This window comes from Streptomyces sp. NPDC031265, assembly GCF_055570295.1.
In genome coordinates this window covers 45,354-91,734 of the sequence record NZ_JBVIHM010000032.1, presented here as the reverse complement: position 1 = coordinate 91,734, position 46,381 = coordinate 45,354, and the positions used below count along the sequence as shown (strand labels likewise).

Here is a 46,381-nt window from a genome sequence, read left to right as displayed (position 1 = left end):
CGGTTACATTCCGAACCCGGAAGCTAAGCCTTTCAGCGCCGATGGTACTGCAGGGGGGACCCTGTGGGAGAGTAGGACACCGCCGAACAATCTTTCAAGGACCCTTGGTCCCAGCGTTCATGCTGGGACCAAGGGTCCTTTTTTATTTTCGCTTCAATTTTCCGAAGCGCGTCGGGCAGCCGACTGCGCGAGAATGACTGCAGTACCCGAAGACAGGAGTCGCACCGATGTCCACCAACTCTCCCGAGGACCGTCCGCAGCGCGAGGGGCGCAGCCGTGACGGCGGTGACAGGGGCGGCTACCGGGGCGGTCGCGACGACCGTGGTCCGCGCCGTGACGACCGTGGCGGCTCCGGCGGCTCCAGCAGCTCCGGCGGGGGCTTCCGCCGTGATGACAGCCGCGGTGGCAGCAGCGGTGGCGGTTTCCGTCGTGACGACCGTCCGAGCTTCCGTGGCGGCGACGACCGTCGCGACGACCGCGGCCCGCGCCGTGACGATGACCGTGGTGGTCGCCCGTCCGGTGGTGGCTATGGCCGTCCCTCCGGTGGTGGCGGTGGCGGTGGCTACGGTCGCCGTGACGACCGTCCGTCCGGCCCGCGCCGTGACGATGACCGTCCGTCCTTCCGCCGTGACGACGACCGTGGCGGCCGTCCCTCCGGTGGCGGCTTCCGCCGCGACGACCGGCGCGACGACCGTCCGTCCGGCCCGCGTCGTGATGACGACCGCCCCTCCTTCCGTCGCGATGACGACCGTGGTGGTCGCCCGTCCGGTGGTGGCTATGGCCGTCCCTCCGGTGGTGGCGGTGGCGGTGGCGGTGGCTACGGTCGCCGTGACGACCGTCCGTCCGGCCCGCGCCGTGACGATGACCGTCCGTCCTTCCGCCGTGACGACGACCGTGGCGGCCGTCCCTCCGGTGGCGGCTTCCGCCGCGACGACCGGCGCGACGACCGTCCGTCCGGCCCGCGTCGTGATGACGACCGTCCGTCCTTCCGCCGTGACGACGACCGTGGCGGCCGTCCCTCCGGTGGCGGCTTCCGCCGCGACGACCGGCGCGACGACCGTCCGTCCGGCCCGCGCCGTGATGACGACCGTCCGTCCTTCCGCCGTGACGACGACCGTGGCGGTCGCCCCTCCGGTGGCGGCTTCCGCCGCGACGACCGGCGCGACGACCGTGCCCCGCGTCGTGATGACGACCGTGGTGGCCGTCCCTCCGGTGGTGGTGGCTACGGCCGCCGTGATGACAGCCGTGGTGGCAGCAGCGGTGGCGGTTTCCGTCGTGACGACCGTCCGAGCTTCCGTGGCGGCGACGACCGTCGTGACGACCGCGGCCCGCGCCGTGATGACGACCGCCCCTCCTTCCGTCGCGATGACGACCGTGGTGGTCGCCCGTCCGGTGGTGGCTATGGCCGTCCCTCCGGTGGTGGCGGTGGCTACGGTCGCCGTGACGACCGTCCGTCCGGCCCGCGTCGTGATGACGACCGTCCGTCCTTCCGCCGTGACGACGACCGTGGCGGCCGTCCCTCCGGTGGCGGCTTCCGCCGCGACGACCGGCGCGACGACCGTCCGTCCGGTCCCCGCCGTGACGACGACCGCGGCCCCCGTCGCGATGACCGTCGCGACGACCGCCCCGGCTTCCGCCGTGACGACCGTGGCCCGCGCCGCGACGACGACCGTGGTGGGTTCCGTGGCGGCGACGACCGCCGTGAGCGCGAGCGCGACCGTGAGCCGATCAAGCGGCTGCCGATCGACGAGGACGTCACGGGCAACGAGATCGACGAGGACGTTCACCAGGAGCTGCTGAGCCTGCCGAAGACCCTCGCCCAGGACGTCGCCCAGAACCTGGTCATGGTGGCCCGGCTGATCGACGAGGACCCCGAGCAGGCGTACGCGTACTCGCGCATCGCGCTGCGGCTCGCCTCCCGTGTGGCGGCGGTCCGCGAGGCGGCCGGGTTCGCGGCGTACGCGACGCAGAAGTACTCCGAGGCGCTGGCCGAGTTCCGGGCCGCGCGGCGGATGACCGGGCACGTCGAGCTGTGGCCCGTCATGGCCGACTGCGAGCGCGGCATGGGCCGGCCCGAGCGTGCGCTGGAGATGGCCGGTGCGCCGGAGGTGCAGAAGCTCGACAAGGCGAGCCAGGTCGAGATGCGCCTGGTCGCGGCCGGTGCGCGGCGGGACCTGGGGCAGCTGGACGCCGCCATCGTGACCCTGCAGAGCCCGGAGCTCGCGTCGAACTCGGTGCAGCCGTGGACCGCGCGTCTGCGGTACGCGTACGCCGACGCGCTGCTTGCCGCCGGGCGTGAGGACGAGGCGCGCGAGTGGTTCGCCAAGGCGCTGGAGTCCGACAAGGACGGCGCCACCGACGCCTCCGACCGGCTGGCCGAGATGGACGGCGTGGACTTCGTGGACGCCCTCGACGAGGAGCGGGCCGACGCCGAACTCCCCGACGAGCCGGACACCGACCTCGCCGACGCCGATGACGAGTCGGACACCCTGCCGGATGAGGACGACGACCGCGCCGACGTGGATGACATGGACGACGTGGACGCCGACGACTTCGACGAGGCCGAGGTTGAGGCCGACGCTGACGTCGACGCCGACGCTGTCGTCGATGCCGACGCTGTCGTCGATGCCGACGCGGACAAGGGTCCGGCCGACAAGGCCTGAGCTCCTGTAGGCAGTTGAGAAGAGGGCGGCACCCCGGCCGGGGTGCCGCCCTCTGTCGTATCCGGGTGCCGCCGTATCCGCGTACCGCTCAGTTCACCGTCAGGCTCCGCAGCACCAGGCCCGTCGCCGGCTTCGGGCCGAAGGACGTCGACTTGCGGGGCATCGTGACGCCCTGGCGGGCGAGGTCCCGGACGACCTCTTCGCGTACGGGATGCATGAGCACCGCAGTGCCGCCGCGGCGTTCTGCCTGCTCGACGGCGGCCGCCGTGTCGTGGATGTACATGATGTCCTCGGGTGCGTCCGGGATGCGCCAGACGTGGTCCAGGAGCGTCGAGTGGAGCACGGCCGCATCGAGTTCGCGCCAGGCCTGCGGGCGGTCCGTGCGGACGGTGCGGGCGAGCAGGTCGGCGTCGGGGCGGTCCAGGAGGTGGAAGCGTCCGTCGCCCGCCAGCAGGAACGCGTTGCCCGCGGTGCTCGCCTCCGCGAGGACGTCGAGCGCGTCGGGCAGCGGCACCGCGAGCGTACGGACGCGGAAGGCACCGGTTTCGGCCACCGCGGCCAGGGCGTCGCTGACCGGAAGCCGGTGGAGCAGCCGGTGGATGGCGCGTACCCGCAGGGGATAGCGCGCCGTGTCGACGAGCAGGACCAGGCCGAAGTCCCAGGGGCCGGGCGCCGACTGCTCCGAGCGCAGTCGCAGATAGGTCGCCCAGCGGTGGTGGCCGTCGGCGATCACCGCCTGGTGGTGCGCGAGTTCCGTCTGGATCTCGGCGAGGTCGGCGGGGTCCGTGACCGCCCACAGGCGGTGGCTGTAGCCGTCCTCGGTGGTCGTCGCGAGCAGCGGCTCGCGCCGTACGGTCCGCTCGATGACCGCTCCCGCGCCCGTCGGCGTGCCGCCGTTGGCGCCCGCGTCGCCGCGGTACGTCAGGAGCAGCGGCTCGAAGTGCGCGGCCGTCGTCCGCATCAGGTCGGCGCGGTCCTCGACGACGTGCGGCATCACGTCCTCGTGCGGCAGCACCACGCCCTCGGAGGGCTCCGAGAGGGCCAGCGCCCCGATGAGGCCGCGCTGGAGCAGCCCGCCGTCGTGCTGTTCGTACACGTACAGCGCGGGCTCCGGGTCGGGGGCGAGGACGCCCGCCGAGAGCCAGTCGTCGAGGGTGAGCGCGGCCTGCTGGTGCCGTGCCGTGGCCGTGGCGGCCTGCGGGAGGATCAGCCGGACGATGTTGTACGGGTCCGCCGACTCCAGGTGGAGGAGTCCGTCGGGCCGCACCACCACGTCGTACGGCGGGGAGGTCACGGCCGCTAGGCTGCCGACGCGCTCGGGTACATAGCGCAGGCCTCGGAAGGGGATAAGGCGCAGCCCGTCGTCGTCCGCACGCCCTGTTGTGGTCATTAGTGCATCGTAAGTGGGGTGCGGGCATGCGCGATGATCGGGGGAGAGCATCGAGCGAGGAGTGGATGAGGATGAGCCAGCCGAGCAGGACCCGGCCGAGTGGCAGCGCGCGGGCGCTGAGCGAGGCGTACGACACGGCTCTGCTGGATCTTGACGGGGTGGTGTACGCGGGCGGCGAGGCGATCGAGCACGCCGTCGGCTCGCTGGGCACGGCGCGCGAGGGCGGGATGCACCTCGCGTACGTGACCAACAACGCGCTGCGGACGCCGGACGTGGTGGCGGAGCACCTCACGGAGCTCGGGGTGCCGGCCGAGCCGGGCGATGTGATCACCTCGGCGCAGGCGGTGGCGCGGCTGATCTCCGAGCAGGTGCCGGAGGGTTCGCGGGTGCTGGTGATCGGCGGCGAGGGGCTGAGGGTGGCGCTGCGCGAGCGCGGGCTCGTGCCGGTGGAGTCGGCCGAGGACGCCCCGGCGGCGGTGGTGCAGGGGTACGGCGGGCCCGATCTGGCGTGGGGCAGGTTCGCCGAGGCGTGCTACGCGATCGCGGCCGGGGTGCCGTGGTTCGCGTCCAACACCGATCTGACGATCCCGAGCGGGCGCGGTATCGCGCCGGGCAACGGGGCGGCGGTGGAGGTGGTGCGGATCGCGACCGGCGCCGAGCCGCAGGTCGCCGGGAAGCCGTTGCCCCCGATGCACCGGGAGACGATCCTGCGGACGGGTGCGCGCAAGCCGCTCGTGGTGGGGGACCGGCTGGATACGGACATCGAGGGGGCGTTCAACGGCGGGGTGGACTCGCTGCTCGTCCTCACCGGGGTGACCGACGGCGCCCAGCTGCTCGCCGCCCGGCCCGAGCACCGGCCGACGTTCGTGGACGCGGATCTGCGGGGGATGCTGACCGGCCAGCCGGAAGTGGCTGAAAACGACGGTGAGTTCGGGTGCGGCGGGTGGACCGCGGCCGTACGCGACGAGGCGTTGGCCCTGGACGGCGACGGCGAGCCGCTGGACGGTCTGCGGGCGCTGTGCGCGGCGGCGTGGACGCATGCGGGCGAGGGTGTGTGCGAGCTGGACGCGGGGAAGGTGCTGGGGCGGCTGGGGTGGTGACCCCGGGGCCCGGCCCGGGTCCTGGGCAGGGGCCTTCCGCCGGCCGCTTGAGGGCACCGGCCGCTTGAGAGCCCGGTGGCGGTCCGGTTGTGGATCAAGGACCCTGTCGGGCGCTTTGCAGGGTAGGCTAACCTAACTTGCGTGTTGGTAGACAGCCCTTCCAAGCCGAGCGCGGAGACCGCTCCCGCGCCCCCGACCCCGACCGCCCGGCGGCACGCCCTGCGCGCCGCCGGACTGCTCGCGGCCACGGGGGTCCTGGCCCTCGTGGCCCTCGCGAGCATCGCGGTCGGCGCCAAACAGATCCCGCTCGCGGACGTCTGGCACGGGCTGTTCCACTACTCCGGCACCGCCGACGACGTCATCGTCCACGACACCCGGGTGCCCCGCACCCTGCTCGGGCTGCTCGTCGGGGCCGCGCTCGGCGTCTCCGGCGCGGTGATGCAGGCGCTCACCCGCAACCCGCTGGCCGAGCCCGGCATCCTCGGCGTCAGCGCGGGCGCCTCGGCCGCCGTGGTCTCGGCGATCAGCTTCTTCGGCGTCACCAGCCTGACCGGCTATGTGTGGTTCGCCTTCGCCGGCGCCGCGGTCGTCTCGGCGCTCGTCTACGTCCTGGGCGGCAGCCGGGCCGCCACACCGGTCCGGCTCGCGCTCGCGGGGACGGCCGCCACGGCCGCGCTCTACGGCTATATCAACGCCGTGCAGCTGATGGACTCGGCCGCCCTGGACCGGCTGCGGTTCTGGTCGGTCGGCTCGCTGGCCTCCGCCAACGCGGACACCGTCACCGAGATCGCACCGTTCGTGGCGGCCGGCCTCGTGCTCGCCGCGCTCATCGCCCGGCCGCTCAACGCGATGGCCCTGGGCGACGACACCGCCCGTGCCCTGGGCGCCCATCTCACCCGTACCCGCGTCCTGTCGATGGTCACCGTCACGCTGCTGTGCGGGGCCGCGACCGCCGCCTGCGGGCCGATCGTCTTCATCGGACTGATGGTCCCGCACATCGTCCGGGCCATCACCGGGCCCGACATGCGCTGGATCCTGCCGTACTCGGCCGTCCTCTCGCCCGTGCTGCTGCTCGGCTCCGACGTGGTCGGAAGGGTGATCACCCGGCCCTCCGAGCTCCAGGTGGGCATCGTCACGGCGCTCATCGGCGGGCCCGTGTTCATCTTTCTCGTCCGCCGCAAGAGGATGGCTCAGCTGTGAAGGCCGTACGCACGCCCGGGGGTTACTCCTTCCGGGCCGACACCCGCTCGCTGGTCGTCGCCGTGGCGCTGCTGGCCGCGGCGCTCACGGCGGGCGTGGTCCTCGTCGGCAGCGGCGACTTCGAGATCGCGCCGCTCGACGTCGTCCGTACGCTCTTCGGCTCCGGCACCGCCCAGCAGGACTTCATCATCAACGAGCTGCGGCTGCCCCGGGTGCTCGTGGGGCTGCTCGTGGGCGCCGCGCTCGGCATCTCGGGCGCGGTCTTCCAGTCCATCTCCCGCAATCCGCTGGGCAGTCCGGACATCATCGGCTTCGGCCAGGGGTCTTCCGTCGGCGCCCTCGTCGTCATCGTCTGGTTCGGGGGCAGCGCCACCCAGGTCGCGGTCGGCGCCCTGCTCGGCGGGCTCGCGACCGGGGTCGCCGTCTATCTGCTCGCCTGGAAGAAGGGTGTGCACGGCTACCGGCTCGTGCTCGTCGGCATCGGCGCCGCCGCGATGCTCACCGCCTGCATCCAGTACCTGCTCACCAAGGCCCAGCTGGTCGACGCGACCCGGGCCATGGTGTGGCTGACAGGCTCGCTCGACGGGCGGGACTGGGCGCAGGTGTGGCCGCTGCTCGCGCTGTTCGCGGTGCTGCTGCCGGTGATCCTCGCGTACGGACGGCCGCTGCGGATGCTGGAGATGGGCGACGACGCGGCCCACGCGCTCGGCGTGCCCGTCCAGCGGACCCGGACCGTGCTGATGCTCGCCGCCGTGCTCCTCAACGCCGCCGGGACCGCGGCGGCCGGGCCGATCTCCTTCGTCGCGCTGACCGCGCCGCAGCTCGCCCGCCGCCTCACCCGGGCCACCGGGCCCAACATCCTGGCCTCCGGCTGCATGGGCGCGACCCTGCTCGTCACCGCCGACTGGGCCTCCCAGCGGCTGTTCGGCGAGAGCAAGCTGCCGGTGGGCGTGGTGACCGGGGTGGTCGGCGGCCTCTATCTGCTGTGGCTGCTGGTCACCGAGCGCAAGGCGGGCCGGATATGAGCGGCCCGCACCTCCCCGACCCCCGTACCCGTACGGATTCCGGTTCTTCCTCCAGGAGTACGAGCATGCAGCGCCTCAGCGCCGATTCGGTGACCCTCGGCTACGACCAGCGGGTGATCGCCAAGGACCTGTCGGTGGAGATCCCGGACCACTCGTTCACCGTCATCGTCGGCCCCAACGCCTGCGGCAAGTCGACGCTCCTGCGCGCCCTTTCGCGGATGCTGAAGCCGAGCGAGGGGCGGGTGCTGCTCGACGGGCAGACCATCCACTCGATGCCCGCGAAGAAGGTCGCCAGGACCCTCGGGCTGCTGCCCCAGTCGTCGATCGCGCCGGACGGGATCACGGTCGCGGACCTGGTCGCGCGCGGCCGTTACCCGCACCAGGGGCTGCTGCGGCAGTGGTCGCCCGAGGACGAGCGGATCGTCCAGGAGTCGATGGAAGCCACCGGTGTGGGCGAGCTGGGGGAGCGGTACGTCGACGAGCTGTCGGGCGGGCAGCGCCAGCGGGTGTGGATCGCGATGGCGCTGGCCCAGCAGACCCCGCTGCTGCTGCTCGACGAGCCGACGACGTTCTTGGACATCCAGCATCAGATAGAGGTCCTGGACCTGTGCGCCGAGCTGCACGAGTCCCAGGGGCGCACGCTGGTCGCTGTGCTGCACGACCTCAACCAGGCCGCCCGGTACGCCACGCATCTGATCGCGATGCGCGACGGCGAGATCGTGGCCGAGGGGCCGCCCTCGCGGATCGTCACGGCGGAGCTGGTGCGGGAGGTGTTCGGGGTCCGCTGCCAGGTCATCGACGACCCGGAGACGGGCACGCCGCTGGTGGTGCCGGCGGCGCGGCAGCGGGACGCGGCGGCGGTGTCCTGACAGAGGCGCGGGCACCGGTTTCGTACGACGTGAATGCACACAATGTGAAGGGCCCGGACTCCTACAGCAACGTCCGCAGCCTGAGCAGGTCGCGGAACCCCGCCTCCAGGCGGACCCGCCCCGACGTCCACGCCCGCGCGAAGTTCAGCTCGCCCGCGACCATCGCCACCAGGTCGTCGCCCTTCATGGCGAGGCGGATCTGGGCGCGTTCGGCCGGCGGGCCGTCCAGTGTCCGCTCGACCTCGATGCGGCCGTCCCGCAGGCGCCCGGTGAACGTGCGATCCAGGTCCGTGATGTGGCAGCTCAGCGAGCGGTCGAGCGCGGCGGCGGCGTGCACGTCGCCGTTCGCGCCGGCCAGGTTGCCGGAAAGTACGTCGAGTGCCGCGCGGCACTCCTGCATCGTCGCCATCGTGATCGACCGTACCGCAGGCCCACGCGGTAGCGTCTTGCCATGAGCGACTTGATGCCGGAGCCCGAGGCGGAGGCCGGCGGGCACGACGACCCCCTCGGCCCGGCGCCCCTGGACGTGCCCCGCGACCCCACCGGCGACCCCCTGGTGGACGTCCTGGTCGAGCGGCTGGCGGACGTCGACCACCTCGATACGGAGGGACACGTCGAGGTGTACGAGGATGTACACGGGGGGCTGCGCGAGACGCTGAGCGCGCTCGACGCCCGCCCGGGGCCGCCGGCCCCGTCCCCCGCGTCACATACGTACGACAACAGGAGCTGAACCGAACGTGGCAGGAGTGGCACGCCGCCGCCTCGACGCCGAGCTGGTCCGCCGGAAGCTCGCCCGGTCCCGTGAGCACGCCGCGCAGCTGATCGCCGCCGGGCGGGTGACGGTCGGCGGCAACACCGCCACCAAGTCCGCCACCCAGGTCGAGACCGCCGCCGCCATCGTCGTGGCCGAGGACGACAGCGACCCGGACTACGTCTCGCGCGGCGGCCACAAGCTGGCCGGCGCGCTGGCGGCCTTCGTCCCGCAGGGGCTGAAGGTCGAGGGGCGCCGGGCGCTGGACGCGGGCGCCTCCACCGGCGGCTTCACGGACGTGCTGCTGCGCTCGGGCGCCGGGCACGTGGTGGCCGTGGACGTCGGGTACGGACAGCTCGCCTGGTCCCTCCAGAGTGACGACCGGGTCACCGTCAAGGACCGTACGAACGTACGGGAGTTGACGCTCGACGACATCGACGGCGAGCCGGCCGACCTGGTGGTGGGGGACCTGTCCTTCATCGCGCTCGGGCTGGTGCTGCCCGCGCTGGTGCGGTGCTGCGCGCCGGACGCGGACCTGGTGCTCATGGTCAAGCCGCAGTTCGAGATCGGCAAGGACCGGCTCGGCAGCGGAGGTGTGGTGCGCAGCCCGGAGCTGCGGGCCGAGACCGTACGCACGGTGGCCGCGCAGGCCGCCGGGCTCGGGCTCGGTGTGCTCGGGGTCACGGCCAGCCCGCTCCCCGGACCCTCCGGCAATGTCGAATACTTTCTGTGGCTGCGGGCGGGAGCGCCCGCGCTGGATCCGGCTGATGTCGAGCGTGCAGTGGCGGAGGGACCTAGTTGAGCTCGTTGGGGAACGCGGAGGAGACGCGCGGGGGGGACGCCGCGTGCGAGCGAGGTGGGGCGGAGCGCACGGTGTTCCTGCTCGCGCACACCGGGCGGCCCGCCGCCATCCGCAGTGCGGAGCTGGTGGTACGGGGGCTGCTGCGCTGCGGCATCGGGGTGCGGGTCCTGGAGGCGGAGGCGGCCGACATTCCGCTGCCCGAGTCCGTGAAGACGGTCAAGGAGGCGACCCCGCAGTGCCTCGACGGATGTGAACTGCTGATCGTGCTCGGCGGGGACGGGACGCTGCTGCGCGGCGCCGAGTTCGCGCGGGCGTCCGGGGTGCCGATGCTCGGCGTCAACCTCGGCCGGGTCGGGTTCCTCGCCGAGGCGGAGCGGGACGACCTGGACAAGGTCGTGGACCGGGTGGTCGCGCGCTCCTACGAGGTCGAGGAGCGGATGACCCTCGACGTCGTGGTGCACAGCAACGGCGACGTGGTGCACACCGACTGGGCGCTCAACGAGGCCGCCGTGCAGAAGGTGTCGCCCGAGCGGATGCTCGAAGTCGTCCTGGAGATCGACGGGCGGCCGGTGACGGGGTTCGGCTGCGACGGGATCGTGTACGCGACGCCGACCGGGTCGACGGCGTACGCCTTCTCGGCGGGCGGGCCGGTGGTGTGGCCGGAGGTCGAGGCGCTCCTGATGGTGCCGATCAGCGCCCACGCGCTGTTCGCCAAGCCGCTGGTGACGTCGCCGAGTTCGGTGCTGGCGGTGGAGGTGCAGCCGCATACGCCGCACGGGGTGCTGTGGTGCGACGGGCGTCGTACGGTCGAGCTGCCGCCGGGGGCTCGGGTGGAGGTTCGGCGGGGGGCTGTGCCGGTCCGTCTGGCGCGGCTGCACCATGCGTCGTTCACGGACCGGCTGGTGGCTAAGTTCGCGCTGCCGGTTAGTGGGTGGAGGGGTGCGCCGCACTGAGGTTGTTTGAGCCCCCACCCCGCCCGTTCCCTTAACCCTCCGGGGGTGGGTGGGGGTGGAGGAGGGTTCCCGGGGGCTGTGCCCCCGGACCCCGGGCGGGGCTGCGCCCCTGCACCCGCTTGCGGGGCCTGCGCCCTGCTGCGGTCCCTGCGCCCTGCCACGGGGGCTGCACCCCGCTACGGGGCTGCGCCCCCGGTGCCCCCTGCTGGCGCTGCGCCCCCGCGCCCCCCTGCTGGGGCTGCGCCCCCGCCTGGGGTGGGTGGGCTACGTTCGCTGCGCCCCGCCCCCCGCTTTCGGGGCTCCGCCCCGGACCCCGTTCGTCTGCGGGCCGTTTTGGGCTGGTCGCGCAGTTCCCCGCGCCCCTTGAGGGCGGGGCCTGCGGCCCCTGCCCCGCTCCTCAAGCGCCGGAGGCCTGAATGTGCGGGCCCCGTTCCTCGCACGCCGGAGGGGCTGCAATGTGGCCAGGGCCCGTTCTGCCTTCAGGGGCGCGGGGAACTGCGCGACCAGCCCAAGCCGGCCCGCGCCCGACCACCGACCAGACCTTGAGGGGGCGGGGGGAACTGCGCGAGCAACCACGGCCGACCCGCAGACGAACCCCGGGCCATAAATGGGGCGCGGGGAACTGCGTGAGCAACCACAGCTGACCCGCAGACGAACACCGGGCCGAAAAGGGGCGCGGGGAACTGCGCGACCAGCCCCCACCGGCCCGCGGACGAAAGGGGGTCTGGGGGCGTAGCCCCCGGGAGAGCCGCCTCCCCCCACCCCTGGAGGCCGCGCCGCGGAGCCGCGAATGTCACAGAGGAAAGGGGCGGGGTGGGGCAAAACGTGCGTGCGGGTCAACCGGGAGGGTGAGCGTGTGGGGGGCGTCGCAATCCGGGGGGCGGACCTCGTAAGGTCGGGGGCGTGTTGGAGGAGATGCGGATACGGTCGCTCGGGGTCATCGACGACGCTGTCGTCGAGCTGTCGCCCGGGTTCACCGCGGTGACCGGCGAGACCGGTGCGGGCAAGACCATGGTCGTCACCAGCCTGGGGCTGCTGCTCGGCGGGCGCGCCGACCCCGCGCTGGTGCGGATCGGCGCCAAGTCGGCGGTCGTCGAGGGGCGGATCGCGCTGCGCGCGGGCGCCACCGCGGCGATCCGCGCGGAGGAGGCCGGGGCGGAGCTCGACGAGGGCGCGCTGCTGGTCAGCCGTACCGTCTCGGCGGAGGGCCGCTCCCGGGCGTTCCTCGGCGGGCGCTCCGTGCCGGTCGGCGTCCTCGCGGAGCTGGCCGACGAGCTGGTCGCCGTCCATGGGCAGACCGATCAGCAGGGGCTGCTCAGGCCTGCCCGGCAGCGGGAGGCGCTGGACCGGTACGCCGGGGACGCCGTGGCAGGGCCGCTGGCCAAGTACGCGGAGGCGTACCGGCGGCTGCGGGCCGTCGTCGGAGATCTGGAGGAGCTGACCACGCGGGCGCGCGAGCGGGCGCAGGAGGCCGATCTGCTGCGGTTCGGGCTCGACGAGATCGCGGCGGTCGAGCCGCTGGCGGGTGAGGACACGGAACTCGCCGCCGAGGCCGGACGGCTCGGGCACGCCGAGGCGCTGGCGTCCGCGGCCGCCCTCGCGCACGCCGCCCTCGCGGGCAACCCCGAGGACCCGGAGAGCGTCGACGCGACCACCCTGGTCGCGGGTGCGCACCGGGCCCTGGACGCCGTACGGTCGCACGACCCCGCGCTGGCCGCGCTGGCCGAGCGCATCGGCGAGGTCGGAATCCTCCTCGGCGACGTGGCGGGCGAGCTCGCCGGGTACGCGGACGACCTCGACGCCGACCCCCTGCGGCTCGCGGCCGTGGAGGAGCGGCGGGCCGCGCTGACCGGGCTCACCCGTAAGTACGGCCAGTACGGCGACGGTATCGAGGCCGTACTCGCCTGGGCGCAGCAGGGTGCCGCCCGGCTGACCGAGCTGGACGGCGACGACGACCGGATCGGCGAGCTGACGGCCGAGCGGGACGGGCTGCGCGGTGAACTGTCCGTACTGGCCCAGGAGTTGACCGACGCCCGTACCGAGGCCGCGGCGCGCTTCGCGGACGCGGTGACGGCCGAGCTGGCGTCGCTCGCGATGCCGCACGCGCGGGTGTCGTTCGCGGTACGGCAGGTGGAGGACGCCGAGGGCGTCGAGGTGGACGGGCGGACCGTGGCGTACGGGCCGACCGGCGCGGACGAGGTGGAGCTGCTGCTCGCCCCGCACCCGGGCGCCCCGGCGCGGCCGATCGCCAAGGGCGCGTCGGGCGGTGAGCTCTCCCGGGTGATGCTCGCGGTCGAGGTGGTCTTCGCGGGAACGGACCCGGTGCCCACGTACCTCTTCGACGAGGTCGACGCGGGCGTCGGCGGCCGGGCGGCGGTCGAGATCGGCCGGCGCCTGGCGAAGCTCGCCAAGTCGGCGCAGGTCGTGGTGGTCACCCATCTGCCGCAGGTGGCGGCCTTCGCGGACCGCCAGCTCCTGGTGGAGAAGACCAACGACGGCACGGTCACCCGGTCCGGCGTCACCGTCCTGGAGGGCGAGGACCGCGTCCGCGAGCTCTCCCGGATGCTGGCGGGCCAGGAGGACTCCGAGACGGCCCGGGCCCACGCGGAGGAGCTGCTGGCGACGGCACGGGCGGAGGGGTAGCCCCGGCTCCGCCCTCCCCCCGGGGGTCGTCCCGCCGTCGCGGTTCACCCGTGTGGGTGGTCCCCCGGCCCGGTCCGCCGCCTGTCGACACGGGGAAACGCCCGGACGGGGGCGGAACGTCCGTGCGGGCTGGCATCCTTGGCCGGGTCCACACCGGCCCACCGCCGACCCGGGAGCCTGTTCACGTGTCACAGCTGCGTACGGTGCAAGTGCTGGGCGGCGGCAGTGCGGGCAGCAGCGCGCATGTGCGCTCGCTGGCGGCGGGGCTCGTCGCGCGGGGCGTCCGGGTCACCGTCTGCGCTCCCGCCGCGCTGGAGCGGGAGTTCGACTTCCGGGGTGCGGGCGCCCACTTCGTCCCCGTGCCCCGGCGCGGCGACCCGGTGGCGGTCGGCGCCCTGCGGGCGGTCTGCGCGGGCGCGGACGTGGTGCACGCGCACGGGCTGCACGCGGCCGTACGGACCGCCCTCGCCCTGGGCGGGCGGCGTGCGATCCCCCTCGTCGTCACCTGGCACACCTTCCCCCAGGCTCTCCGCTCCGGTCGAGCAGGGGGGACCCCCTTCCACGCCGAGGGTGCCCGGGGCCGGGTGTTGGGGGTGCTGGAGCGGCGGGCGGCCCGTGCGGCCGCCGTGCTGCTCGGCACCTCGTCCGACCTGGTCGACCGCGCCCGGCGGTGCGGCGCCCGGGACGCCCGGCTCGCCGCGGTCGCGGTGCCCGGGCCCCGTACGGCCGCCCCGGACGGCAAGGCGCGGGCAGAACTCGGGGCCGTGGACCGGCCGTTGCTGATGGCCGTCGGCAGCCTGGTCGAGCACCGGGGGTACGACGTGCTCCTGGACGCGGCCCACCACTGGAAGGCGCTCGACCCCGTACCGCTGCTGGCGATCGCGGGGGAGGGCAGGCAGCGGGCCGCGCTCCAGCGGCGCATCGAGGCCGAGGCGCTGCCCGTGAAGCTGCTCGGGCAGCGCGACGACGTCACCGAGCTGCTGGCCGCCGCCGACGCGGCCGTGCTGGCGAGCCGCTGGGAGGGGCGCTCGCTGCTGGCCCAGGAGGCGCTGCGGCTCGGGGTGCCGCTGGTCGCGACCGCCGTGGGCGGGGTCCCGGAGCTCGTCGGGGACGCGGCCGAGCTGGTGCCGTACGGGGACGCGGCGGCGCTCGGGGACGCCGTGGCGCGGCTGCTCGCCGACCCCGGACGGTGCCGCGAGCTCGCCGAGGCCGGGCTCGTGCAGGCGGCGGGCTGGCCCACCGAGGACGAGGCCGTGGCCCAAGTGCTCAGTGTCTATGACGAATTGACTCAGCGTCAGGGGCTCTGACCGGCCGGGCGGTTACGGGACGTGGCGGCGGGCGCGCAGGGCCAGGGACAGCGCCAGTACCGTCTGCGGGTCGTCCAGGTCCGTGCCGAGCAGCTCCGCGATCCGGGCCAGCCGGTTGTAGAGCGTCTGCCGGTTGAGGTGCAGTTCGCGGGCCGTCTCCGCCTTGCGGCCGGCGTGCGCCAGATAGGTCTCCAGGGTGGGCAGCAGCGGCGGGCGCGAGGCCGCGTCATGGGTGCGCAGCGGGCCGATGGCGCGCTCCACGAACGCTGCCAGGTCCGGGTGTTCGCGCAGCCGCCACAGCAGCAGGTCGATGTCCAGGCGCCGGGCGTCGTACCAGGGGCGCTCCGACAGGCCCTGCGCGGCCGCGGCGGTCTCGGCCGCGTGGCGCAGCCCCGCCGACGCGGCCGCCCAGCCGCCCGCGACCCCGACCACCACCACCGGCTGGGCCCCTGCCCGGGCGAGCCCGGCGCGCTCCACGCCGGCCCGCAGCGCCGCTGCCACCCGGTCGGCGACCGCCGTGCGCTCCGACTCCGAGCGCAGCCCGAGCAGCAGCGGGACCCGGCCCTCCACCGGCCGTACGCCGAGCAGGACCGGCACGCCCACCGCGGACAGCTCCTCCAGGACCGCACGCGCCAGGACCGCCCAGTTGCCGGTGGGGGACAGCTCGGACGTCAGCCGCATCACCACCGGCAGCAGCGGGCCCTCGCCCGGCTTGAAGCCCAGCACCTTGGCCTGCGCGGGCGCGTCCTCGGCGGTGATGCGGCCCTCGGCGAGGTCGGTCAGGAAGTCGCCGCGCCCGCGTGCCGCCAGCTCCTCCTCCTGGCGCGCCTGCATCAGCACCACCGCGAGGATGCCCGCGGCCCGCTCCGCCGCCATCCGGTGGACCGGCAGCAGCGGCGCGGCGACGGCGAGCAGGGCGATCCGGGCCCGTACCGCGCCGGTGCCGTGGCCGCCGCCGGGCACGTCCACCAGGACCGCGCCGACCGGCGGCCCCGACTCGCGGGACTCGCGCTGGCCGCGCAGCCCCTCCCACACCTGGAGCGGGTCGGCGCCCGCCTCGCCGGAGCCGGCGGCCGCGTAGAGCAGCTGGCCGTCCGGGGTCTCCAGGAACACCGGGTTCGCTGTGAAGTCGGCCAGGATCGACAGGACCTGGGGCACGCCGCCGCCCGAGAGCAGCGCGCCGGTGCACCGCCGGTGCACCTCCTCGGCGCGCTGGAGCAGGGCGTAGTGGCCGTTGACGATCTCGGTGTGGATCTCCTCGGTCACCGTCACGAACGCGACCTCGCGGTGCAGCGCGACCAGCGGCAGCCCGGCTGCCCGCGCGGTGTCCACGATGGCGGCGGGCAGGCGGCTGAAGCGCGGGCCGAGTTCGACGACCAGTGCGGCGATGCCCCGCTCGGCGAGGCGCCGTACGAAGGTGCGCTGTTCGGCGGGGCGGGTGCCCAGGCCCAGGCCGGTGGTCAGCAGCAGCTCGCCGCCCTTGAGCAGCGAGGCGATGTTCGGGACCTCGCCCGCGTGCACCCAGCGCACCGTGCGGCCCAGGCGCTCGGCCCCGGCGACCACCTCGGGGAGCCCGCCGCGCAGCCCGGGCAGCTCCAGAGCGCGCTGCACGGTGATCCCGCCCTGGCTGTCCAATGGGGTTCACCTCGTGTTTTGTCGTACCGGCCGGTGATGCGGGTCACGGTACGACACACTTCTCCGTTTCCGTCAGGCCGGGGCGATGTTGTGGTTGAAGCGGAAGACGTTGTCCGGGTCGTAGGCGCGCTTCACCTCGGCGAGCCGGCGCATGTTCTCGGCGCCGAGGCCCGCGACCACCCGGTCGGAGCCCTCGTCGCCGGTGAAGTTGAGGTAGACCGCGCCGGTCGACCACGGCTGGACCTTGGCCCGGACGTCCTTGACCCACTGGCGGCAGCGCTCGTCGTCCGCCGGGTCCTCCCAGATCCCGAAGGGGTGTACGGCCCAGGCCGCGTCGCGGTAGGGCACCGGGTACTCGGCGGGGCCGTCGGCGATGGCGCCGCCCAGCGGGAAGATCACGTGCTGGGTGCCGGTGGGCGTCGGCATGGACTCGCCCAGGGAGCAGAAGACATCCACGAGCTCGTCGGGCAGACCGGTCAGATACTCGGCCGACCAGTAGTTCCGCAGCCCGGGCGGGTCGTCCATCATGCACTGCATGTCCACGTACGGCATGGCCGTGACGATCTCGACCTCGTGCGGCAGGGCGATCAGCGGCTGGGCGACCTTGCGCATGGCCTCCTCGCCGCCCGCGTAGGCCACGAGGGCGCCGCACAGCACCTTTCCGACCAGGTGCTCGGGGATGAACGGCTCGGGCGGTGCGGTCATGTACAGGACGCCGCCGCTCGCCTCCGTCGGCCCGTTCGCGATGAGCTCGCGATAGGTGTACGCCACCTCGGGGGCGCGCTCGGGCAGGTACAGCAGCATGGCGATGGAGTACTCGGGCAGATCGTGCAGCCGCAGGGTGATCGAGGTGGCGACGCCGAAGTTGCCGCCGCCGCCGTGCAGCGCCCAGAACAGCTCGGGGTTCTCCTCGGCGCTCGCCGTCACCACGCTGCCGTCGGCGGTGACCAGCTCGACGCCGAGCAGGTTGTCGACGGCAAGGCCGAACCTGCGGTCGAGCCAGCCCGACCCGCCGCCGAGGACGAAGCCGCCGACGCCGGTGGTGGAGACGCGCCCGCCCGTGGTGGCCAGGCCGTGCTCCTGGGTGGCCCGGTCCAGCTGGCTCATGAGGGCGCCGCCCTGGACGCGGACGGCGTGCGCGGCCGGGTGGACGGTCACCTCGTGCATCCGGCGCAGATCGATGACCAGGCCGTTGTCGTTGAGGGCCTGGCCGGAGACGCTGTGGCCGCCGCCGCGTACGGCGATCTTGAGGTCCAGGTCTCGCGCGAAGCGCACGGAGGTGACCACGTCCGCGTCGGACTCGCACTGGGCGATCACGGCGGGGCGCCGGTCGATCATGGCGTTGAAGACCGTCCGGGCCTCGTCGTAGCCCGGATCCTCCGGCGCGAACACATCACCGGCGAGGTCTTCGCGGAGCTCGGCGAGGGCCGTGCCCGCTTTCGAGGGGGTGGTCATAGTGCGCCCCCTTCCAGGAGGGGACAGGATAATTCCACTCTAAGCGGACACGGAGCCCTTGGGCGCGGCGAGCTACCCCCCGTACGCCCCCGAAGCGGTCAGCCGCAGTGCCGTGTCGATCAGCGGAACGTGGCTGAAGGCCTGCGGGAAGTTGCCCACCTGCCGCTGTTCCCGCGGGTCCCACTCCTCGGCGAGCAGCCCCAGGTCGTTGCGGAGCGAGAGCAGCCGCTCGAAGAGCTTCCGGGCCTCGTCGACCCGGCCGATCATGGCAAGGTCGTCCGCCATCCAGAACGAGCACGCCAGGAACGCGCCCTCGTCGCCCTCCAGACCGTCGCAGCCGGCCTCCTCGCCCGCCGTCGGATAGCGCAGGATGAACCCGTCGGGGGTGGACAGCTCGCGCTGGATCGCCTCGATGGTGCCGATCACGCGCTTGTCGTCCGGCGGCAGGAAGCCCATCTGCGGGATCAGCAGCAGGGAGGCGTCCAGCTCCTTGGAGCCGTACGACTGCGTGAAGGTGTTGCGCTCCTTGTCGTACCCCTTCTCGCACACATCGCGGTGGATGTCGTCGCGCAGCTCGCGCCACTTCTCCAGCGGGCCGTCCGCGTCGCCCGACTCGATCAGCTTGATGGTGCGGTCGACGGCGACCCAGGCCATCACCTTGGAGTGCACGAAGTGGCGGCGCGGGCCGCGCACCTCCCAGATGCCCTCGTCCGGCTGGTCCCAGTGGTCCTCCAGGTAGCGGATCAGCTTGAGCTGGAGCAGCGAGGCGTAGTCGTTGCGGGCCAGGCCCGTCATGTGCGCCAGGTGCAGGGCCTCGGTGACCTCGCCGTACACGTCCAGCTGGAGCTGGCCGGCGGCGCCGTTGCCGACCCGGACCGGGGCCGAGTCCTCGTATCCGGGCAGCCAGTCCAGCTCGGCCTCGCCCAGCTCCCGCTCGCCCGCGATCCCGTACATGATCTGGAGGTTCTCGGGGTCGCCCGCGACCGCCCGCAGCAGCCACTCCCGCCAGGCGCGGGCCTCGTCGCGGTAGCCGGTGCGCAGCAGCGAGGAGAGGGTGATCGCCGCGTCCCGCAGCCAGGTGTAGCGGTAGTCCCAGTTGCGCGAGCCGCCGATGTCCTCGGGCAGCGAGGTGGTGGGCGCGGCGACGATGCCGCCGGTGGGGGCGTAGGTGAGCGCCTTGAGCGTGATCAGCGAGCGGACCACGGCCTCGCGGTAGGGCCCGTGGTACGTGCAGTGCTCGACCCACTCGCGCCAGAAGTCCTCGGTCGCCTCCAGGGCCGCCTCCGGCTCCGGGAGCGCGGGCGGCTCCTTGTGGGAGGGCTGCCAGCTGATCGTGAAGGCGATCCGCTCACCGGGGGAGACGGTGAAGTCGGAGTACGTCGTGAGGTTCTTGCCGTAGGTGTCGACCGGCGTGTCCAGCCAGACCGAGTCGGGGCCCGCCACCGCGACCGTACGGGTGTCGACCTTGTGCACCCAGGGCACGACACGCCCGTAGCTGAAACGCATCCGCAGGGCGCTGCGCATCGGCACCCGGCCGCTGACGCCCTCCACGATCCGGATCAGCTGCGGCGCGCCGTCGCGCGGCGGCATGAAATCGGTCACCCGGACCGTGCCGCGCGGGGTGTCCCACTCCGACTCCAGGATCAGCGAGTCGCCCCGGTAGCGGCGCCGGTCCGCCCGGGGTGGCGGCGCGTCGGCCGCATGGGCCGGGCCGATCCGCCAGAAGCCGTGTTCATCGGTGCCGAGCAGTCCGGCGAAGACGGCGTGCGAGTCGAAGCGTGGCAGGCACAGCCAGTCGGTCGTGCCGTCCCGGCAGACCAGTGCGGCGGTCTGCATGTCTCCGATGAGTGCGTAATCCTCGATGCGCCCGGCCACGTGCAATCTCCAGTCGAACGGCCATGTCCGCCCCGCGGGGCGCTTACTGCTACTGCGATGCGGTCAAGGGATCGCCAACGAGCGCATGTTGTGGGTGACGGCCGGGGTGGCGCCGTGTTACCAGCGACTCGGCGGCGAGTGTCCGAGCAGGATACGACGCACGTGGGTGATCCGCCGATGCCTTCCGCCAACGCCGTTCGGCCGTCCGGGTGAGTGGAGCACACTGGGTTGGCCGGGCGTATGCGGAGCGTGGCCGGAAGCGGTCCGCCGCACTCGCTGATACCCTGGTAGCCCGTGGCCGGGTGGTGAAAAAACCCCCGAACCGCAGCGACGGCGCCCCCCGGAAACTCGTACGGCAACTCGTACGAGATCCACAGAGGGTGACCGGCACGCACTTCAGACAGCGACCACGGGAGCCCCCTCTTGGCCATGCAGACTCGATCCTTGGCATCCTCGACGACCAAGCACATCTTCGTCACCGGGGGTGTCGCCTCTTCCCTCGGCAAGGGTCTGACTGCCTCCAGCCTGGGTGCGCTCCTCAAGGCGCGCGGCCTGCGCGTCACCATGCAGAAGCTCGACCCGTACCTGAACGTCGACCCGGGAACGATGAACCCGTTCCAGCACGGCGAGGTGTTCGTCACCAACGACGGCGCCGAGACCGACCTGGACATCGGCCACTACGAGCGCTTCCTCGACGTCGACCTCGACGGCTCGGCCAACGTCACCACCGGCCAGGTCTACAGCACGGTCATCGCCAAGGAGCGGCGCGGCGAGTACCTGGGCGACACCGTGCAGGTCATCCCGCACATCACCAACGAGATCAAGCACCGCATCCGCCGCATGGCCACCGACGACGTCGACGTCGTCATCACCGAGGTCGGCGGCACGGTCGGTGACATCGAGTCGCTGCCGTTCCTGGAGACCGTCCGCCAGGTCCGCCACGAGGTCGGCCGCGACAACGTCTTCGTCGTGCACATCTCGCTGCTGCCCTACATCGGCCCCTCCGGCGAGCTGAAGACCAAGCCGACCCAGCACTCGGTCGCCGCCCTGCGCAACATCGGCATCCAGCCCGATGCGATCGTGCTGCGCGCCGACCGCGAGGTGCCGCTGTCCATCAAGCGCAAGATCTCGCTGATGTGCGACGTCGACGAGGCCGCGGTGGTCGCCGCCATCGACGCCAAGTCGATCTACGACATCCCCAAGGTGCTGCACACCGAGGGCCTGGACGCGTACGTCGTCCGCAAGCTGGACCTGCCGTTCCGCGATGTGGACTGGACGCAGTGGGACGACCTGCTGGACCGGGTCCACAACCCGCAGCACGAGGTCACCGTCGCGCTCGTCGGCAAGTACATCGACCTGCCCGACGCCTACCTCTCGATCACCGAGGCCATGCGCGCCGGCGGCTTCGCCAACAAGGCCCGCGTCACGGTCAAGTGGGTCACCTCGGACGACTGCAAGACCCCGGCCGGCGCCAGGAAGAACCTCGGCGACGTGGACGCGATCCTGGTGCCCGGCGGCTTCGGCGACCGCGGCGTCAACGGCAAGATCGGCGCGATCCAGTACGCCCGCGAGAACAAGGTGCCGCTGCTCGGCATCTGCCTGGGCCTGCAGTGCATCGTGATCGAGGCCGCCCGCAACCTGGCCGGCATCCCGGACGCCAACTCCACCGAGTTCGACGCCGCCACCGCCCACCCCGTCATCTCGACGATGGAGGAGCAGCTGGCGTACGTCGAGGGCGCGGGCGACCTGGGCGGCACCATGCGCCTGGGCATGTACCCGGCGAAGCTCGCCGAGGGCTCGATCGTGCGCGAGGTCTACGGCGACCAGCCGTACGTCGAGGAGCGCCACCGCCACCGCTACGAGGTCAACAACTCCTACCGCGCGGAGCTGGAGAAGAAGGCGGGCATCGTCTTCTCGGGCACGTCCCCGGACAACAAGCTCGTCGAGTACGTCGAGTACCCGCGCGAGGTGCACCCCTACCTGGTCGCCACCCAGGCGCACCCGGAGCTGCGCTCCCGCCCGACCCGCCCGCACCCGCTCTTCGCGGGTCTGGTGAAGGCGGCCGTCGAGCGGCAGGAAGCCGCGCGGAAGAACGGCAAGAAGTAACCAGACGATACGGTTGCCGGGGTACGGGTCCTTCGGGACGCGTACCCCGGTTTTCGCTTTTGCGGGAGGACATCGATGCAGCTCCAGGACACCTCCGAGGAATGGCGGGTCGTCGCCACCACGACCCCGTTCGAGGGCAACAAGACCAGCGTCCGCACCGACGACGTGGTCATGCCCGACGGCACGGTCGCGCGCCGCGACTACCAGGTCCACCCGGGCTCCGTGGCCGTCCTCGCCCTCGACGGCGCGGGCCGGGTCCTGGTGCTGCGCCAGTACCGCCACCCCGTGCGCCACAAGCTGTGGGAGATCCCGGCCGGGCTGCTCGACGTGCCCGGCGAGAACCCGCTGCACGCCGCCCAGCGCGAGCTGTACGAGGAGGCGCACGTCAAGGCCGAGGACTGGCGGGTCCTCACCGACGTCTACACCACGCCCGGCGGCTGCGACGAGGCCGTACGGATCTTCCTCGCCCGCGATCTCTCCGAGGCGGAGGGCGAGCGCTTCGAGGTCTCCGAGGAGGAGGCCGACATGGAGCTGGCCCGGGTGCCCGTCGACGAGCTCGTCCGGGGCGTGCTCGCCGGTGAGCTGCACAACAACTGCCTGGTGGTGGGCGTCCTCGCGCTCACGGCCGCACAGGCGGGGTCCGGTCTTGAGGCGCTGCGCCCGGCCGAGGCGCCCTGGCCGGCCCGCCCGTTCGAGAAGTGACGGAGCGCTCCGCTGGGGATGCGGGTTCTTGACTGCGGGCCGCCTGTGGGGGTCCCCCTGCTCGAACGAAGTCGAGAGCTTGGGGGATGGTCGCGCAGTTCCCCGCGCCCCTTTGGGCACGTGGTACCGCAACGTTTTGCCCAGCGGACAGTCATAGGTCAGACCATCCGCTGATCCGATCGGGCGACCTGCCCGCCGCGCTCCGCCGGGCCGCTGACCCCGTGTGAACTACGCTCGGAACGCCCGTGCGGAGACCCGCCGGGCTCGGCTCGTGCGCAGCGGACGGAGCGTGGCCCGTGACGGATCAGGCGGTGGACGTGGGCGGCTCTGCCGCGGAGTGCGAGCCGGCCGCGCCGGAGGCGATTGGCCGTCAGTTCTTCGGCCGCCAGCGGGAGTTGAAGGAGCTGCGCGAGGACGTGGAGCGGGCGGGGCTCGACACCCTGTCCGGCCGCAAGTCGCCGCGCGCCCGGGTGCTGCTGATCGCCGGACGCCCCGGCTCCGGGCGGACCGCCCTCGCCGAGGAGCTGGCCCGCCGGCTCGCCGCCGACTACCCCGACGGGGTACTGCGCGCGTCCCTGCGCGAACCCGGCGGCACCCCGGTCCCCGCCGAGCGGGTGGCCCGCGATCTGCTCGACGCCCTTGAGGTCCCGGTGCCGCCCGGCGGCGGTGAGGACGAGCTGGCCCAGCTGGTGCGCGAGGCGCTCGCCCAGCGAAGGGCGCTGCTGCTGCTCGACGACGCGGTCGGCGCCGAGCAGGTCGACCCGCTGCTGCCGCAGAACGCCGACTGCCTGGTCGTGGCGACCGCCCGCGGACCCCTCACCGGCGTCCCGGACGTCCGGCCCTGCACCCTCGGCGGCCTCGACCCCAAGGCGGCCGTCGAATTCCTGGAGAGCTTCACCGGCGCGGTACGGATCACGGTGGACCCGCGCACCGCCGAGAACCTGGTCGAGGAGTGCGCGGGAGCGCCCGCCGCCATCGCCCTGGTCGGCGGCTGGCTGGCGGCCCGGCCCCAGGCGGCCGTCTCCGACGTCGCCAAGCGGCTGCACGCGCTACCCGATGAGGGCGGGGCCCTCGGCGGCCAACTGCCCGTCGCCGAGCGCCCGTTGGTGCGCGCCTTCCGGCTGGTGTACGAGTCGCTGCCGCAGCCCAACGCCCGGCTGCTGCGGCTGCTCCCGCTCACCCCGGCCGGGATCGTGGACGCCCAGACCGCCTCGGCGCTCGCCGGGTGCTCGGTGTCGGCGGCCCAGAACACCCTGGAGGACTTCGTCGCGTACGGGCTGCTGAGGGTCTTCGGCGACCCGGAGGAGCAGCCCGCCCAGTACGCGGTGCCCGGCTGGCTGGCTCCGCTGTTGCACAGGCTCGCGGAGGCCGCCGACCGGCCCGGCGAGCTCCAGCTGGCCCAGGCCCGGATGCTGGAGCGGACCGTACGGCTGCTCCAGTCCTGCCGGGCGGTCACCGAGCCCGACGGCTCCGCGGCCCGCAAGAAGCTCGCCGGGCTGCCCCGCGCCCTGCGCTTCCCCAACGAGCGGCTGGCCGCCGCGTGGCTGGACACCCGCCGGCCCGCGCTGCTGGCGTCCGCCCGGCTCGCGGTCGAGGACGGCGAGCTGGACACGCTGGCCAGAAGGCTGGTCGCGGCCCTGGTCCGGGCGCTGGCCGCGCACCGCGGGACCGAGGCGGCCGCACCCGATCTCTATGGTCTGCACCAGCTGGTTCTCGACGTCGCCGAGCGGCGCGAGCTGCACCGGGAGAAAGCCGCGGCCCTGCTCAATCTGGGCGATCTGGACGCGGAGGCCGGTCGCACCGGTGACGCGCTGGTGCGCTACCGGGCGGCCCTGGACGCGGGCCGGGCCGCGAACGACCCGTACGCGACGGGCCGCGCGATGGAATCCGTAGGCGGCGCCCACCAGGAGCTGGGCGACTGGACGAGAGCCGCCGACTGGTACGGGCGGGCCCTGGCGCAGCGCCTCGCGCGGGGCGAGCGGCAGGACGAGGCGCGCCTCTACGGGCGCATCGGCGCTGTGCTCACCTACGCGGGCCGCTACGGCGAGGCACTCCGCAGTTGGCGCGCCGCGGTGGCCGGATACCGCCGTATCGGCGATCTGCCGAGCCAGGCGCGGGCGCTGAGCGAGGCGGCCCGGGTGCAGGAGTACGCCGGGCGGCCCGAGGAGTCGCTGCGCACCTGCCGCGAGGCGGTCGAGTGGGCGAGGCAGGCCGGTGATCTGCGTCTCCAGGCCGCGCTCCAGCTGCGCCTCGCGGACACCCTCGACCGGCTGGGAGACCCGGCGGGGGCCAGGCTGCACCGGGGCGCGGCCGAGACCCTGCTGGAGCCTGACGGAGGAAGTGGGGAGGAAGACAAGGCTCCGGCCTACGAAATCCGCAGCGCTTCGGCCAAAGATTAGTTGTTTGTAAGGGTAGACAGCGGGAAAACCTTCATTAGACTGGCTCCGCCGCTCCTTCTTGCGGTGTATCCCGGTGCGCCTTGGTGCATCCGGGTATGAATGCATTACACCCCCTTCATCCCCTGAGCCAAGGACCGTGATCGACGTGAAGGTCGGCATCCCCCGCGAGGTCAAGAACAACGAGTTCCGGGTGGCCATCACCCCCGCCGGCGTGCACGAGCTGGTGCGCCACGGCCACCAGGTCGTCATCGAGCAGAACGCCGGTGCCGGCTCGTCGATCACGGACGCCGAGTACGTGGCCGCCGGCGCCGAGATCCTGGGCACCGCCGACGAGGTGTGGGCCACCGCTGACCTGCTGCTGAAGGTCAAGGAGCCCATCGCCGAGGAGTACCACCGCCTCCGCAAGGACCAGACGCTCTTCACCTACCTGCACCTCGCCGCGTCCCGCGAGTGCACGGACGCCCTCCTGGAGTCCGGCACCACCGCCATCGCGTACGAGACGGTGGAGACCGCGGGCCGCGCGCTGCCGCTGCTCGCTCCGATGTCCGAGGTCGCGGGCCGCCTCGCCCCGCAGGTCGGCGCGTACCACCTGATGCGCTCGGTTGGCGGCCGCGGCGTCCTGCCCGGCGGCGTCCCGGGTACCCACGCCGGCAAGGCCGTCGTCATCGGCGGTGGCGTCTCCGGCTGGAACGCCACCCAGATCGCCGTCGGCATGGGCTTCCACGTGACCCTGCTCGACAAGGACATCAACAAGCTCCGCGAGGCCGACAAGATCTTCGGCACCAAGGTGCAGACGATCGTCTCCAACGCCTACGAGCTGGAGAAGGCCGTCATCGAGGCCGACCTCGTCATCGGCGCCGTCCTCATCCCGGGCGCCAAGGCCCCGAAGCTGGTCACCAACGAGCTCGTCGCCAAGATGAAGCCCGGAAGTGTCCTTGTCGACATCGCGATCGACCAGGGCGGCTGCTTCGAGGACTCGCGTCCCACCACCCACGCCGAGCCGACCTTCATGGTCCACGACTCGGTCTTCTACTGCGTCGCCAACATGCCCGGCGCGGTGCCCAACACCTCCACCTACGCGCTCACCAACGCCACGATGCCCTACATCGTTTCGCTGGCGAACAACGGCTGGGCCGAGGCGCTGCGCCGTGACCCCGCGCTCGCGCTGGGCCTCAACACCCATGACGGCCAGGTCGTTTACGGCCCGGTCGCCGAGGCCCACGGCCTGGAGACCGTCGAGCTGAGCACGCTCCTCGGCTGATCCGAGCACTGTGGCGGCGCTCTGACGAAACGGTTCGTCAACGCGCGCCGTCAACCCCACCCACCCGGCCGGACCTTGTCGCCCAAGGTCCGGCCGGATGTGTATCGCGACACTTCCACCGGAGTGTGGCAGGCTCGCTCAACTCGCCTCGAACGTAACTCTTTAACCGTTTCGCGCACCCCTGAAACTCGCGCTCTGATGCCCGTACGCCCTTGACAGAGCAGTGTTCGGTTGCCGACACATCCGGCCGGGTCCGGCGGATTGTGTTGCTGCGGACCGGTGACACGCCATAGAGTCGCCAATCGTCGGCATGGTGCCACGCTGACCTATCGATAAAGTTTCCTGGTCACTTCCAAGGAGGTAAGACGACTTGTGAATGAGTCGACATTTACTCCTGGAGGTGGTCAACCAGGGATGCCCGCACGGGGCCATGGCCCTTCGGGGCCTGCTGAGGCTGTCGGCTCCGTCGCGGTCCGCGCCTTCGCAACCACCCCGCACATGACGACAGCCCCACGGATGATGGACGGCCTACACGTGAACGCCATGGCCGGCAACGAGAGTGGCCGGGACACCGCTGCTTTCGCCGACTTTGAGGAAGTGCCCCAGGGGCACTTCTACGACCCCGACGCCGAATACGAGCCCGACCCCGAGTACGCGGCCACCCTCGCCCCCGACGCCGCACGCCAGCGCCGTGAGCGGATCGGCCCGACCGGACGGCCGCTGCCGTACTTCCCGATCCCGGGTCCGCTGACCGACCACGGTCCCGCGAAGATCATCGCGATGTGCAACCAGAAGGGCGGCGTCGGCAAGACCACGTCGACCATCAACCTGGGTGCCGCGCTCGCGGAGTACGGACGCCGGGTGCTGCTCGTCGACTTCGACCCGCAGGGCGCCCTCTCGGTGGGCCTGGGTGTGAACCCGATGGAGCTCGACCTCACGGTCTACAACCTGCTCATGGAGCGGGGCATGTCGGCCGACGAGGTCCTGCTCAAGACCGCGGTTCCCAACATGGACCTGCTGCCGAGCAACATCGACCTCTCCGCCGCCGAAGTGCAGCTGGTGAGCGAGGTGGCCCGGGAGTCGACGCTCCAGCGCGCCCTGAAGCCCCTGATGGCCGACTACGACTACATCGTGATCGACTGTCAGCCCTCGCTCGGCCTGCTCACCGTCAACGCCCTGACGGCGGCTCACAAGGTGATCGTGCCGCTGGAGTGCGAGTTCTTCGCGCTGCGCGGTGTGGCCCTGCTGACCGAGACGATCGAGAAGGTCCAGGAGCGGCTCAACCCCGACCTGGAGCTCGACGGCATCCTCGCGACCATGTACGACTCCCGTACGGTGCACAGCCGCGAGGTCCTGGCCCGGGTGGTCGAGGCCTTCGACGACCACGTCTACCACACGGTGATCGGCCGTACCGTGCGCTTCCCGGAGACCACGGTCGCCGGCGAGCCCATCACGACGTACGCGTCCAACTCCGTGGGCGCCGCCGCCTATCGCCAGCTCGCCAGGGAGGTGCTCGCCCGGTGTCACGCCGAGTGAGTCTGCCCGGGGCCGACGAACTGTTCCGTACGACCGGAGGAATGGCACTCCAGTCCTCCACCCCGAGGCGGACCAACGGCGAGGCGAGGGTGCCCGGACCGGCGGGCGAGAGCGACCCGGTCACGGACGAGTCCGCGGCGCGGGCCGAGCACTCGGCGGCGGAGGAGGATCCGGCGTCGGGCGAGCCCCGCAGCCGCACGGCCGCCGCGTCCGGCGAGGCCGCCAAGGGGGCCCGTCAGGGCGCTCCGGCCGCCCCGAGTACCGCGGCGCAGCGGCGGCGGGCCCGGGCGGCCAACCGGCGGCCCAGCGGGCGCGAGCGCCACGACGAGAAGATCACGGTGTACGTCTCCGCGGAGGAGCTGATGGACCTGGAGCACGCGCGCCTGGTCCTGCGCGGGGAGCACGGGCTCGCCGTCGACCGCGGGCGGATCGTCCGCGAGGCCGTCGCGGTGGTCCTGGCCGATCTGGAGTCCCGGGGCGACGCGAGCATTCTCGTACGGCGTCTGCGGGGCCGGTAGCACTAGCCTGCGCCGTGCGGCCCGCACTGCCCGCGCTGCCTCGTACCGCCCGCTCCGCACCCCCTGGACCGCCTCTTGCCCACCGTCGACGACCCGGACGTTCCCGCTGCGCGGGGGGCTCGGCGTGCGCTGGGGCGGGGACCGGGGGGTTCCTCCGGGGGTTTCCCCACCCCGCCCCTTCCCGGCAGTGACATCGGCGGCTCCGCCGCGTGGCCTCGGCGGGCAGCCGGGGGAGTGGTGGGGGAGGAGTCTTCCCCGGAGGCTGCGCCCCCGGACCCGCAAGCGGGGTTGCGCCCCTGCACCCCCTCGGAGGCTGCGCCCCCGGACCCGGCGGTGGACCCCCCGGCGGGGACTGCGGCCCCCGCGCCCCGCCCACCGGGCTCCGCCCCGGACCCCGTCCCCCCAGGGGCGCGGGGAACTGCGCGACCAGCCCCCACCGTCCCGCAGACGAATGGCGGCCCGGGGCCCGAGACCGTGCCGTACGCGGACTCCGCGGCCCCCGCCCCCTCCGACGGCCGCTTCACCGTTCGGCTCGCCAACTTCGAAGGCCCCTTCGACCTGCTGCTTCAGCTCATCTCGAAGCACAAGATGGACGTGACCGAAGTCGCGTTGTCCAAGGTCACCGATGAGTTCATGGCGCACATCCGGGCCATGGGGGCGGACTGGGACCTCGATCAGACCACCGAGTTCCTCGTCGTCGCCGCCACCCTCCTCGACCTCAAGGCGGCCCGGCTGCTGCCCGCCGCCGAGGTCGAGGACGAGGCCGATCTGGCGCTCCTTGAGGCGCGGGACCTGCTGTTCGCGCGGCTGCTCCAGTACCGCGCGTACAAGCAGATCGCGGACATCTTCAGCGAGCGGCTCGACGCCGAGGCGCACCGCCACCCCCGTACTGTCGGGCTGGAGGCGCACCACGCCGAGCTGCTGCCCGAGGTCGTCATCAGCATCGGCGCCGACGGGTTCGCCAAGCTGGCGGTCAAGGCCATGCAGCCGAAGGCCAAGCCGCAGGTGTACATCGACCACATTCACGCGCCGCTCGTTTCCGTCAGGGAGCAGGCCGCCGTGGTCGTGGCGATGCTGCGGGCGTGCGGGGACGTCAGTTTCCGGGAGCTGACCCTGGACGCGCCCGACACCCTCACCGTCGTCGCCCGCTTCCTCGCCCTCCTGGAGCTCTACCGCGAGAAGGCCGTCGTCCTCGACCAGGACGAGGCGCTCGGGGAGCTCATGGTGCGCTGGAGCGGCGGCGACGGGGCCCAGCCCGCCGTCACGGACGAGTTCGACCAAGTTGTGGAGGTGGAGACGGCGTGATCGAGGAGATCGAGGAATCCGAGGAGCTTGCGCTCAAGCCCGCCCTTGAGGCCGTTCTCATGGTGGTCGACGAGCCCGCGACCGAGGAGCACCTGGCGAAGGTGCTGGAACGGCCCCGGAGGGCCGTGGCGGACGCCCTGCGCGAGCTGGCGGACGAGTACACCGTCCAGGGCCGCGGCTTCGAGCTGCGGCTTGTGGCGGGCGGCTGGCGGTTCTACAGCCGGGCCGCGTACGCGCCGGCCGTCGAGGGCTTCGTCCTGGACGGGCAGCAGGCCCGGCTCACCCAGGCGGCCCTGGAGACCCTGGCGGTCGTCGCGTACCGCCAGCCGGTGAGCCGTTCGCGGGTCTCGGCGGTGCGCGGAGTGAACTGCGACGGGGTCATGCGGACCCTGCTCCAGAGGGGTCTGGTCGACGAGGCGGGCGCGGAACCCGAAACAGGTGCGATCCTGTACAGGACGACGAACTACTTTCTGGAACGGATGGGCCTGCGCGGCCTGGACGAGCTCCCGGAGCTCGCGCCCTTCCTCCCCGAGGCGGACGCGATCGAAGCCGAGACCCTGGAGGGTGTGCCGTCGTTCGATCCGGACGCACCTGACGCCCCGGAAACCCACGCAGACGACAAGACGGAAATTTGATGCGAAGCAGCGGCAGTAACAGCAGCGGAAACAACGGCGGGAGCCGTGGTGGCAACAGCGGCGGCCGCGGCAGCAGCGGCGGTGGCGGCCGGGGCAGCGGCGGCGGCGCCGGCCGCGGCGGTGCGGGCGGCGGCCGGGACGGCCAGCGCCAGGGCGGCGGCCCGCGCCAGAGCGGCAGCGGCAAGCCGCGCCCTCTCCGCCCCGAGGAGCGCACCTACGAGGTGGGCGGCTCCTCCGACGCCCCCCGCGGCGGCCGTGGCGCCTCTGCGCGCGGCGGCGCCAAGGGCGGCCCCAAGGCGCCCCAGGGCGGCACCCCGGTGCGCCGCGGCCCGCACGGCCAGCGGCTCGGCCAGGCCCGCCCGCGCGAGCTCGACGCGAAGATCGAGCAGCGCAACCGCGACCGGTACGCGGACAAGCCGGACATCAAGACCCCCAAGACCTTCCCGGGCGCCGAGCAGGAGGGCGAGCGGCTGCAGAAGGTGCTCGCCCGCGCCGGCATGGGCTCGCGCCGCGCCTGCGAGGAGCTGATCGAGCAGTCCCGCGTCGAGGTCAACGGCGAGATCGTGCTGGAGCAGGGCAAGCGCGTCGACCCGGAGAAGGACGAGATCAAGGTGGACGGCCTGACCGTCGCCACCCAGTCGCACCTGTTCTTCGCGCTGAACAAGCCCGCCGGCGTCGTCTCCACCATGGAGGACCCGGACGGCCGCCAGTGCCTCGGTGACTACGTGACCAACCGCGAGACGCGGCTCTTCCACGTCGGCCGGCTCGACACCGAGACCGAGGGCATCATCCTGCTCACCAACCACGGCGAGCTGGCCCACCGTCTCACCCACCCCAAGTACGGCGTGAAGAAGACCTATCTGGCCGCCATCACGGGCCCGCTGCCGCGCGAGATCGGCAAGCGGCTCAAGGAGGGCATCCAGCTGGATGACGGCTACGCGCGCGCGGACGCCTTCCGGGTCATCCAGCAGACCGGCAAGAACTACCTGGTGGAGATCGAGCTCCACGAGGGCCGCAAGCACATCGTGCGCCGCATGATGGCGGAGGCCGGCTTCCCGGTCGAGAAGCTCGTCCGGGTCTCCTTCGGCCCGATCGGGCTCGGCGACCAGAAGTCCGGCTGGCTGCGCCGCCTCACCAACACCGAGGTGGGCATGCTGATGCGCGAGGTCGGCCTGTAGCCGCCCGCTGAAGTTCCGGTACCGAGCCCGGCCCCCGACCGACGGGGGCCGGGCTCGGTGCTGTGTGCACCTGTTCTGCGTAGATGTCGTACGCGCCTGTTGTGCGCGCTCCCACCGACCTTTATAGTCATCATGACTATTAAAGAGCGACGGTGCGACGGGAGGGGGTGACGGCGATGAAGCGGTACGGACACGGTCTGGTGATCGGCACGTTCTGCCCGCCGCACGCCGGCCACCACCACCTCGTACGGACCGCCGAGGACCGCTGCGAGGCGCTGACCGTGCTGGTGTGCACGGCGGCCGGGGAACTCGTGGCGGCCCGGACGCGGGCGCGCTGGATGGCCGAGGTCCATCCGCGCGTCCGCGTCGTCCGCTCGGTCCGCTCCGTCCGCACCACCGGGAGGGTGGACGCGGTCTTCACGTCCGAGCGGTACGGGGACCGGCTCGCCGGGGCCTTCGGCGCCGAGCACGTGTGCGTCGACGCCGAGCGCACGCTCTTCCCGGTCTCCGCGGCCGCCGTGCGCAAGGACCCGGTGGGTAGCTGGGACTTCCTGGAGCAGCCCGTACGGGCCTGGCTGACCCGGCGGGTCGCGGTGCTCGGCGCCGACCCGGCCGCCACCACCCTGGCCCGCTCGCTGGCCGAGCGCTTCCAGCGGCGCGGTGGGGTCTGGGCGGGCACCCGGTGGGTGCCCCGGTGCGGGAGGGCGCGGGAGGAGCAGGCGGCGCGCACGGGGGCGCCGGTGCTCTTCTGCGCGGCGGGGACCGCCCGTGCCGAGCGGCACCTGTGGCTGCTCGCGGGCCCGCAGGACGGCGGGCTGCCCGGACAGGGCCGCAAGGTCGTGCTGCGGGGCGCGGGTCCGGCCGCGATGCTGGGCGCCGCCGTCGACGCGGTCGACACGTTCCTGGGCGAGAGCTGGGGCCTGGACGGGCCGCCCGCGGGGCGATGGTGAGCGCCGCGGGCCCGGCCAGGAAGCCGGAGGGCTACGACCCGTACGCCTTCGAGCCGTTCGCGGTCACCGTCGACCTCGCGGTCTGCACGGTCCGCGACGGCGGGCTGCACGTCCTGCTGATCCGGCGCGGCGAGGAGCCGTACAAGGGCGAGTGGGCGCTGCCGGGCGGGTTCGTGCTGCCCCGGGAGAGCGCCGGGCAGGCGGCGCGGCGCGAGCTGGCCGAGGAGACCGGGCTTCCGGACGACCTGGTCGCGGGCCTGCACCTGGAGCAGCTGCGCACCTACAGCGACCCCGACCGCGACCCCCGGATGCGGGTGGTGTCGGTCGCGTACACCGCGCTCGTACCGGACCTGCCGGAGCCGCACGGCGGCGGCGACGCGGCGCACGCGCAGTGGGTGCCGTTCGGCGCGTACGGAAGCCTCGCCTTCGACCACGAGCGGATCGTGGCCGACGCGCGCGACCGGATCGGCGCCAAGCTCGAATACACCTGCCTCGCCACGGCGTTCTGCCCGCCGGAGTTCACGCTCGGCGAGCTCCAGCAGGTCTACGAGACGGTCTGGGGGACCGCCCTGGACCGCCCCAACTTCCGACGCAAGGTCCTCGCCACGCCCGGCTTCGTCGAGCCGGTGGCGGGCGCCGCGCGTCTGACCGGCGGCCGGGGCAAGCCGGCCGCGCTGTACCGGGCGGGCGTGGCGACAGCGCTGCACCCCCCGCTCCTGCGGCCGGAAGGACGACCCTCATGAACAGTCGAGTGAACAGCCGGGCGAAGCAGGCGGCGACCGGCTCGCTGACCGGACTCGCGCTCGGGGACGCCCTGGGCTTCCCGACCGAGTTCATCGGCGTGCCCGCGATCCTGGCCAAGTGCGGGCCCTGGCGGGAGATGCGGCTGCCGACGCCCGCGATCGTCACCGACGACACCCAGATGACCCTGGCGGTCGGCCAGGGCATACGGGCGGCCATGGACCGCGGGCTCCTCGGCCCGCGCCGCCTGGAGCGGCCGGTCCGCGAGGGCTTCGTGCGCTGGTACCACTCCCCGGAGAACAACCGGGCACCCGGCCGCACCTGCATGGTCGCCTGCGGGCTGCTCGACAGCGAACTGCCCTGGCAGCAGGCGAGCCAGCTCGGCTCCAAGGGCTGCGGCGCGAACATGCGGGTGGCCCCGGTGGGCCTGGCGCCCGGTCTGAGCGAGGAGCAGCGGGCGGGCGCGGCCCAGCTCCAGTCGGCCCTCACCCACGGCCACCCCACGGCCCTCGCGGCCAGCGACCTGACGGCCCGGGCGGTCTTCCTGCTGGCCCAGGGCGCCGACCCGGTGGGCCTGGTCGGCCAGCTGCGCTCGTACGCGTACGAGAACCGCACCCGCTACCACGACCGCTGGCTGGGCGACCTGTGGACCTACGCCCACGACGAGACGCCCGCCGCCTTCATGGCCCGCGGCTGGGACGAGTGCCTGGACGCCCTGGACCGCGTCCTCAAGGCCCTGCACAACCCGTCCCCGGAGACGGACCCGTGCCTGGAGACGGGCGACGGCTGGGTCGCCGAGGAGGCCCTGGCCACGGCCCTGGTCTGCTTCCTGCTGTTCCCGGACGCCCCTCTGACGGCCCTGCGCCGGGCGGCCTGCACCAAGGGCGACTCCGACTCCATCGCCTGCCTGACCGGCGCCTTCGCGGGCGCCCACCTGGGGGCCGCCGCCTGGCCCAACGAGTGGGCGGAGCGCATCGAGTACCGCAGCGAACTGCTGACGCTCGGGGCGCTCTGGGATTCTTGATCCATGACGGATCTCCAGGCCATCGACCTCGCCGCCGTGGTGCGCGAGCAGCCCGACCCGCTGCTCTTCGCCACGGTCTCCGGCGCCCACCTCTACGGCTTCCCCTCCCGGGACTCCGACGTCGACCTGCGCGGCGTCCATCTGCTCCCGGCCGAGGCGCTGCTCGGGCTGCGCGAGCCGGAGGAGAGCCGGTCCCTCATGTGGGACCGGGACGGGGTCGAGATGGACCTGGTCACGCATGACCTGCGCAAGTTCGTCCGCCTGATGCTGCGCCGCAACGGCTATGTGCTGGAGCAGCTGCTCTCGCCGCTGGTGGTGCACACGACCGCCGCGCACGCGGAGCTGGTGGCACTCGCCCCGTCCGTGCTGACCTCGCACCACGCCCACCACTACCGGGGGTTCGCCAACACCCAGTGGCGGCTGTACGAGAAGACCGGCGAGCTGAAGCCGCTGCTCTACACCTTCCGGGTGCTGCTCACCGGTATCCATCTGATGCGCAGCGGCCAGGTGCAGGCGGACCTGCCCACGCTGCTCGGCGAGGTGGCCGCGCCCGCCTATCTGCCCGACCTCATAGCGGTGAAGGCCGAGGCCGAGCACGGGGCCGCGACCGGGCTCGACCCGGAGCGGGTGGCGGGCGACGTGGAGGCGCTGCACGGCGTGCTCGACGGGGCGCAGGCGGACTCGCTACTGCCCGACGCCGCCGCCGGACACGACGCGCTGCACGACCTCGTCGTACGGGTGCGGCTGGAGCGCTGACTCGCGGCGCACCCGGAACAGGAAGTCCGCCACGCGGGCCTGGTCCGGTTCCTCGGGGAGCGGGGTGCGGGCGGCGGCCTTCGCGGCCTCCTCGGCGAGGCGGGTCATCCAGGATTCGACCTCGGGCCAGGGGACCTCGCCGCGCTTGACCGCCAGGAGGCGGTCGCGGTCGGGGCCCACCTCGATCGTCAGGGTGCCGGTGCGCACGAGGTCGCGGCAGCTCGTCATGAGGCGCACCAGATGCATCGCGTGCTTCCAGCGCGGGGCGCCGTACTGGCGTACGTCCGCCTCCAGCTTCTTGCGCTGGCTCAGCGCGTAGCCGGTGAAGGTGGCGTGGGCGCGGAGGGAGAGGAACGCGTCGCGCAGGGCGAGGAGCTCCCGGCCGGTGTCGTCCACCCGCTCGACGAGCGGTGAGTGCAGGCACTCCAGGATGTTGGGGTTGGCGCGCAGGGCCAGTTCGCAGAAACGCTCCAGCTCCCAGCTGAACTGCTCATCGGCCGGGCCCTCCACATGCGTCGGCGGCTTGTCGAAGGCCCAGAAGAGCGGGGTCGGGGCCACGTAGACGCCCCGGCGGTCCGTGTCACTGGCGTCGGTGGCCAGACCGAAGGCGCGCGAGCCCATCACACAGGAGTAGACGGTGTGGTCGCGGACGAGCTGCTCGGCGGTCATCCGCCGATTGTCCCTGTTCAGGCCAGGTGGATCGAGCCGTTTTCGACCGTGATCCGCTCGGGCGCCAGCGGGCGGGGGGCCGGGCCCGCCGCGACCGAGGCGTCGGCCACGCGGTACTTGCTGCCGTGGCAGGGGCAGTTGATCGTCCCGCCCGCGACGTCCTTTACCGTGCAGCCCTGGTGGGTGCAGATCGCCGAGAACGCCTTGAAGGTGCCCTCCTCGGGCTGGGTGACCACGACCTTCCTGGCCGCGAAGACCTTGCCGCCGCCGACCGGGATGTCCGACGTCATCGCCAGTGCGTCGCCGTCGCCCTGTGAGGGCGAGGAGGACCGCGTCGGCGTGTTCGGGGCGAACACCGGGGGAGAGGTCTCGCCGGCGCTGCGCGTGCTGCTCGTACCGCTGCTCTTGTCGTCGCTGCTGCTACAGCCGGCCAGCGCGGCCGTGCCCGCGGCCAACGCGAGCACCGCGCGGCGGGAGGTTGGCGTCGTCATGGGCAGCATCTTGGTGCAACCGCGCGGCGAATCCCGGCACGCGCGCGTGCCTTACGCCCTATGGCCCAACCCGGCCCGCGCCCCCGGCCTCCCGGCGCAGCTCCGCCACCTCCACCACGGCCTCCCGCTCGATCGGCCCGTAGACGTGGGGGAACGCCTGGCCCTTCCCCTCCCAGCGGACCTCGGCGGCCAGCCCCGCCTCGTCGATGCTCAGCAGCAGGAGCGGGCCGTGCGCGTTCCCGTAGTGGGCGTTCGCGACCGCCAGGGCGGACGCGCGGTCGGCCGAGCAGTGGACGAAGCCCTCGGACGCGAGCGACGCCGGGGCGTACGGGCCGGGCCCGGCCGCCGTCCACTCCGGCCCGGGCACCACATGGAAGATCATTCCCCCGTTCTACCGCAGGTTCCGCCGTGCCCACCGCCGCCCCCGCGCAGGGGCATCCGCGCCCGTGTGCGCGCCGGACAAGCCCTAGGCTGAACGGGCAAGCCGTACGTCCGCCCCGGCGCAGCCGCCGCACTTCGCAAGGATCACCCCGTGAGGACCGCACTCGTCATCGGTACCGGCCTGATCGGTACGTCCGCCGCGCTGGCCCTCGCCGCCCGCGGCGTCGCCGTCCACCTGGTCGACCACGACCCGGGCCAGGCCCGCACCGCCGCCGCGCTCGGCGCCGGGACCGACGAGGCGCCCGAGGGCCGAGTGGACCTGGTGATCGTGGCCGTGCCGCCCGCCCATGTCGCCGCCACCCTGGCGGAGGCGATCCGCTCGGACGCGGCCCGCGCGTACATCGACGTCGCCAGCGTCAAGGGCGGCCCGCGCCGCGAGCTGGAGGCGCTGGGCTGCGACCTCACCTCGTACATCGGTACGCACCCGATGTCCGGCAAGGAGCGCTCGGGCCCGCTCGCCGCCACCGCCGACCTCTTCGAGGGCCGCCCCTGGGTGCTCACCCCGACCCGGGACACCGACACCGAGGTGCTCAACCTCGCCCTGGAGCTGGTCGCGCTCTGCCGCGCCGTGCCCGTGGTGATGGACGCGGACGCCCACGACCGCGCGGTGGCCCTCGTCTCGCACACCCCGCAGCTGGTGTCGTCCATGGTCGCCGCCCGGCTGGAGGAGGCCGACGAGACGGCGGTACGGCTGTGCGGGCAGGGCATCCGGGACGTCACCCGGATCGCCGCCTCCGACCCGCGGATGTGGGTCGAGATCCTCTCCGCCAACCCCGGCCCGGTCGCGGACGTGCTGGCCGGGATCGCCTCCGACCTGGACGAGACCGTACGGGCGCTGCGCTCCCTTGAGTCCTCGGACGAGCAGAAGCGGCGCGGCGGCGCGGCGGGCGTCGAGGACGTGCTGCGGCGCGGCAACGCGGGCCGCGAGCGCGTCCCCGGCAAGCACGGCGCCGCCCCCACGGCGTACGAGGTGGTCGCGGTGCTCATCAGCGACCAGCCCGGCGAGCTGGCCCGGATCTTCGCGGACGCGGGCCGCGCCGGGGTCAACATCGAGGACGTGCGCATCGAGCACGCGACCGGGCAGCAGGCGGGCCTGGTCCAGCTGATGGTCGAACCGGCCGCGGCCCCGGGCCTGACGGCGTCCCTGCGAGAGCGGGGCTGGGCGATCCGGCAGTGAGCCCGGCCCGGGGGCGCCGGGCGGGGATCTGGGCGCACGTATGAGCCAGTAACCTTGTGTGGGGGCGGATGCCTGCCCGCCCACCCCGTCCCCGTACCAGGAAGGTGTCCGACACCGTGGAAAGCGCCGCCCGGACCGCCCCGGCAGCTGTGATCGTCGCCATCGACGGCCCTTCCGGCACCGGCAAGTCCAGCACCTCCAAGGCGGTCGCCGCCAAGCTGGGGCTGAGCTATCTGGACACCGGCGCCCAGTACCGGGCGATCACCTGGTGGATGATCACCAACGAGATCGACACCGACGACCAGGCCGCGATCGCGACCGCGGCCGCCAAGCCGGTCATCGTCTCGGGGACCGACCCCACGGCGCCGACCATCACCGTGGACGGCCTCGACGCGGCCGGCCCGATCCGTACGCAGGAGGTCACGGCCAAGGTCAGCGCGGTCAGCGCCGTCCCGGAGGTGCGGGCGCTCATCACCCAGCTCCAGCGGGACATCGCGGCGTCCGCCCCGGCCGGGATCGTGGTCGAGGGCCGTGACATCGGCACGACCGTGCTGCCCGACGCCGACCTGAAGGTGTTTCTCACCGCCTCCCCGGAGGCGCGCGCCGCCCGCCGCAGCGGCGAGCTGAAGGGCGTGGACGTCGCCACCACCCGGGAGGCCCTGCTGAAGCGGGACGCGGCCGACTCCGGCCGCAAGACGTCCCCGCTGGCCAAGGCGGGCGACGCCGTCGAGGTGGACACCACCGAGCTCACCCTCGACCAGGTCATCGAGTGCGTGGTCACGCTCATCGAGGAGAAGCGGGCCGCCAGGTGACAGCCCCCTCGCCGCCCGGCCACCGCTCCTCATCGAGGCGCTTCGCGCCGCACCTGCCTGTCGCCGAGCGGGGCGCCGAGGTCGGGCGCCGGATCGGCGTCGGGCTGATGTACGGGCTGTGGAAGCCCCGGGTGCTCGGGGCCTGGCGGGTGCCGGCCGGCGGCCCGGTCATCCTGGCCGTCAACCACGCGCACAACATCGACGGGCCGATGCTGATGGGGACCGCACCGAGACCGGTGCACTTCCTCATCAAGAAGGAGGCCTTCATCGGACCGCTCGACCCGTTCCTGCGCGGGATCGGGCAGGTGAAGGTGGACCGGTCGACCGTCGACCGGACCGCGATCGACCAGGCCATCGGGGTGCTGGACGGCGGCGGGGTGCTCGGGATCTTCCCCGAGGGCACCCGGGGCGAGGGCGACTTCGCCTCGCTGCGCGCCGGGCTCGCCTACTTCGCCCTGCGGGCGGGGGCGCCGATCGTCCCGGTGGCGGTGCTGGGAAGCACCGAGCGCAGAGGAAGGTTGATAAAGGCGCTGCCGCCCCTGCGCAGCCGGGTGGACGTCGTCTTCGGCGACGCCTTCGAGGCCGGGGACGGCAGCGGCCGGCGGACCCGTACGGCGCTGGACGAGGCGACCGTACGCATTCAGGAGCGGCTCACCCGCCACCTGGAAAACGCCAGGCGCCTCACCGGGCGCTGAGCGAGACTTGAGACTTGAGTAGTGGACCGGACGCCCGGTCCATCGATGACGCAGAACGAGGAACGGACTTCATGAACGACCAGCACGACCACGGAGCGCTCGGCGACGCCGAGTACGCGGAGTTCATGGAGCTCGCCGCGGTAGAGGGTTTCGACATCGAGGACGTCGAGGGCGCGATCGAGGAGGCGGGCCATGGCCCGCTGCCCGTCCTCGCCGTCGTCGGCCGCCCGAATGTCGGCAAGTCGACCCTGGTGAACCGCATCATCGGCCGCCGCGAGGCGGTCGTCGAGGACAAGCCGGGCGTCACCCGCGACCGCGTCACCTATGAGGCGGAGTGGGCCGGCCGCCGTTTCAAGGTCGTCGACACCGGCGGCTGGGAGCAGGACGTGCTCGGCATCGACGCGTCCGTGGCCGCCCAGGCGGAGTACGCGATCGAGGCCGCCGACGCCTGTGTCTTCGTCGTGGACGCCAAGGTCGGCGCCACCGACACCGACGAGGCCGTCGTCAAGCTGCTGCGCCGGGCCGGCAAGCCCGTCGTGCTGTGCGCCAACAAGGTCGACGGCCAGTCGGGCGAGGCGGACGCCGCCTCGCTGTGGTCCCTCGGCCTCGGTATGCCGCACCCCGTCTCCTCGCTGCACGGCCGCGGCACCGGCGACATGCTGGACGCCGTCCTGGAGGCGCTGCCCGAGGCGCCCGCGCAGACCTTCGGCGGCGCCGCCCCCGGCGGCCCCCGCCGCATCGCGCTCATCGGCCGCCCGAACGTCGGCAAGTCCTCCCTCCTGAACAAGGTGGCGAAGGAGGACCGCGTCGTCGTCAACGAGCTGGCCGGCACCACCCGCGACCCGGTCGACGAGCTGATCCAGCTCGGCGGGGTGACCTGGAAGTTCATCGACACCGCGGGCATCCGCAAGCGGGTCCACCTTCAGCAGGGCGCCGACTACTACGCCTCGCTGCGCACGGCAGCCGCCGTCGAGAAGGCCGAGGTGGCGGTGATCCTGATCGACGCGACCGAGAACATCAGCGTCCAGGACCAGCGCATCATCACCATGGCCGTCGAGTCGGGCCGTGCCATCGTCATCGCGTACAACAAGTGGGACGACCTCGACGAGGAGCGCCGCTACTACCTGGAGCGCGAGATCGAGACCGAGATGCAGCAGGTGGCCTGGGCCCCGCGCGTCAACGTCTCCGCGCTGACCGGCCGCCACATGGAGAAGCTGGTCCCGGCCATCGAGGCCGCGCTCGCGGGGTGGGAGACGCGCGTCCCGACCGGGCGGCTCAACGCCTTCCTCGGTGAGATCGTCGCCGCCCACCCGCACCCGGTCCGCGGCGGCAAGCAGCCGCGCATCCTGTTCGGTACGCAGGCCGGAACCAAGCCGCCGCGGTTCGTGCTCTTCGCCTCCGGCTTCCTGGAGCACGGCTACCGGCGCTTCGTCGAGCGCCGGCTGCGCGAGGAGTTCGGCTTCGAGGGCACCCCGATCCACATCTCGGTGCGGGTGCGCGAGAAGCGCGGCAAGAACAAGTAACCCCCGCGGGGGCCGGGGCCCTACGGCCTCACAGGCCCCTGCGCGGGGCGGGCGGCAGTGCGGCCGGGAGCTGGTGGAGCCCGGTGTGCTGCCGCCCTGTCATGGGCCCGGTGGTGCTGGTCACCCCGCCGTTCGCCGTCCCGCTGAGCTGCCAGGACGAGCCGCTGTGCGCGGGGTACGGGATGAAGTTCGGGACGGTCTGGGGGTGCGGCACCTGCGGGTGCGCCGGCTGGGGATGGTGCTGGTGGGTGCCGCGGAAGCCGGGGGACCCGGAGTGCGCCAGGGCCGCGAAGCCCCGGAAGCCGAGGTCGTCCTCGCCGCTCCGGTCACCCGGCAGGGCCCGGAAGGACCGGCGGTACTCCGAGTACAGTGCGTCGTAGATCGGCGTGGCCGAGTGGCCGCCCGAGAGGTCCTGCGCGGGTCGCATGGAGGGGATCTGCGACTGGTACGACTGGCGGGAGGGCTCGTATGCGTGCACGTATGTGCCAACGACCCCGACGGCTCTCGGATGCGGGCTGACGGCAGATAACACGTATCAACGGATGCACGGGGTGATCGGGGCGTACGCGGGGGGCTCACGCGGGGCCGGACGCGACGGCGTGTCCTCCGGGCTGTGACGGCGGGCCGCCGGGCGCGGCGGCGGGCGTCTCAACGGCGCTGGGGCCCGGGCCGGTACGCGGTCCGGGCCTCGGGGTCTGCGGGCGGCGGGGGTTGCCGGCCGTCAGGTCACGTGCCCGCCAGGGGCATCGCCGCCGACACCAGGGTGCCGTCCGAGGCAGCCTTCTCCAGGGCGTCGCGCAGCAGGTCCTCGCGGGGCTGCTGGCCGATGGAGCCGACCGGGGCCGCGAAGACCAGGACGCGCTGGGTGCGGTTGGCGGCCGCGCGCCAGCCCTCGGTCACCTGGAGCGGCTGGTGGGCCTGCCACCAGGAGACCGGGCTGCCGCCACCGCCTGTGCCGGGCTGCAGGATCGCGTGCAGCTGGCCCATGGCGAGCAGCACCGACCAGCCGGAGAGCACCGAGGGCATCCGGCCGACGTCGGTGACCGGGACGAAGCCCTGCTCGATCAGAAGCGGCAGGAACACGTCCGTGGTGCCGCCCGAGCCGGGGCGGACGATCGGGGCGGTCGGCTCCACGACGAGCGCCGGGTGCAGGGCGCCCTCGATCAGGATGAGGCCGCTGGTGATCCCCAGCACGGCCTGCGCGGGTGCCGCGCCCCCGAACTCGTCGCCGGTGATGGACCGGACGGCCCCCTGCAGCTGCTCCTCGGAGACCTGGACGACCTGGGAGGGGATGCAGGAGGCGTGGGCGAAGGCGAGGACGGCGGTCTCCTCGCCGACGAAGAGCACGGTGCTGGTGGCTTCGTGCTCGGAGTCGCCGGGGGTACGGCAGGAGGTGCAGTCGTAGCTGCCCGGGGCGTTCTCGCCGGCGAGCAGCCGGTCGGCCTCTTCGTCGCCGATCTCGGCGCGGACGTCCTCGCTGACGTCGAGCATGCGCGGCACGGGTGGCTCCTACTGGATGCGTGCGCCGGGTGGTTCCCGGCTCCTGGAAGGACAACGGCGGATCTGTGGCAGGGGTCACGCCCCAGGGCGAACGGAATCGAACCGCCGGGTGCGGAGGGTGAGTGCGCCCCCGGAATCCCTCACTCCATGTCAACGCATGTCGGCTGCACGGAAGTTGGCCCGGTGAGGTGGGTCACAGGGCGGGTTGATGGCAGGTCGACAAATCCTGAAATCCATCAATCAAGTGGGTGTCCGGAAATCACCGTTACCTGAGGTAATAGCCAACTGGCCTGGAATGACGAGGCATTGGTTGATACCAACGTGATCCGGTCCCTACATTCCAACGCCGTGTGCACCTAGCACCGCCCGGGCAGCCCGCCCCGTACGGCCGCACGACAGCTACGACTCGTACGACCGCACCACAGGCAAGCGCACGACCCCGGCGGGCGGGGCGGCACGGAACGGACGCCGGACGCGTCACGGGCCGTACCGCCCGGGAGTCCCGGGTCCTTCGGAAGAGGGACTTCATGTCTGTTGGTACCAGTCGTTCCAGCTCCAAGCGCTCCATGGCGGCGGCGATCGGCGCCGCCATGGTGGCGGCGCCGCTGGCGCTGCTAGCTGTCTCCGCCGGCCCGGCCGGCGCGGCGGACGGTGCGGTGTGGGACCGCATCGCGCAGTGCGAGAGCGGAGGAAACTGGCAGATCAACACCGGCAACGGCTACTACGGCGGACTCCAGTTCTCCGCCGGATCCTGGCGGGCGCACGGCGGCGGGGCGTACGCGTCCACCGCCGACCGGGCGAGCCGGGCCCAGCAGATAGCCGTCGCCACCCGGCTCCAGCGGGCGCAGGGCTGGGGCGCGTGGCCCGTCTGCGCCGCCAAGGCGGGGGCGTACGGAGAGGCGCCCTCGGCGCCCAAGCCGTCGGCGCACAAGGCCAAGCCCAAGACCGAGCACAAGTCGCAGCCCAAGCGCGAAGCCGGCGAGGCCGGTACGCACAAGGCCGGAACAGGCCAGGCGGAGACCCGTCGGGTCAAGGCGAAGGCCGCACCGGCGAAGGCGCCCGAGCGGCCGCCCGTCCAGACCGACCGGGACTCGCGCGGCGGCGACTACACCGTGCGCGAGGGGGACACGCTGTCCGCCATCGCCGAGGCGCACGGCACCACCTGGGAGACGCTGTACGCCGCCAACAAGGCCGTCGTCGGCGGCGATCCGGACCTGATCCTGCCCGGCGAGCGGCTCGCCCTCTAGGCCGCCACCACCGCCCCGCCCGGTCGCCCGACCGGGCGGGGCGCGGGCGCGCTCCGCGCGGCGACCTCGCCGCCTACGCCCAGCGGATCAGGGTCGCAGGCCTTCCAGCTCCGCGCTCTCGCCGCTGAAACCACGTTGCCGCACCGCAGCCGGTACACGATCGCCGTGCGGCCGGGCGGCAGCCGCTGCTCCGCGACCACCACGGCCCGCTCCCGCGCGAGCTCGGCCAGCAGGCCGTAGGCGCGCTCGGCCACTTCGGGGGACATGCCCTGGGCCGGCCCGCGGCGCCGACCTCGTCTTCGACTCACGCGCGCGTGCGTGGAGGGATTCCTGAACCGGCCCGAGCCGTACACCGCGCACGGGCTGCTGCTCCCGGTCCCGTACGAACACCTCGCTCAGCCGCCCAAGGAGCGCCGCACCTGTCTGTCGGTGGCCCGCTGGCAGGGCGCCGAGGGGCGGTCCCCCAGGGCGACATGGGTGCCGACTGCTTCACCGTGCCCCAGCTCGCCTACCGGCCCTGAGGGTCCTTCTCCTTCTCCTTCTCCGGCGCCAGGTCGTCGCGGAACGGCGCGTACTCGGGGTGGTGCAGGTCGAAGGCGGGCGACTCGGTGCGGATACGGGGGATCGTGGTGAAGTTGTGGCGCGGCGGCGGGCAGGAGGTCGCCCACTCCAGCGAGCGCCCGAACCCCCAGGGGTCGTCGACCTCCACCCTCGTTCCGTACTTCGCCGTCTTCCAGACGTTGTAGAGGAACGGCAACGTCGACATGCCGAGCAGGAAGGCGCCGATGGAGGAGACGGTGTTGAGGGCCGTGAAGCCGTCGGCGGCCAGATAGTCCGCGTACCGGCGGGGCATGCCCTCGGCGCCCAGCCAGTGCTGGACCAGGAACGTGGTGTGGAAGCCGACGAAGAGCGTCCAGAAGTGGATCTTCCCGAGCCGTTCGTCGAGCATCTTTCCGGTGAACTTGGGCCACCAGAAGTAGAAGCCGCCGAAGGTGGCGAAGACGACCGTGCCGAAGACGACGTAGTGGAAGTGGGCCACCACGAAGTACGAGTCGGTGACGTGGAAGTCGAGCGGCGGCGAGGCGAGGATGACACCGGTGAGGCCGCCGAACAGGAAGCTGATCAGGAAGCCCACGGCCCAGAGCATCGGCGTCTCGAAGCTGAGCGAGCCGCGCAGCATCGTGCCCGTCCAGTTGAAGAACTTCACCCCGGTCGGCACCGCGATCAGGAACGACATGAAGGAGAAGAACGGCAGCAGCACCGCGCCGGTGGCGAACATGTGGTGCGCCCACACCACGATCGACAGTCCGGTGATGCACATGGTGGCGCCGACGAGCGTGAGGTAGCCGAAGATCGGCTTGCGCGCGAAGACCGGGATGATCTCCGTGATGATGCCGAAGAACGGCAGCGCGATGATGTAGACCTCGGGATGGCCGAAGAACCAGAAGAGGTGCTGCCACAGCAGCGCGCCTCCCCACTGCGGCTCGAAGACCACCGATCCGAACCTGCGGTCCGCCTCCAGGACGAGCAGCGCCGCCGCGAGCACCGGGAAGGCGAGCAGCACCAGGATCGAGGTGAACAGCACGTTCCAGGTGAAGATCGGCATCCGGAACATCGTCATGCCGGGCGCGCGCATCCCGATGATGGTGGTCAGGAAGTTCACCGCGCCCAGGATCGTCCCGAACCCGGAGAGCGCGAGCCCCATGATCCACAGGTCGGCGCCGACGCCGGGGGAGCGGGTCATGGAGTTGAGCGGCGCGTAGGCGAACCAGCCGAAGGCCGCGGGGCCCCCGGGCACGAGCAGCGAGCCCAGGACGATGAGCCCGCCGAAGAGGAACAGCCAGTACGCCAGCATGTTGAGCCGGGGGAACGCCACGTCGGGGGCGCCGATCTGGAGCGGCATGATCTCGTTGGCGAAGCCCGCGAAGGTGGGGGTGGCGAAGAGCAGCAGCATGATCGTGCCGTGCATGGTGAACATCTGGTTGAACGTGTTGTTCGACATGATCTGCAGGCCCGGGCGGGCCAGCTCGGCCCGCATGAACATGGCCATCAGCCCGGCGATCAGGAAGAAGGCGAACGACGTGATCAGGTAGAGGTGCCCGATCTTCTTGTGGTCCGTGGTGGTCAGCCAGTCCACGATCACCCGGCCCGACTGCCGGGCCTCCTGTGGTCTCGCGTCCGCGGTCGCCGTCTCCGTACCCATCGCCGCCCCCACTCAGGTGTCAGGCATCAGGCCGGTAGCCATGATGCTCGCGCTGGTACCCGGTCCGACAGGGTGCGTACATGACCGGGATAGGCGCATACGAGCCAACGCGCCGGACGCAGCCGACGGCGAAGGGGATCCGCCGTCGGTGCGGATCGTGTAAGGATGCCGTGAATTCCCCATGGCTCGTCAATTTCCCACGCGGGGAGCCGGGAGAGAAATTCAGGCGGGTGTTTCGGGGATGCTCTCCGGGGAATTCTGAAATGGGTCCGAACGTCCTGCCGGGGGCTGTGTGATTTCCGGGCGGGCTGACCGGGACTCCCCGTACGAGTGACCAAGTTCGAGGTAAACCCGGCCCATGATCCTGTGACACAAGTGTGACCGGCGGGGGACGTGACGCGGACAGCGGCAGGGCAGGGGCCCCGGCTTCCGTCACCGCCCCGGGGCGCCTACGGTGGCTGGCATGGCACCCATACCGACCCCCTCCGCACAGCCCGACGACGCCCCCGACGCCTATGTGGGCCTGGCCGGCGAGGCCGCCGAGCGGCTGGCACGCGCGCGCGGCTGGACCACCGTCAGGTCGCTCGCTCCTGGCTCGATCATCACCATGGAGTACCTGGAAGGGCGGCTGAACTTCGAGGTGGCCGACGGCACGGTGATCCGCTGCTGGCGCGGCTGAACCGCGCTCCCGCAGGGACGGCGCGTACGGACGGCGAAGGCCCCGGGGGGGGCGAAGGGGGGAGGGGAGGGGGCTGGGGTTGGGGGGGGGGGGTGGGGGGCAGGTTCCCCCGCCTCCACGGGGGTGAGCGCATCAGAAGAAGGGGGGGGCGGGGGGGGTGGGGCG

42 protein-coding genes, 1 rRNA gene and 1 pseudogene are annotated in these 46,381 nt (G+C 72.7%); 32 read left to right on the top strand and 12 right to left on the bottom strand.

Annotated features, from left to right (window positions below; all coding sequences use genetic code 11):
* The 3 genes from rrf to ACZ499_RS34030 all read left to right on the top strand — a co-directional run.
* Nucleotides 1–88 (top strand): 5S ribosomal RNA (gene rrf / locus ACZ499_RS34040); the annotation flags it as partial.
* Between the two features lie 188 nt (nt 89–276).
* Entirely contained in the window at nt 277–1,800 is a 1,524-nt protein-coding gene (locus ACZ499_RS34035; RefSeq protein WP_468680265.1) for a hypothetical protein, read from the top strand.
* Nucleotides 1,737–2,663: a tetratricopeptide repeat protein gene (locus tag ACZ499_RS34030; RefSeq protein WP_468680263.1), complete on the top strand. Its 927-nt coding sequence runs from the start codon at nt 1,737–1,739 to the stop codon at nt 2,661–2,663. Before ACZ499_RS34035 ends, ACZ499_RS34030 begins: the two co-directional genes overlap by 64 nt.
* An 88-nt stretch (nt 2,664–2,751) precedes the next feature.
* On the opposite strand, the gene ACZ499_RS34025 is transcribed toward ACZ499_RS34030, so the two are convergent.
* On the bottom strand, nt 2,752–4,053 hold the full coding sequence (locus ACZ499_RS34025) for a DUF1015 domain-containing protein (RefSeq protein WP_468680245.1): 1,302 nt from the start codon (nt 4,051–4,053) through the stop codon (nt 2,752–2,754).
* A 71-nt stretch (nt 4,054–4,124) separates the two neighbouring features.
* Here ACZ499_RS34025 and ACZ499_RS34020 point away from each other — a divergent pair, with 71 nt between their 5' ends.
* The 4 genes from ACZ499_RS34020 to ACZ499_RS34005 all read left to right on the top strand — a co-directional run bounded on the left by ACZ499_RS34020 (nt 4,125) and on the right by ACZ499_RS34005 (nt 8,247).
* Nucleotides 4,125–5,153 carry an HAD hydrolase-like protein gene (locus ACZ499_RS34020; RefSeq protein WP_468412078.1) on the top strand — a complete coding sequence of 343 codons (1,029 nt, stop codon included), beginning with the start codon at nt 4,125–4,127 and terminating at the stop codon, nt 5,151–5,153.
* A 144-nt stretch (nt 5,154–5,297) separates the two neighbouring features.
* Complete coding sequence (locus ACZ499_RS34015; protein ID WP_468680261.1) at nt 5,298–6,353, top strand: FecCD family ABC transporter permease; 1,056 nt, start codon at nt 5,298–5,300, stop codon at nt 6,351–6,353.
* Nucleotides 6,350–7,378 carry a FecCD family ABC transporter permease gene (locus ACZ499_RS34010; protein WP_468680242.1) on the top strand — a complete coding sequence of 343 codons (1,029 nt, stop codon included), beginning with the start codon at nt 6,350–6,352 and terminating at the stop codon, nt 7,376–7,378. The genes ACZ499_RS34015 and ACZ499_RS34010 overlap by 4 nt, the downstream gene beginning before the upstream one ends.
* A gap of 65 nt (nt 7,379–7,443) precedes the next feature.
* Nucleotides 7,444–8,247 (top strand): ABC transporter ATP-binding protein, encoded by an 804-nt coding sequence (locus ACZ499_RS34005; RefSeq protein ID WP_468680240.1) that lies wholly within the window; start codon nt 7,444–7,446, stop codon nt 8,245–8,247.
* Nucleotides 8,248–8,308: 61 nt separating this feature from the next.
* On the opposite strand, the gene ACZ499_RS34000 is transcribed toward ACZ499_RS34005, so the two are convergent.
* Nucleotides 8,309–8,656 carry an SCP2 sterol-binding domain-containing protein gene (locus ACZ499_RS34000; protein ID WP_468680238.1) on the bottom strand — a complete coding sequence of 116 codons (348 nt, stop codon included), beginning with the start codon at nt 8,654–8,656 and terminating at the stop codon, nt 8,309–8,311.
* Nucleotides 8,657–8,698: 42 nt separating this feature from the next.
* Between ACZ499_RS34000 and ACZ499_RS33995 the strand changes: the two genes are divergently transcribed.
* The 5 genes from ACZ499_RS33995 to ACZ499_RS33975 all read left to right on the top strand — a co-directional run bounded on the left by ACZ499_RS33995 (nt 8,699) and on the right by ACZ499_RS33975 (nt 14,703).
* Nucleotides 8,699–8,977 carry a hypothetical protein gene (locus ACZ499_RS33995; RefSeq protein WP_468680236.1) on the top strand — a complete coding sequence of 93 codons (279 nt, stop codon included), beginning with the start codon at nt 8,699–8,701 and terminating at the stop codon, nt 8,975–8,977.
* A 7-nt stretch (nt 8,978–8,984) separates the two neighbouring features.
* On the top strand, nt 8,985–9,800 hold the full coding sequence (locus tag ACZ499_RS33990) for a TlyA family RNA methyltransferase (protein WP_385549658.1): 816 nt from the start codon (nt 8,985–8,987) through the stop codon (nt 9,798–9,800).
* Nucleotides 9,801–9,805: 5 nt separating this feature from the next.
* A complete protein-coding gene (locus tag ACZ499_RS33985; RefSeq protein WP_468680259.1) occupies nt 9,806–10,753 on the top strand; it encodes an NAD kinase in 948 nt (315 codons plus the stop codon).
* A 915-nt stretch (nt 10,754–11,668) separates the two neighbouring features.
* Nucleotides 11,669–13,396, top strand: a complete 1,728-nt coding sequence (recN, locus tag ACZ499_RS33980) for a DNA repair protein RecN (RefSeq protein WP_468412098.1) — start codon at nt 11,669–11,671, stop codon at nt 13,394–13,396.
* 185 nt (nt 13,397–13,581) lie between these two features.
* On the top strand, nt 13,582–14,703 hold the full coding sequence (locus tag ACZ499_RS33975) for a glycosyltransferase family 4 protein (RefSeq protein WP_468680234.1): 1,122 nt from the start codon (nt 13,582–13,584) through the stop codon (nt 14,701–14,703).
* Between the two features lie 12 nt (nt 14,704–14,715).
* On the opposite strand, the gene ACZ499_RS33970 is transcribed toward ACZ499_RS33975, so the two are convergent.
* From ACZ499_RS33970 to ACZ499_RS33960, 3 genes are all read right to left on the bottom strand, one after another.
* Nucleotides 14,716–16,338 carry a PucR family transcriptional regulator gene (locus ACZ499_RS33970; protein WP_468680232.1) on the bottom strand — a complete coding sequence of 541 codons (1,623 nt, stop codon included), beginning with the start codon at nt 16,336–16,338 and terminating at the stop codon, nt 14,716–14,718.
* 72 nt (nt 16,339–16,410) lie between these two features.
* Nucleotides 16,411–17,793, bottom strand: a complete 1,383-nt coding sequence (locus ACZ499_RS33965) for an FAD-binding oxidoreductase (RefSeq protein WP_468680230.1) — start codon at nt 17,791–17,793, stop codon at nt 16,411–16,413.
* Nucleotides 17,794–17,865: 72 nt separating this feature from the next.
* The gene (locus tag ACZ499_RS33960; RefSeq protein ID WP_468412062.1) at nt 17,866–19,668 is read right to left on the bottom strand and encodes a glycoside hydrolase family 15 protein; all 1,803 of its coding nucleotides are present in this window, start codon (nt 19,666–19,668) and stop codon (nt 17,866–17,868) included.
* Nucleotides 19,669–20,097: 429 nt separating this feature from the next.
* Here ACZ499_RS33960 and ACZ499_RS33955 point away from each other — a divergent pair, with 429 nt between their 5' ends.
* The 13 genes from ACZ499_RS33955 to ACZ499_RS33895 all read left to right on the top strand — a co-directional run bounded on the left by ACZ499_RS33955 (nt 20,098) and on the right by ACZ499_RS33895 (nt 34,779).
* Nucleotides 20,098–21,774 carry a CTP synthase gene (locus ACZ499_RS33955; RefSeq protein WP_468680228.1) on the top strand — a complete coding sequence of 559 codons (1,677 nt, stop codon included), beginning with the start codon at nt 20,098–20,100 and terminating at the stop codon, nt 21,772–21,774.
* 75 nt (nt 21,775–21,849) lie between these two features.
* A complete protein-coding gene (locus tag ACZ499_RS33950) occupies nt 21,850–22,476 on the top strand; it encodes an NUDIX domain-containing protein (protein ID WP_385548184.1) in 627 nt (208 codons plus the stop codon).
* Nucleotides 22,477–22,772: 296 nt separating this feature from the next.
* On the top strand, nt 22,773–24,875 hold the full coding sequence (locus ACZ499_RS33945; protein WP_468680223.1) for a tetratricopeptide repeat protein: 2,103 nt from the start codon (nt 22,773–22,775) through the stop codon (nt 24,873–24,875).
* A 145-nt stretch (nt 24,876–25,020) separates the two neighbouring features.
* Nucleotides 25,021–26,136 (top strand): alanine dehydrogenase, encoded by a 1,116-nt coding sequence (gene ald, locus ACZ499_RS33940; RefSeq protein ID WP_468680257.1) that lies wholly within the window; start codon nt 25,021–25,023, stop codon nt 26,134–26,136.
* 414 nt (nt 26,137–26,550) lie between these two features.
* Entirely contained in the window at nt 26,551–27,672 is a 1,122-nt protein-coding gene (locus ACZ499_RS33935; RefSeq protein ID WP_329397589.1) for a ParA family protein, read from the top strand.
* A complete protein-coding gene (locus ACZ499_RS33930; protein WP_468680221.1) occupies nt 27,657–28,190 on the top strand; it encodes a hypothetical protein in 534 nt (177 codons plus the stop codon). Before ACZ499_RS33935 ends, ACZ499_RS33930 begins: the two co-directional genes overlap by 16 nt.
* Nucleotides 28,191–28,265: 75 nt before the next feature.
* A complete protein-coding gene (locus ACZ499_RS33925) occupies nt 28,266–29,495 on the top strand; it encodes a segregation and condensation protein A (RefSeq protein WP_468680219.1) in 1,230 nt (409 codons plus the stop codon).
* Nucleotides 29,492–30,130, top strand: a complete 639-nt coding sequence (gene scpB / locus ACZ499_RS33920; protein WP_385550353.1) for an SMC-Scp complex subunit ScpB — start codon at nt 29,492–29,494, stop codon at nt 30,128–30,130. The genes ACZ499_RS33925 and scpB overlap by 4 nt, the downstream gene beginning before the upstream one ends.
* A complete protein-coding gene (locus tag ACZ499_RS33915) occupies nt 30,130–31,308 on the top strand; it encodes a pseudouridine synthase (RefSeq protein ID WP_468680216.1) in 1,179 nt (392 codons plus the stop codon). Before scpB ends, ACZ499_RS33915 begins: the two co-directional genes overlap by 1 nt.
* A 176-nt stretch (nt 31,309–31,484) precedes the next feature.
* The gene (locus tag ACZ499_RS33910) at nt 31,485–32,258 is read left to right on the top strand and encodes an adenylyltransferase/cytidyltransferase family protein (protein ID WP_468680214.1); all 774 of its coding nucleotides are present in this window, start codon (nt 31,485–31,487) and stop codon (nt 32,256–32,258) included.
* A complete protein-coding gene (locus ACZ499_RS33905) occupies nt 32,252–33,001 on the top strand; it encodes an NUDIX hydrolase (protein ID WP_468680212.1) in 750 nt (249 codons plus the stop codon). Before ACZ499_RS33910 ends, ACZ499_RS33905 begins: the two co-directional genes overlap by 7 nt.
* The gene (locus tag ACZ499_RS33900; RefSeq protein ID WP_468412044.1) at nt 32,998–34,023 is read left to right on the top strand and encodes an ADP-ribosylglycohydrolase family protein; all 1,026 of its coding nucleotides are present in this window, start codon (nt 32,998–33,000) and stop codon (nt 34,021–34,023) included. Before ACZ499_RS33905 ends, ACZ499_RS33900 begins: the two co-directional genes overlap by 4 nt.
* A gap of 3 nt (nt 34,024–34,026) precedes the next feature.
* The gene (locus ACZ499_RS33895; protein ID WP_468680209.1) at nt 34,027–34,779 is read left to right on the top strand and encodes a nucleotidyltransferase domain-containing protein; all 753 of its coding nucleotides are present in this window, start codon (nt 34,027–34,029) and stop codon (nt 34,777–34,779) included.
* Here ACZ499_RS33895 and ACZ499_RS33890 read toward each other — a convergent pair.
* From ACZ499_RS33890 to ACZ499_RS33880, 3 genes are read right to left on the bottom strand one after another with little or no spacing between them, the layout of a single operon-like run.
* Nucleotides 34,708–35,448 (bottom strand): nucleotidyltransferase domain-containing protein, encoded by a 741-nt coding sequence (locus tag ACZ499_RS33890; RefSeq protein ID WP_468680207.1) that lies wholly within the window; start codon nt 35,446–35,448, stop codon nt 34,708–34,710. The two genes, ACZ499_RS33895 and ACZ499_RS33890, sit on opposite strands and share 72 nt — an antisense overlap.
* 17 nt (nt 35,449–35,465) lie before the next feature.
* Nucleotides 35,466–35,939 carry a Rieske (2Fe-2S) protein gene (locus ACZ499_RS33885; protein ID WP_468680205.1) on the bottom strand — a complete coding sequence of 158 codons (474 nt, stop codon included), beginning with the start codon at nt 35,937–35,939 and terminating at the stop codon, nt 35,466–35,468.
* Nucleotides 35,940–35,997: 58 nt separating this feature from the next.
* On the bottom strand, nt 35,998–36,321 hold the full coding sequence (locus ACZ499_RS33880) for a DUF952 domain-containing protein (RefSeq protein WP_468680203.1): 324 nt from the start codon (nt 36,319–36,321) through the stop codon (nt 35,998–36,000).
* Between the two features lie 150 nt (nt 36,322–36,471).
* Between ACZ499_RS33880 and ACZ499_RS33875 the strand changes: the two genes are divergently transcribed.
* The 4 genes from ACZ499_RS33875 (at nt 36,472) to der (ending at nt 40,587) form a co-directional block, all read left to right on the top strand.
* Nucleotides 36,472–37,557 (top strand): prephenate dehydrogenase, encoded by a 1,086-nt coding sequence (locus ACZ499_RS33875; protein WP_371651760.1) that lies wholly within the window; start codon nt 36,472–36,474, stop codon nt 37,555–37,557.
* Nucleotides 37,558–37,625: 68 nt separating this feature from the next.
* On the top strand, nt 37,626–38,369 hold the full coding sequence (gene cmk / locus ACZ499_RS33870; protein ID WP_385548703.1) for a (d)CMP kinase: 744 nt from the start codon (nt 37,626–37,628) through the stop codon (nt 38,367–38,369).
* Complete coding sequence (locus tag ACZ499_RS33865) at nt 38,327–39,064, top strand: lysophospholipid acyltransferase family protein (protein WP_468680201.1); 738 nt, start codon at nt 38,327–38,329, stop codon at nt 39,062–39,064. Before cmk ends, ACZ499_RS33865 begins: the two co-directional genes overlap by 43 nt.
* A 71-nt stretch (nt 39,065–39,135) precedes the next feature.
* Nucleotides 39,136–40,587: a ribosome biogenesis GTPase Der gene (gene der, locus ACZ499_RS33860; RefSeq protein WP_385548709.1), complete on the top strand. Its 1,452-nt coding sequence runs from the start codon at nt 39,136–39,138 to the stop codon at nt 40,585–40,587.
* Between the two features lie 28 nt (nt 40,588–40,615).
* Here der and ACZ499_RS33855 read toward each other — a convergent pair whose 3' ends face one another.
* Together ACZ499_RS33855 and ACZ499_RS33850 are read right to left on the bottom strand one after the other, a co-directional pair.
* A complete protein-coding gene (locus tag ACZ499_RS33855; protein WP_468680199.1) occupies nt 40,616–41,065 on the bottom strand; it encodes a hypothetical protein in 450 nt (149 codons plus the stop codon).
* A 248-nt stretch (nt 41,066–41,313) separates the two neighbouring features.
* On the bottom strand, nt 41,314–42,087 hold the full coding sequence (locus tag ACZ499_RS33850; RefSeq protein WP_468680197.1) for a hypothetical protein: 774 nt from the start codon (nt 42,085–42,087) through the stop codon (nt 41,314–41,316).
* Nucleotides 42,088–42,614: 527 nt separating this feature from the next.
* Here ACZ499_RS33850 and ACZ499_RS33845 point away from each other — a divergent pair.
* Nucleotides 42,615–43,334: a transglycosylase family protein gene (locus tag ACZ499_RS33845; protein WP_468680195.1), complete on the top strand. Its 720-nt coding sequence runs from the start codon at nt 42,615–42,617 to the stop codon at nt 43,332–43,334.
* Here the strand turns inward: ACZ499_RS33845 and ACZ499_RS33840 are convergent.
* A complete protein-coding gene (locus tag ACZ499_RS33840) occupies nt 43,331–43,600 on the bottom strand; it encodes a hypothetical protein (RefSeq protein ID WP_468680193.1) in 270 nt (89 codons plus the stop codon). The two genes, ACZ499_RS33845 and ACZ499_RS33840, sit on opposite strands and share 4 nt — an antisense overlap.
* Before the next feature lie 37 nt (nt 43,601–43,637).
* Here ACZ499_RS33840 and ACZ499_RS33835 point away from each other — a divergent pair.
* A pseudogene (locus ACZ499_RS33835) lies at nt 43,638–43,855 on the top strand (ABC transporter substrate-binding protein); the annotation flags it as partial.
* On the opposite strand, the gene ctaD reads toward ACZ499_RS33835, so the two are convergent.
* A complete protein-coding gene (gene ctaD / locus ACZ499_RS33830; RefSeq protein WP_468680190.1) occupies nt 43,843–45,537 on the bottom strand; it encodes an aa3-type cytochrome oxidase subunit I in 1,695 nt (564 codons plus the stop codon). The pseudogene ACZ499_RS33835 and the gene ctaD overlap by 13 nt on opposite strands.
* Nucleotides 45,538–46,000: 463 nt before the next feature.
* Here ctaD and ACZ499_RS33825 point away from each other — a divergent pair, with 463 nt between their 5' ends.
* Nucleotides 46,001–46,216, top strand: coding sequence for an I78 family peptidase inhibitor (locus ACZ499_RS33825; RefSeq protein WP_101387617.1), 216 nt, complete (start codon nt 46,001–46,003; stop codon nt 46,214–46,216).
* The last annotated feature ends 165 nt before the right edge of the window (nt 46,217–46,381 follow it).

Bases quoted from the DNA above. Each gene is read 5' to 3' on its own strand.
- ACZ499_RS33840 (WP_468680193.1), bottom strand. From the start codon at position 43,600: ATGTCCCCCGAAGTGGCCGAGCGCGCCTACGGCCTGCTGGCCGAGCTC.
- ctaD (WP_468680190.1), bottom strand. From the start codon at position 45,537: ATGGGTACGGAGACGGCGACCGCGGACGCGAGACCACAGGAGGCCCGG.
- ACZ499_RS34025 (WP_468680245.1), bottom strand. From the start codon at position 4,053: ATGACCACAACAGGGCGTGCGGACGACGACGGGCTGCGCCTTATCCCC.
- cmk (WP_385548703.1), top strand. From the start codon at position 37,626: ATGCCTGCCCGCCCACCCCGTCCCCGTACCAGGAAGGTGTCCGACACC.
- recN (WP_468412098.1), top strand. From the start codon at position 11,669: ATGCGGATACGGTCGCTCGGGGTCATCGACGACGCTGTCGTCGAGCTG.
- ACZ499_RS34000 (WP_468680238.1), bottom strand. From the start codon at position 8,656: ATGGCGACGATGCAGGAGTGCCGCGCGGCACTCGACGTACTTTCCGGC.
- ACZ499_RS33910 (WP_468680214.1), top strand. From the start codon at position 31,485: ATGAAGCGGTACGGACACGGTCTGGTGATCGGCACGTTCTGCCCGCCG.
- ACZ499_RS33880 (WP_468680203.1), bottom strand. From the start codon at position 36,321: ATGATCTTCCATGTGGTGCCCGGGCCGGAGTGGACGGCGGCCGGGCCC.
- ACZ499_RS34005 (WP_468680240.1), top strand. From the start codon at position 7,444: ATGCAGCGCCTCAGCGCCGATTCGGTGACCCTCGGCTACGACCAGCGG.
- ACZ499_RS33885 (WP_468680205.1), bottom strand. From the start codon at position 35,939: ATGACGACGCCAACCTCCCGCCGCGCGGTGCTCGCGTTGGCCGCGGGC.
- ACZ499_RS33845 (WP_468680195.1), top strand. From the start codon at position 42,615: ATGTCTGTTGGTACCAGTCGTTCCAGCTCCAAGCGCTCCATGGCGGCG.
- ACZ499_RS33995 (WP_468680236.1), top strand. From the start codon at position 8,699: ATGAGCGACTTGATGCCGGAGCCCGAGGCGGAGGCCGGCGGGCACGAC.
- ACZ499_RS34020 (WP_468412078.1), top strand. From the start codon at position 4,125: ATGAGCCAGCCGAGCAGGACCCGGCCGAGTGGCAGCGCGCGGGCGCTG.
- ACZ499_RS33890 (WP_468680207.1), bottom strand. From the start codon at position 35,448: ATGACCGCCGAGCAGCTCGTCCGCGACCACACCGTCTACTCCTGTGTG.
- der (WP_385548709.1), top strand. From the start codon at position 39,136: ATGAACGACCAGCACGACCACGGAGCGCTCGGCGACGCCGAGTACGCG.
- ACZ499_RS33955 (WP_468680228.1), top strand. From the start codon at position 20,098: ATGCAGACTCGATCCTTGGCATCCTCGACGACCAAGCACATCTTCGTC.
- ACZ499_RS33915 (WP_468680216.1), top strand. From the start codon at position 30,130: ATGCGAAGCAGCGGCAGTAACAGCAGCGGAAACAACGGCGGGAGCCGT.
- ACZ499_RS33950 (WP_385548184.1), top strand. From the start codon at position 21,850: ATGCAGCTCCAGGACACCTCCGAGGAATGGCGGGTCGTCGCCACCACG.
- ACZ499_RS33895 (WP_468680209.1), top strand. From the start codon at position 34,027: ATGACGGATCTCCAGGCCATCGACCTCGCCGCCGTGGTGCGCGAGCAG.
- ACZ499_RS33905 (WP_468680212.1), top strand. From the start codon at position 32,252: ATGGTGAGCGCCGCGGGCCCGGCCAGGAAGCCGGAGGGCTACGACCCG.
- ACZ499_RS33965 (WP_468680230.1), bottom strand. From the start codon at position 17,793: ATGACCACCCCCTCGAAAGCGGGCACGGCCCTCGCCGAGCTCCGCGAA.
- ACZ499_RS33935 (WP_329397589.1), top strand. From the start codon at position 26,551: ATGCCCGCACGGGGCCATGGCCCTTCGGGGCCTGCTGAGGCTGTCGGC.
- ACZ499_RS33825 (WP_101387617.1), top strand. From the start codon at position 46,001: ATGGCACCCATACCGACCCCCTCCGCACAGCCCGACGACGCCCCCGAC.
- ACZ499_RS33900 (WP_468412044.1), top strand. From the start codon at position 32,998: ATGAACAGTCGAGTGAACAGCCGGGCGAAGCAGGCGGCGACCGGCTCG.